The sequence below is a fragment of the Agromyces sp. S2-1-8 genome (assembly GCF_021129215.1).
GTDB lineage: Bacteria > Actinomycetota > Actinomycetes > Actinomycetales > Microbacteriaceae > Agromyces > Agromyces chromiiresistens.
Genome location: NZ_JAJOLP010000001.1, coordinates 2735678 through 2792652, shown reverse-complemented (window position 1 = coordinate 2792652; position 56975 = coordinate 2735678). Strand labels below are relative to the sequence as shown.

Here is a 56975-nt window from a genome sequence, read left to right as displayed (position 1 = left end):
CCTCAACGTCTCGGTCGTGCTGCCGGCGATCGCCGTCGCCCTCACGACCTGGGTGGCGTCGTGGGTCGGGTCGCGGCGGGTGCTCAAGGTGCGCCCGGCCGAGGCGATCGGCAACGCGAACCCGCAGAGCCAGGAGGCCGTCGGCCGTCGCCGCGGCCGCAACATCACGGCGGCGGTGCTCGTCGTCGTGGGGGTGGCCCTGCTCGCGGTGGGCGTCGTCGTGGGGCTCACCCGGCCGGAGGGTGTGCTCATCGGCATGGTCGGCGGCATCGTGTCGTTCACGGGCGTCGTGCTCGGCGCCGACGTCGTCATGCCGCCCGTGCTGCGGCTCGTCGGGCGTCTGTTCGGTCGCTCGCCCGCCGCACGCCTCGCCGCCGAGAACGCGGTGCGCAACCCCGAGCGCAGCTCGCGCATGACGATCGGCCTCGTCATCGGCGTCACGCTCATCACGACGTTCTCGGTCACGATGGAGTCGTACCGCGCGATGATCCTCGCCGCCCAGAAGGCGCAGCCCGAGGTGTTCGCCGGCATCGAGCCGATGCTGAACGCGACGATCGCGGTCTTCACGGTGCTCATCGGCTTCAGCGCGCTCATCGCGGCGATCGGCATGGTCAACACGCTGTCGCTCAGCGTGCTGCAGCGCTCCAGGGAGCTCGGCCTGCTGCGCGCGCTCGGCTTCGACCGGCGGCAGCTGCGACGCATGATCGTCGTCGAGAGTGCGGCCCTCACCGTCGCTGCCACGCTCACGGGCCTCGTGCTCGGCTTCGGGTACGGCTGGGCGGGCGCCCAGGCGCTGCTCGGCGGCGCGCAGGGTCAGCCGGTGTTCGTCTTCCCCGGCATCCCGTGGGTCATGATCGGCGCGCTCATCGTCGCAGCGGGCGTGCTCACGCTCGCCGCGTCCATCGCTCCGGCGCGTCGCGCGATGCGCGTGTCGCCGGTCGCAGCCCTCGCGGTCGAATAGGGGCGGCGCGAGGAGGTGGGAAGGGCGGGCGGATGCTTCGGGGGAGGCATCCGCCCGCTTCGCCGCGCCGCCCGGCGACGCCCGCCGGGGCTCGCGCGACGTCACACGCGTGCGCGCCCGGCGCGCGGGTGTTAGCCTTGTCGCGTGCTTCACGGCCTGCTTCTCCTTAGCTGCCGCAGCGAGTCCTAGTTCCCAGGCCTCCCTCGCTGCGGAGTTCGTCGTCGGCTGATTCGATCCGAAAAGCGAGAAGAGCACCCCATGCAGAACAACCAGAAGCCCTCGGCGATGCCCGTCCATCGGTACCGCCCCTTCCACGAGCAGATCTCCGTCGAGCTGCCCGACCGCACGTGGCCGTCGAAGCGCATCGAGGTCGCACCCCGTTGGTGCGCCGTCGACCTGCGCGACGGCAACCAGGCGCTCATCGACCCGATGAGCCCCGAGCGCAAGCGCATCATGTTCGAGCTGCTCGTGAGCATGGGCTACAAGGAGATCGAGGTCGGCTTCCCGAGCGCGAGCCAGACCGACTTCGACTTCGTGCGCCAGCTCATCGACGACGGCGCGATCCCCGACGACGTCACCATCCAGGTGCTGACGCAGGCGCGCGACCACCTGATCGAGCGCACCTACGAGGCGATCGCGGGTGCGAAGCAGGCGATCGTGCACCTCTACAACTCGACGAGCATCCTGCAGCGCGAGGTCGTCTTCCGCACCGACCAGCAGGGCATCATCGACATCGCCCTGCACGGCGCGCGCAAGTGCCGTGAGATGGAGCGCACGATTCCCGGCACGACCGTCTACTACGAGTACTCGCCCGAGAGCTACACGGGTACCGAGCTGGAGTTCGCGGTCGACGTGTGCAACCAGGTGCTCGAGGTCTTCGAGCCCACCCCCGACCGCAAGGTCATCATCAACCTGCCCGCCACGGTCGAGATGGCCACGCCGAACGTGTACGCCGACTCGATCGAGTGGATGAGCCGGCACCTCGCCCACCGCGAGAACGTGATCCTGTCGCTGCACCCGCACAACGACCGCGGCACCGCGATCGCCGCAGCCGAGCTCGGCTACATGGCGGGCGCCGACCGCATCGAGGGGTGCCTGTTCGGCAACGGCGAGCGCACCGGCAACGTCGACCTCGTCGCACTCGGCATCAACCTGTTCACGCAGGGCATCGACCCGCAGATCGACTTCAGCGACCTCGACCACATCAAGCGCACCGCCGAGTACTGCAACCAGCTGCGCGTGCACGAGCGCAGCCCGTGGGCGGGCGATCTCGTCTACACCGCGTTCTCGGGATCGCACCAGGACGCGATCAAGAAGGGCTTCGAGTCGATGGAGGCGAAGGCGGCTGAGACGGGCGTCGCCGTCGACGACCTCGAATGGGCCGTGCCGTACCTGCCGGTCGACCCGAAAGACTTGGGGCGCAGCTATGAGGCCGTCATCCGGGTCAACTCGCAGTCGGGCAAGGGCGGCGTCGCCTACCTGCTGAAGACCGACCACGCGCTCGACCTGCCGCGCCGACTGCAGATCGAGTTCTCGGGCGTCGTCCAGGCGAAGACCGATGCCGAGGGCGGCGAGGTGTCGAGCGACGACATCTGGCGCATCTTCAACGACGAGTACCTGCCGGCGCCGGCCGACCGTCCCGACGAGAAGTGGGGCCGGTTCGAGCTGCTGGGCCTCCGCACCGAGAGCGCCCTCGACGGCGTCGTGAACGTGCGGGTCGGCCTTCGCGACGGCGACGAGCGAGTCGACGCCGACGCGAGCGGCAACGGCCCGATCTCGGCGTTCCTCAACGTGCTGGGCGCCGAAGGCGTCGATGTGAAGCTGCGCGACTACGTCGAGCACACGCTCTCGGCCGGCGGCGACGCGCAGGCGGCCGCCTACGTCGAGCTCGAGGTCGCCGGGCGCGTGCTGTGGGGCGTCGGCATCGACGCCGACATCTCGACCGCATCGCTCAAGGCGGTCGTCTCGGCCGTGAACCGCGCGCTGCGCACGACCGTGGTCGAGCCCGAGCCCGAGCTCGCCGCCGTCTGAGGTCCGTGCCAGTCGTTCCGGGGGTCGTTCTCCGCCGCCCGGATGCCTCGAGGCATCCGGTTCCGGCCGAGAACGACCCCCGGGGCGTGCCCGGGTGCGGTGCTCGCGGTCAGCGGTGGATGACGGGCATCACGCCCGTCTCGGTCGCGACCTTGCGGCGGTAGAGCATCCGCTGCTCGGGCAGCGAGAGGTCGAAGACCACTGCGAGCCAACGGATCACGCTCGTGACGACCACGCAGACGATGCCGCCGATGAAGAGCGGTACTCCGAACACGTCGAGCACCGCGAGCACGAGGCATCCCGCAGCCGCGGCGACCGCGTACAGCGAGCCGACGTGCATGATCGCCACCGGCAGGCTCATGAGCATGTCGCGCAGGATGCCGCCGCCGACCGCGGCGGCGACGCCCACGAACACGGCGGGGAGCAGCGGCAGGCCGAGCCCGAGCGCCTTCGACGTGCCGAACGCGCCGAACATGCCGATCACGATCGCGTCGAGCCCGACGATGACGCCGTTGAGTCGTTGCAACGGGGCCGCGAGCAGCATGCCGACGAGGGACGCCGCCACCGCGGTCACCAGGTACCAGTTGTTCTGGAGGGCGCCGATCGGCACGTTCAGCAGCAGGTCCCTGATGGCTCCGCCGCCGAAGCCCATGACGATGCCGACGATCGCGACGCCGAGCAGGTCGAGGCGTCGTTCGCCGCGGAAGCCGGAGGCGAACAGGGCCCCCTGCACGCCGCCGAGCCCGACCGCAGTGAGGTCGAGCCACAGGGGAATGGTGAACTGGGCGGTTTCCACGATCACAGTGAATCACGGATGCCGCGCCCCGCAGTGATGGGAGAATCGACGTGTGCCCGTGTACCGAGATGAAGCCGTCGTGCTGCGCACCCACAAGCTGGGCGAGGCCGACCGCATCGTCACCCTGCTGACCCGGCAGCACGGCAAGGTGCGCGCCGTCGCGAAGGGGGTGCGCCGCACCGGCTCGAAGTTCGGCGCGAGGCTCGAGCCGTTCATGGTGGCCGACCTGCAGCTCTACGAGGGTCGCAGCCTCGACGTCGTGACGCAGGCCGAGTCGCTCGGCTCGTACGGGGCCGACATCTCGCAGGACTATGCGGCGTACACCGCGGCGAACGCAATGGTCGAAACGGCCGACAAGCTCACCGAAGCCGAGGGCTCGCTGCAGCAGTACTTGCTGCTGGTCGGCGCACTCCGCTCGCTCGCGCGGCGCGAGCACGGCCCCGCGCTCACCCTCGACTCGTACCTGCTGCGCGCGCTCGCCCTCGCCGGCTGGGCGCCGAGCTTCGGCGACTGCTCGCGCTGCGGGCGGCCCGGCGAGCACACCGCCGTCGTGGTGCAGCTCGGCGGCGTCGTCTGCGACGACGAGTGCGCCCCGCCCGGCACGCCGCGCATCGCGCGCTCGACGGTCGAACTGCTCGGGGCGCTGCTGTCGGGCGACTGGACGGTGGCCGAGGCCGCACCCGAGCGCGACCGCAACCAGGCGTCGGGCATCGTCGCCGCGTACACGCAGTGGCATCTCGAGCGGGGGCTCCGCTCGTTGCCGCACGTCAGCCGCGAGGCATCCGCGCCGGCACCTCGCGTCGCCCCGCACGACGCGACCGAACCGCACGACCGCCCCACTCGACCCGCCGAACCAGGAATGGCCACCACGTGAGTCCCAAGCCGTACACCCACCGCGACGCCGTGCCCTACCGGCCGATCGACTGGACGGGCATCCACCCGCCGGCGTTCCCGAAGGGGGCGGTGCCCGGCCACGTCGCAATCGTCATGGACGGCAACGGGCGCTGGGCGAACCAGCGCGGCCTCACCCGCATCGAGGGTCACAAGGCCGGCGAGGCCGCGCTCCTCGACGTCGTTGCGGGGGCGATCCAGGCGGGTGTGAAGCACCTGTCGGTGTACGCGTTCTCGACCGAGAACTGGAAGCGGTCGCCCGACGAGGTGCGCTTCCTCATGGGCTACAACCGAGACGTGCTGCACCGCCGTCGCGACCAGCTCAACGAGTGGGGGGTGCGCATCCGCTGGGCCGGGCGCAAGCCGCGGCTGTGGAAGTCGGTCATCGAGGAGCTGCAGTTCGCCGAGCGGCTCACGGCCGGCAACGACGTGCTGACGCTGACCATGTGCGTGAATTACGGCGGTCGCAACGAGATCACCGACGCGGTGCGGCGGATCGCCGATGACGTCGCTGCCGGTCGGCTGCGGCCGTCGGCGGTGAGCGAGAAGCAGATCGCGAAGCGGCTCTACCAGCCCGACATGCCCGACGTCGACCTGTTCGTGCGATCGTCGGGGGAGCAGCGCACCTCGAACTTCCTGCTCTGGCAGTCGGCGTACGCCGAGATGGTGTTCCTCGACACGCTGTGGCCCGACTTCTCGCGCACCCAGCTGTGGGATGCGATCGAGATCTACGCGCGGCGGAACCGCCGGTTCGGCGGGGCGGTCGACGCGCCGACGGTCAGCGGCTGACCGCTATCGCCGCCGGATCCGCCCGGCGACACCCGCGAACAGGGCGTGCAGCAGCGGCAGCACCGACAGCGCGACGAGCGTCGTGCCGAGGGCGGGGTTCGACGCCGTGAGCAGCGCCCCGCCGATGAGCAGCGCGGCGAACAGCACGGCCGACACGACTCGGCGGGCGACGCCCTCGACCCGGTCGAGCCGTCGCTCGAGGCGCGAGGTGTCGAACGACATGCGGCCCTGGTCGGCCTTCGTGATGAGGGCGTCGACGCGCTGCGGCATCCCCCAGAGCAGGCGGGCGCTCGACAGTGCCTGCCCGGTGAGGTCCTCGACGAGGTTGCCGCCCTCCTCCTGCAGCAACTGCGACGCGTACGGCTCGACCGCGTCCCAGACGTTGAACTCGGGGTCGAGCCCGCTGCACATGCCCGAGGTGAGTGCCATCGCGCGGATCAGCAGCAGCAGGTGCTCGGGCAGCTGCAGCGGGAGCGAGCGCACGACGTCGCCGAACTCGACGCCGAAGTCGCGGAACTCGCGCGGATCGACCTGCTTGAGCTGTGCGAAGCCCATACCGCCGAAGCGCTCGAAGAGCTGCGTGAGCGCCCGCTCCAGCTCGGCCGTGTCGGCCGAGGGCATGAGCACTCCGATCTCGTGCGCGGCCTCGATCATCGCGCGACCGTCGCGTCCGGCGACCGCGATCACGAGCATCCGCAGCCCGGCTCGCAGCTCGGCGGGCACCTCGGCCATCATGCCGAAGTCGACGAAGGTGAGACGCCACGGGATGCCTCGCTCCCCGGGTTCGCGCGCGCCGTCGTCGCCGTCGGCGAGCGGAGTGACGAAGATGTTGCCGGGGTGCGGGTCGGCGTGCACGAAGGCGTGGGTGAACACCTGGTCGAACATCACCTCGGCGAACACGCGGGCCACCTCGGTCGGCGGGATGCCGGCCGCGCGCAGCGCCTCGACGTCGTTGATCTTGATCGCGGTGACATCTTCGAGGGTCAGCACGCGCCGGGTGGTTCGCTCCCACACCACGGCGGGCGCGTCGACCCGCGGGTCGCCCGCGAACGACTCGGCGAAGCGCTCGGCGTTCTGCGCCTCGTGCAGGTAGTCGATCTCCTCGAGGCTCGTCTGCGCGAACTCCTCGACGAGCGCAGGCGCATCGACGTGCTCGGAGACGACGCGCACGCGCCGGAGCCAGCCCGCGATGCGACGCAGCGCGGCGAGGTCGACGCCGACGATCTGCTCGATGCCGGGACGCTGCACCTTCACGACGACCTCGTCGAGCCCGGTCTCTTCGGCGTCGACGGGGGAGAGCTGCGCCCGGTGCGCCTGTCCGAGGGAGGCCGCCGCGACGGGCGTCTCGTCGAACCATGCGTAGACGCGGTCGAGCGGCGACCCGAGTTCGGCCTCGGCGAGCTCGCGGATCGCCGGGAACGGCACGGGCGGCACCTCGTCCTGCAGGCCCTCGAGCTCGGAGGTGATCTCGGGCGGCAGCACGTCGAGCCGCGAGGAGAGGAACTGCCCGACCTTGATCATGAGTCCGCCGAGTTCGACGGCGAGCGTGCGGAACCGTTCGGCGAGCCGGCGCATCCGCCGCTCGCGCGTGCGATCGGCGACGCTCGAGAGTCCGATCTTGGGCAGCACGAGCTCGTACCACCAGAGCTGCACGAGTCGGCGCGCGGCGAACCCGAGGATGCGGCGGGAGCGGGCGCGGTGGGCACCGTCGGTCATGCCGTCATCCTCTCGCGTTGCGGAGGACACGGCATCCCGGCCGGCACCCGATCAGCCCTCGGCCAGGATCGCGTAGAGGCGGCGCCGCGTCTCGTCGAGCGCCGTCACCGCCTGTTGGATCTGCTCGGGCGACCCGCTCCGGCCGACCTGCGCGGCGGCGGCGGCGAGTTCGACACCCGCCTTCGAGAGGGCCCGGTGGGCGCCCCCGTGGGCGGTGGGCGACTCCCACGGTGCCGGGCGGTCGGCGGCGGCCGCCGCTTCGGCACGGCCGGCTTCCGTGAGCGAGTAGGTCTTGCGCCCCTGCAGCTCGGAGGCGGTGATCAGGCCCTCGTCGGCGAGGAGCTGCAACGTCGGGTACACGGATCCGGCGCTCGGCTTCCACGAGCCGCCGCTGCGCTCCTCGATCTCCTGCATGATCTGGTAGCCGTGCATCGGCTGCTCGGAGAGGAGCGCCAGCACGGCCGCGCGAACGTCGCCGCGCGACATCCGCTTCATTCCGGGGCGCTGTTCGAACGAGGAGCGCAGCTGCTCCATCGCCTCCCAGAGCGCCGCGCCCGGGTTCCCGGCTCCGCCGAACCCCTGGCCGCCGAATCCGCCGGTCGAACGATTCCCATTCATGATGACCTCCCGCGACATGCGAACGATACTCAACGATATATCGCTACTGCGCGGAACGGAAGGTCTTCTCCAGCCATGCCTCGGCATCGCGCGGGCGCCGGAGGCGCACTACTTCGAGGTGCGGTCGCCGCGCTGCGGCCTCGTCGACGAGGGCGCCCCGAGTGGCGTGCGTCGACCACGCCCAGCGCACGATGTGCTCGGGGTCGGTGAAGAACGTGCGCAAGGGTCCCTCGGTGTTGCCGTTCCAGAGCTCCTCGCGGCGCAGCCGGCGACGCACCGTGCGCACGATGACCCGTCGCATCACGAGCGGACGCGCATAGTCGAGGAAGACGAGTACCTGCGCCCGGTCGGCGAGCAGCTCGCGCACGGGCTCGTACTGCCACTCGGTCACCCACGCTGCTTGAGCCGTGAACCTGTCGACGTCATCGGCGAAGCTCGGCCGCGCGGTCCAGTCTGGTCCGTGGAACAGCGCATCGATCTCCTGGTAGGGCAGACCGGATGCCTCGGCGATGCGTCGCGCGAGCGTCGACTTGCCCGCGCCGCTCGCCCCGGCCACGAGGATGCGTCGCGGTACGGCGGGGGAGTCCGGCATCCGACCACTGTAACGAGCGCCGAGCGACTCGGACTACTCGGCGGAGAGCCCCGGAACGTAGCAGACGTCGCCCTCGCAGACCATGGCCCCGGCGGCGTCGGTCACCATGGTGAAGGGCGAGGATGCCTCGGCCGAAGGCGACTCCGACGGGAAGGCCTGCGCCGGCGCTGCGAGCGGCGCCGCGCCCGTGGCATCCGCCTCGATCTCGACGCTCACGCGGCGGCGCCGTCGCGCTCGCCCGCGACCTGGGTGAGCACCTGGCCGAAGACCTCGGCGGGCTGTGCGCCCGAGACGCCGTACTTGCCCTCGAAGACGAAGAACGGCACGCCGTTGATGCCGTAGGCGCCCGCCTGGGCGATGTCGGCCTGCACGTCGGCGGCGTAGCGGCCCGACTCGAGGGCCGCGCGCGCGGCGTCGGCGTCGAGACCCGCTTCTGCGGCCAGCTCGACGAGCTCGTCGACGCGGCCGACGTGGCGGCCGTCGGTGAAGTAGGCCTTGAAGAGGATCTCGGAGAGCTCGAGCTGGCGACCCTGCGACTTCGCGAAGTGCAGCAGCTCGTGGGCCTTCAGCGTCTTGGTGTGCTTGAGCGCGTCGAAATCGTAGTCGAGGCCGGCGTTCGCGGCGACGCCGGTGACGTGCTGCAGCATCTGCTGCACGCGCTCGGTCGGCAGGCCCTTGTGCTTCGCGAGGAAGTCGACCTCGCTGCCTTCGAAGTCGACGGGCGTGTCGGGGGCGAGCTCGAACGAGTGGTACTCGATCTCGACGTCGGGCGCGTCGTCGCCGAGCGAGGCGAGGCCGGCTTCGAGGTGGCGCTTGCCGATGTAGCACCAGGGGCAGGCGATGTCGGACCAGATGTCGATCTTGATGGGAGTACTCACGATGGATGCGAACGCATCGGATGGAGGGGGTATTCCCGCGGGCGGGGCTCGGCACACGTCGCCCCTCGACCACCGCGGTGCGCGCCGTTCGGCCACCGCCGATGGCCGACGGCGGTTACTCGGGGTCGCTGAGGTCGGCGACCGTCGCATCGAACGCGGCGATGAGGGCGTCGGCGTCGACGAAGAGGCTCCGCCCGTGCTCGCCGGCGCCCATCGACACGCGGCGGCCCGCGACCGACTCGTCGACGTACACGGGCCACGGGGTGGTCGAGCCGAGGGGGGTGATGGTGCCGCGCTCGTAGCCCGTCGCGGCGAGCGCGAGCGACGCGTCGGGCAGCTGCAGCTTGTTGACGCCGACGAGGGCGCGCAGCTTCGGCCAGCTGATCTTGCGGCCGCCGGGCACGAGCGCGAACAGGAAGCTGCCGTCGCTGCGCTTGACGACGAGCGACTTCACGATGTCGCCGGGGGAGATGCCCATGAGCTCCGCCGCCTCCTCGAGGCTGCGCGCGGCGGGCCGCTCGATGATCTCGACCTCGAGGCCGCGCGCCTCGGCGTCGGCACGCACCCGTTCGGTGCCCGTGAGTTCCGCCATCTCGTCCTCCCCAGTGGCTCGTCTGCTCGAAATCCTAGGCTCGCACGGGCGCGGCGGGCGAGGCGGCGCAGAACTCTGGGAGAATCGTCGGTGATGTCTTCCACCACCCTCACCCGCGGTCCGCTCACGATCGGCGACCTCGAGCTCGACGTGCCCGTCGTGCTCGCGCCGATGGCCGGCATCACGAACACCGCGTTCCGGCGGCTCTGCCGCGAGTTCGGCGCCGGCCTCTACGTCTCCGAGATGATCACGTCGCGCGCGCTCGTCGAGCGCACGCCCGAGTCGATGCGGCTCATCACGCACCACGAGTCCGAGACGCCGCGGTCGATCCAGCTGTACGGCGTCGATCCCAAGACGGTCGCCGAGGCGGTCACCATGCTCGTCGCCGAAGACCGGGCCGACCACATCGACCTCAACTTCGGGTGCCCCGTGCCGAAGGTGACCCGCAAGGGCGGCGGTGCCGCCCTGCCGTGGAAGAGCGGGCTCTTCCGCGACATCGTCGAAGGCGCGGTGAAGGCGGCGGGCGACACCCCGCTCACAGTGAAGATGCGCAAGGGCATCGACTCCGACCACCTGACCTACCTCGAGGCCGGCCGCATCGCCGAGGGCGCCGGCGTCGCGGCCGTCGCCCTGCACGCGCGCACCGCGGCCGAGTTCTACTCGGGCCAGGCCGACTGGTCGGCGATCACGAAGCTCAAAGAGACGGTCACGAGCGTGCCCGTGCTCGGCAACGGCGACATCTGGTCGGCGGGCGACGCCCTGCGCATGGTCGACGAGACCGGGTGCGACGGCGTCGTGGTGGGGCGCGGATGCCTCGGTCGCCCGTGGCTCTTCGGCGATCTCGCGGCGGGCTTCCGCGGCGAGCTCGCCGACGGCGACGACGCGCTCTTCCGGCCGTCGCTCGGGCAGGTCGCGCAGACGTTCCGGCGGCACGCCGAGCTGCTGACCGACTTCTTCGACAGCGAAGAACGCGGCTGCCGCGACATCCGCAAGCACGTCGCCTGGTACTTCAAGGGGTACCCGGTCGGCGGCGACCTGCGCGCCCGCCTCGCGACCGTCGAGTCGCTCGCGATGCTCGACGACCTGCTCGGCACGCTCGACTGGACGATGCCGTACCCGGGCGAGGGCGCCGAGGGCCCGCGCGGTCGGGCCGGCACGCCGAAGAACCCGTCGCTGCCCGACGGCTGGCTCGCCTCGCAGGAGCTCGAGGGCCACGATCGGGTGACCCTCGTCGACGCCGAGCTCGACACGAGCGGCGGCTGAGATGGCGGCGCGACTCTTCGGCGGCTACGAGGCCGCCGACAGCGAGCGGATGCTGCCCGAGGAGCACTACTCCCGGCGCAGCGACTTCGCGCGCGACCGGGCGCGCCTGCTGCATTCGAGCGCCCTGCGCCGCCTCGCCGCGAAGACCCAGGTGCTGAGTCCGACGGCCGGCATCGACTTCGCCCGCAACCGGCTGACCCACTCGCTCGAGGTGGCCCAGATCGGCCGCGAACTCGCCGACAACCTCGGCCTCGACCCCGACGTCGTCGACACGGCGTGCCTCGCGCACGACCTCGGCCACCCTCCGTTCGGGCACAACGGCGAGAAGGCGCTCAACACCTGGGCCGCCGACATCGGCGGGTTCGAGGGCAACGCGCAGACGCTGCGGCTGCTCACCCGGCTCGAGCCGAAGGTGTTCGGCGCCGACGGCCGAAGCTACGGCCTCAACCTCACCCGGGCGAGTCTCGACGCGAGCTGCAAGTACCCGTGGCCGGAGGCGTCGGGCGTCGCCGACCCGTCGGGGCGGCAGAAGTTCGGGTTCTACCACGACGACGTCGCCGTGTTCGAGTGGCTGCGCGCCGGGGCGCCCGAGCGGCGCCTCTGCATCGAGGCGCAGGTGATGGACCTCTCCGACGACATCGCCTACTCCGTGCACGACTTCGAGGACGCCATCGTCAACGGGTACATCGACGTCGAAGCGCTCGGCGCCCGGGTCGACCACGACGAGCTCGTCTCGTCGATGTACGAGTGGATCGGCGGGGCGATCCCGCACGACGAGCTCATCGCCGCGTTCGACCGGCTCGACTCGCTCGACGTCTGGCTCGACGAGTGGTCGGGCAGCAGGCGCGACCAGTCACGGCTCAAGAACCTCACGAGCCAGCTCATCGGCCGCTTCGCGCACGCCGCGACGGCGGCGACGCGCTCCGCGTTCCCGCTCGCGAGCCTCATCCGCTTCGACGCCGACGTCGTCGTGCCGCGCGAGATCCAGGCCGAGATCGCCGTGCTGAAGGGCATCGTCGCGGCGTTCGTGATGTCGCGCAACACCCGGCAGCCGATCTACGTGCAGCAGCGCGAGGTGCTCGCGTCGCTCGCCGACGTGCTCTACGCGACGGGTGACCGGCATCTCGACGCCGGCTTCGCCGAAGACTGGGCCGCCGCCGACGACGACCAGGCGCGCAGGCGCGTCGTCGTCGACCAGGTCGCGAGCCTGACCGACCAGTCGGCGCTGAGCTGGCACGAACGGCTCGTGCGGCACTGATTGCGCACGACGACGGAACCACGACGACCGAGGACGAATAGGATGTGAGCATGGCGGGCCGGATTCGACAGAGCGATGTCGAAGAGGTGAAGGCCCGCACGAACATCGCCGACATCATCGGCGAGCACGTGAGCCTCAAGTCGGCCGGCGTCGGTTCGCTGAAGGGCCTCTGCCCGTTCCACGACGAGCGCAGCCCGAGCTTCAACGTGCGGCCCGGCGTCGGTTACTACCACTGCTTCGGCTGCGGCGAGTCGGGCGACGTCTACAGCTTCCTCCAGAAGATCGATCACGTGTCGTTCACCGAGGCGGTCGAACGCCTCGCCGGTCGCATCGGCTTCGAACTGCACTACGAAGACGGCGGGCCCGCCGCCGACCACGGCAACCGGGCGCGACTGCTCGCCGCGAACCAGGCGGCCGCCGAGTTCTTCGTCGAGCAGCTGGTGCAGCCGGCGGCCGACATCGGGCGGCGGTTCCTCGGCGAGCGCGGCTTCGACGCCGAGGCGGCCCGACGGTTCGGCGTCGGGTTCGCGCCGAAGAGCTGGGACTCGCTCACGAACCACCTGCGCGGTCGCGGGTACTCGACCGAGGAGCTCGCGGCGGCCGGACTCGTGTCGCAGGGCGACCGCGGCGTCTACGACCGGTTCCGCGGCCGGCTCGTCTGGCCCATCCGCGACGTCACCGGGCAGACCGTCGGCTTCGGTGCGCGGCGCCTGCTCGACGACGACAAGGGCCCCAAGTACCTCAACACCCCCGAGACCGCGGTCTACCACAAGGCGCAGGTGCTGTACGGACTCGACCTCGCCAAGCGCGAGATCTCCCGGTCGCAACGGGTGGTCGTCGTCGAGGGGTACACCGACGTGATGGCCTGCCACCTGGCCGGGGTGACGACCGCGATCGCGACGTGCGGCACGTCGTTCGGCGTCGATCACATCAAGGTGCTGCGGCGCGTGCTCGACGACTCTGGCGTCGGCGAGGTCGTCTTCACGTTCGACGGCGACGAGGCGGGGCAGAAGGCGGCCATGCGCGCGTTCGCCGAAGAGCAGCGGTTCGCCGCCCAGACCTTCGTCGCGGTCGCCCCCGACGGGCTCGACCCGTGCGACCTGCGCCTCGCCCGCGGCGACGCCGCCGTGCGCGCCCTGGTCGAGTCGCGCACCCCGATGTTCGACTTCGTGATCCGGCACACGCTCGCCCGCTTCGATCTCGAGACCGTCGAGGGCCGGGTCGGCGCGCTCCGCGCAGCGGCCCCGGTCGTCGCCGACATCCGCGATGCGTCGATCCGCCCCGGCTACACCCGAGAGCTCGCCCGCATGCTCGGCATGGAGCTCGGCGAGGTGACGCGCGCCGTGCGCGCGGCTGCGGGCCGCGATCGCGGCGCGACCGCGCGGGCCGAGGCATCCACACCCCGGGTGGCCGCGACCGACGGCGACGACCGGCCGTTCTCGATCACCGCGCTGCCGCGCGACCCGTCGACGAGGCTCGAGCGCGACGCCCTGCAGGTGATGCTGCAGTTCCCCGAACGCGTGGGCGACGACCTGCTGCGCCATGCCGTCGACTCGCGTTTCGGCGACGCGACGCTCGCCGTCGTGCGCGACGGCATCGCCTCGGTGCTCGGCTCCACCGACCCCGTCGTGCGCGTCGACCGGGTCATCGCCGAGGTGCCGCAGCCGTTCGCCGGCGTCGTGCAGCAGCTCGCGGTACTGCCGGTGCCGCAGCGCAGCGACGCCGAGCTCGAGGCGTATGTGCAAGGCGTCGTCAGCGCGCTCGTCGACCGCGAGCTGCTGCGGCAGAAATCGGAGCTGCTCGGCCGCCTGCAGCGGCTCGACCGGGCCGATCAGGCGACGTACTCGGCACTGCAGCGCGCGCTCGTCGAGCTCGAGCAGGAGCGGCGGGCCCTTCGCGCCGAGTAGCGCTCAGCCCGCGGTGAGCACGATCGCGTCGAGCTGCTCGCGGATCGTGTCGGCGTCGGCGCCCGTGGGCCAGAGCTTGGCGAGGTGGCCCTCCGCGTCGATCAACGCGGTCATGGGCGGTTCGGTGACGGCGAAGGAGCGCCAGATCTGGAGATCGGGGTCGACGATCACGGGCTGGTCGACTTGCTGCTCATCGAGGTAGCTCGTGAGCTCCGCGACGTCGCGGTCGCCCGAGACCTGCACGATCGCGATGGCGTCGCCGTACTCGTCGGCGATCGTGGAGATCACCGACTGCTGCTCGGCGCAACTCGTGCACCAACTCGCCATGAACTGCACGATGAGCGGTCGACCGGCCGCGAGCGCCTCGAGATCGACGCGGGTGTCGTCGACGAGTCGGCCGTCGAGCGCGGGCGCGTCGGGGGCGCCGTCGACCGCAGCGAACGACGCGTCGGCGGGGAGCTGCCCGGGGAGCCGGTCGGCGCCGCCCCTTGGCCCTGACGCGCAGGCGGTCATCATGAGCACGAGCGCGGCGACGACGGTGAACACTGCGGCTGATCGGGGCGGCGTCATTCTGCTCCTTCGGAGGACGGGTCGACCGACGCGAGGGCCGGCACGAAGATCATGGTCGCAGGTCCGTCCACGACGTGCTCGGCGACGACGTCGCCGTCGATGCTCACGCTGTACGTGCCGCTCTCGAGGGTCGCGGCATCGAGCACGAAGCGGCAGAAGGTCGGGATTCGCGGGGCGGTGCCGTAGTCGATGTCGTCGACCTTCACCGCCTCGCCGTCGCCGAGCACCGCGTGGTAGGACTCCCGGCCGTCGGCGTCGATGAGTGCGAGCTCGGCGCCCTTGTGGAACCCGAGGTAGGGCCTCGCGCCCGAGCAGACGGCGCCGAGTTCCCGAAGGCTGCCGTCGCGAACGACGAGCTGGACCTCGCCTCCGGCCGCGTCACCGGGGGAGGCGCACCCGGCGAGCGCGGCGGCGGACAGGGCGAGCGCGGCGCACAGCGTCGCGCGGGGGATCGGTCGGAATGCCATGTCGCCTCCTGCGGCCCGCGGTCGGGCGGGCGTGGTCGTGGTCGGTCGAGCACGATCGCCGACGGTGCGCCCGCGGAACCGGAACCGAGGGGTTCCGGTTCCGCGGGTCGCCGATCGATGCGCCCGACTCAGCGGGCGTTGCCCGGTGCGTCGAGTTCGCAGGTGATCGTCTCGGTCGCCGAGGGGTCGTTCTCGGACGTCGCGGTGACCGTGACGGTGGCGTCACGGGCGGCGTCCGCACCCCGGGAGGCGTAGACCGGAACGGTGATCGTCTCGCCGGCGGCGGCGGAGACGATGCTGCTCGGAGTGTTCACCGACCAGCCGCGGCCGTCGATCGACGTCGTGAGACGGTAGATGTCGCTGTTCGCCTTCGCGTCGGCGACGGCGTCACCCGTGTTGGTCAGCGGCACCTGGCACTGCGCGATCGAGACGCCCTTGGCCTGCGCCTGACCGTGCATGGACGCGAGGTCGCCCTTCACGATCGCCTTTCCGAGATCGACGCCGCGGGCCTGGGGGCCCGCGCTCACCGTCGAGCGCACCGCCACGTCGTACGACAGGATGCCGTCGTCGTCGCGCTCCATGTTCAGGATGTAGAAGTGCAGCCCGTTGGCCTCGTCGACGTACTCGTACTCCGAGCCCGAGTCGTTGCCGGCATGGAACAGCGCATCGTTCAGCTGACGCTGGTCGCCACGCGTGATCATGATCGGCGTGCCGTCCGGGCGGACGTAGTCGACCGTGTCGATGTTCTGCGGGTTCGCGTCGACCGTCCAGATGAACGGGTTGCGGTCCTGGTTCTTCGTCTTCGCGATCATCACGCCGTGGTCGGGCTGGAACGAGTCCGTGCCCATCCGGTCGATGACCTCGACGGTGTAGTTGTCGAACGAGCCGCCGTCGCAGTCGAACTGCGCCCGTCGGGTGCACGTGCCGGTCGAGTTGTCGGCCGCCGCAGCGTCGGGCTTGTCGAACACGAGGTTGATGCCGGTGAGCTCGCCCGGCCGCATGACCGCGCGCGAGGTGACCTCGGTGACCACCGAACCGAGCGCGTCGAGCTCGGACTCCTGCAGGTTCAGGTAGTTCGACGGGTCGATGATCCCGAGCTTGATGCGGTTGCGCAGCGCGACGCCCGCGGGCTGCGAGCCGCCGGCGACCGACGGAACGCTCCAGCGCTCGTGCGTGCCGCCGGGACCGTTGAACGAGCCGCGCGCGAGCACGTCGAACGGGCCGCTCGTGTCACGGAGCGGACCGCCGTCGTCGGCCTCGGTGCCGTACGGGTTGCCGTAGTTGTCGGAGATCCCGAGGATGTGCGAGAACTCGTGCGCGAAGGTGCCCATGCCCGAGGACTCGGCCTGCGTCGAGTTGCCGGCGCGGCCGTTGGACGGGAAGTTCGCGTTCGGCCAGTGGTTGATCGCGGCCTGCCACGACGTCCACGGGATGTAGCGGGTCTTCGCCCAGTTGGCCATCGGCTGTCCGTTCTGGTCGAGCGCCTGGCCGTTCTCGTCGCGCGGCGGGCCGAAGTCGTCGGTGACGTCCTCGGGCGACTCGAACAGCATCTGCCCGAACTCCTCCCACGTCGACGACTCGTCGTGCCCGGCCGTGATGTAGAACACCTGGTCGAACTCCTTGAGCGGGTCCGGCACGCCGAGGTCGGCACCCCAGAGCGCGAGCGCGTCGGTGCGCAGCACCTTGTCGCACGACTCGCCCTGCGGGCAGTACGCCGCATTCGGCTTGTTGAACGAGTCGTTCAGGCCGTACTCCTCGATGTTGCCGGGGAGCTGGTACGGACCGAACGCCTCCATCTGCACGCTGAGCCGACCACCCGACTGCTCCATCCAGTAGTCGTTGATGGTGCGGCCGTGGTTGAGCTCATTGGGCGTGTTCAACAGGTCGAGGTAGAACTGCGGCACGTCCTCGCGGTCGAGACCGTTCGCGAGCCCCGACGGGTCGCCGAAGGGGTGCGAACCCTCGGGCTGGGTGACGAGGAACGGCTGGTTCTCGAAGTCGAGCAGCACGATCGCGCCGTTGAACTGCCGCTCCGACCCCTCGGTGTCGCTCGCCCAGTCGGTGCCGGGGACGCCGACGTAGTCGTCCCAGGTCATGTCGTCCATGTTCTCCCAGTGCTGCGGGTCGACGGGGTCGAGCACCGCTGGGTCGAACGAGTCGGGCGGCGCCGCCATCGCGGCCCCGCTCGAGACGGTCGCGAGCGTGATGACGCCCAAGGCCGCGGCGACGGCGAGTCCGCCCCGTCGGATCCCAATTCTGCGTCGGTGTTGGTGTCGTGACACGTGAACCTCCCAGATCGTGTCTCTCGCGGGACGATGCAGCCCGCATGCATCACGTGTGGAGGCGGCACATAGCCGCCGGCTAGGTGATTCCCCGGATCCTTTCACCGACGAGATCCCGCGCGACAGGGATTCGACCGTTTCAACGCATGGGAGATTCCGATGGTTATGCATCGGTATTCCCGAACAGTGCAGTCGTGCCGAGTGCCGCGGATGCATCGGCCGATGCGCGTGGAACAGCGGAATCCGGCGTCCTGAGTGGCATCACGCCGATCCGTTGCGCGGAAGATTGCAGATCAATAAACATTGCGGGCGAGGGAGGCCCGCCAATGCGCCGCGACCGGTCCGTGTGCTAACTCTGGGATACGAGAACGCGCCGTGGACGCCGCGGTGCGCTTCAGTCCTGACAGGAAGAGGTAGACGGATATGACATCCGCATCCAAGAACGGACGCCGCGCGCTCATCGCGGCTGCCGGGCTCTCGGTCGCCACGCTCGCGTTGGCCGGCTGCTCGGCCGGCGGCGGCGACAACGGCGACGGCGCCTCGGGCAGCACGATCACCGTCGGCACCACCGACAAGGTCACCGCGCTCGACCCGGCCGGCTCGTACGACAACGGTTCGCTCGCGGTGCAGACGCAGGTGTTCCCGTACCTGCTGAACACCGACTACGAGAGCACCGACGTCGTGCCCGACCTCGCCGAGAGCGCCGAGTTCACGGCGCCCACGGAGTACACGGTCACCCTTCCGGCGGGGCTCAAGTGGGCCAACGGCAACGACCTCACGTCGTCCGACGTGAAGTTCTCGTTCGACCGCCAGCTCAAGATCGCCGACCCCAACGGCGCATCGAGTCTGCTCTACAACCTCGACTCGGTCGAGACTCCCGACGACACCACCGTCGTGTTCCACCTCAAGGCGGAGAACGACCAGGTCTTCCCGCAGATCCTGACGAGCTTCCCCGGCGCCATCGTCGACGAGGAGTCGTTCTCGGCCGACGCGCTGACGAGCGACGACGACATCGTCGCGGCGAACGCGTTCGGCGGCCCGTACGCGATCAAGAGCTACGACTTCAACAACCTGATCTCGTTCGAGAAGAACCCGAACTACAAGGGCCTGCTCGACCCGGCGGCGACCGACACGATCAACCTGAAGTACTACGCCGACTCGTCGAACATGAAGCTCGACGTGCAGGAGGGCGGCATCGACGTCGCCTACCGCAGCCTCTCGGCGACCGACATCGACGACCTCAAGGGCAACGACAAGGTCAAGGTCGTCGACGGCCCCGGCGGTGAGATCCGCTACATCGTCTTCAACTTCGACACCCAGCCGTACGGTGCGAAGACCGCCGAGGCCGACCCGGCCAAGGCGCTCGCGGTGCGTCAGGCGCTCGCCGACCTCATCGACCGCGACGCGCTGAGCGAGCAGGTCTACAAGGGCACCTACACCCCGCTGTACTCGTACGTCCCCGAGGGCCTGGCCGGCGCGATCGAGCCGCTGAAGGACCTCTACGGAGACGGCCAGGGCGGCCCCGACGCCGAGAAGGCGAAGGCGACGCTCGAGGCGGCGGGAGTCGAGACCCCGGTCGAGCTGCACCTGCAGTACAACACCGACCACTACGGTCCCGGCTCCGGCGACGAGTACGCGCTCATCAAGGACCAGCTCGAGGCGGACGGCCTGTTCAAGGTCGACCTCCAGTCCACCGAGTACGTGCAGTACTCGAAGGACCGCGTCGCCGATGTGTACCCGGCCTACCAGCTCGGCTGGTTCCCCGACTACTCGGACGCCGACAACTACCTCACGCCGTTCTTCCTCATCGAGAACTTCCTGAGCAACCACTACGCCAACCAGGAGGTCAACGACCTCATCCTCGAGCAGGCCGTGACGCCCGACCCGGCAGCACGCACCGCGCTCATCGAGGAGATCCAGAACAAGGTCGCGGCCGACCTGTCGACCGTGCCGTTCCTCCAGGGTGCGCAGGTCGTCGTGACGGGCACCGACATCGACGGGGCCATCCTCGACGGTTCGTTCAAGTTCCGGTTCGCGCCCCTCACCAAGGGCTGAACCGCCGGATAGAGTCGCTTCAGCGATGAAACGGGTGGCCCGCTCATGCGTGAGCGGGCCACCCGACTTCGAGACCCACCCCCCGATAGGCGAACATTGACCTCAACGACGACGGCCCCCGCCACCGGCGCCGAGTCCGCACCGAAGCGATCCAAGAGATCCTCGGGCGGTCCCAGCCTCGGCCGCTACATCATCATCCGGGCACTGCTCATCATTCCGACGGTGTTCATCCTCGTGACGCTGGTCTTCCTGCTGATGCGCACGACCGGCGACCCCATCACCGCGAAGTTCGGCGGGCAGCTGCCACCCGACCAGCTCGCCGAGCGCATCCACGCCGCGGGCTTCGACCGGCCGCTCTTCGTGCAGTACTTCGAGTACCTCGGCCAGTTGCTCACGGGCGACTTCGGCACCACGCTCACGAACAACCGCCCCGTCACCGAGGTGCTCTTCACCTACGGCGCCGCCACGATGGAACTCGCGTTCTACTCGCTCATCGTCGCCTTCCTGATCGGCATCCCCGGCGGCCTCATCGCCGCCTACTTCCGCGACAAGGGGCAGGATGCCTCGCTCCGCGTCTTCGCGATCCTCTGCTATGCGACCCCCGTGTTCTTCTCGGGCCTCCTGCTGAAGCTCGTGTTCTCGGTGTGGCTCGGCGTGCTCCCGGTGAACGGGCGCGCCTCGACGGGTGCGACGATCGCGATCGAGACGCTGCCGAATCCGACCGGGTTCTACACGATCGACGCCCTCATGACCGGCGACCCGGCCGTGCTCGGCGACGTGCTCGCGCACGCCGTCCTGCCCTCGATCGCGCTCGGACTCCTGACGGCCGGCATCTTCCTGCGGCTCGTGCGCACGAACGTCATCGGCACCCTGTCGACCGATTACGTCGACGCGGCGCGTTCTCGCGGTGTGAGCGAGTACCGGCTCGTGCGCAAGCACGCGTACCGCCCGGCGCTCATCCCGATCATCACGGTCATCGGCCTGCAGATCGCGCTCCTCCTCGGCGGCGCGGTGCTCACCGAGACGACCTTCGAGTGGAAGGGCCTGGGCTTCATGCTCGCCGAGTTCCTGAAAGCGCGCGACTTCGTCGCGGTGCAGGGCATCGTCGTGCTGCTCGCCGTGATCGTCGCGCTGACGAACTTCATCGTCGACATCATCGCAGCCTTCATCGACCCGAGGGTGAGGTACTGAGATGACCACGGCTTCCATTCCCGCGGTGCCGAAGCGGCGCCTGCGCGACCGCCTGCCGGTCGTCCACCAGCTGCGGCAGAGCGTCGGCCTGCAGCGCGGCATGCTCGTCGCCGGCCTCGTGATCACGGCCCTGTTCGTGCTCACGGCCCTGCTCGCACCGGTCATCTCGCCGTACGGCTTCGCGCAACTGCGTGGGCCCGACGGCCGGTTCGGCGCGCAGCAGCCGCCATCCGCCGAGCACCTGCTGGGCACCACCTCGGGCGGCTTCGACGTCCTGTCGCGCGTGCTCTGGGGCGCCCAGACGGCGTTGTTCGTCATCATCGTCGCCGTCGTGTGCTCGCTGTTCATCGGCGTGCTGCTCGGCCTCGTCTCGGGCTACTTCGGCGGCTGGTTCGACCGAGTGCTCGTCGTCGTGTGCGACGCGATCTACGCCTTCCCGTCGCTGCTGCTCGCGATCTCGCTCTCGATCGTGATCTCGGGCGGTCAGTCGAGCCTCTGGGGTGGCATCCTCGCCGCTGCGCTCTCGATCACCGTCGTCTTCATCCCGCAGTACTTCCGGGTGATCAGGGCCGAGACGGTCCGCATCAAGGCCGAGTCGTACGTCGAGTCGGCGAAGGTGCTCGGTGCGCCGCACGCGCGCATCATGTTCCGGCACGTGCTGCGCAACGCGACCCGAACGCTGCCGCTCATCTTCACGCTGAACGCCTCGGAGGCGATCCTGACGCTCGCCGGCCTCGGATTCCTCGGCTTCGGCATCGAGCCGACCGCAGCGGCCGAGTGGGGCTACGACCTCAACAAGGCCGTGGCCGACGTGACGAGCGGCATCTGGTGGACCGCCCTGTTCCCCGGCCTCGCGATCGTGCTCGCCGTGCTCGGCATCACGCTCGTGGGCGAGAGCCTCAACGATCTCGCCGACCCGCGCCTGCGCGGCCGTCGGCGAGTCGCCCAGTCCGCCGGCGAAGTCGCCGAGACCTCGGTCGTGCCGGGCGGCACGCTCGTCGCCGGCCCGGGCGGCCTGCGCGGACTCGAAGACGAAGCCACCTTCGACGAGCACGGAATCGAGGTCGAGCGATGAGCACGACGAACACGGTCGTCAGCATCGAGCGCCTCGGCGTCTCGTTCTCGACCGACGCGGGCGCCGTGAAGGCGGTCGACGATGTCACGCTGAGCGTCGAGCGCGGCGAGGTGCTCGCAATCGTCGGGGAGTCCGGCAGCGGCAAGACCGTGACCGCGAAGACGATCCTCGGGCTGCTGCCCGAGACGGCGACCGCGAGCGGCGCGGTGATCCTGTCGAACAAGGCCGGCACGGGCAAGCACGACATCGTGTCGGTGTCGAAGCGCAAGCTCCGCGACATCCGCGGCGCCGATGTCGCCATGGTCTTCCAGGAGCCGTCGACTGCGCTGAACCCCGTGTACACGGTCGGCTGGCAGATCATCGAGGGGCTGCGCGCCCACTCCGAGATCTCGAAGAAGGACGCGCGTGCGAAGGCGATCGACGTGCTGCGCCGGGTCGGCATCCCCGACCCCGAGACGCGCATCGACCACTACCCGCACCAGTTCTCCGGCGGTCAGAAGCAGCGCATCGTCATCGCGATGGCGCTCGTGCTCGACCCCGGGCTCATCGTGGCCGACGAGCCGACGACGGCCCTCGACGTCACCGTGCAGGCCGAGATCCTCGACCTGCTCCGTCGCTGCCGTGACGAGTTCGACATGGGCATCGTGCTGATCACCCACAACATGGGCGTCGTGGCCGACCTCGCCGACCGCGTCGCCGTGATGTACCAGGGCAAGGTCGTCGAGCAGGCGACCGCCGAGCAGCTGTTCGCGGATCCGCAGGACGACTACACGAAGGCCCTGCTCGCGGCGGTGCCGTACGTCGGCACCGGCACCGCGAAGACCGCGGCCCGCGCTGCGGCCCGGCCCGAGGGCTGGGCCGAGGGGACGCCCGTCGTCGAGGCGAAGGGGCTCGAGATCGCGTATCCGGGCCGATTCGGCCGCCAGGGGTTCCGCGCGGTCAACGGCGTCGACTTCGTGATCCGCCCGGGCGAGGTGCTCGGCCTCGTCGGCGAGTCGGGCTCCGGCAAGACGACGATCGGTCGCGCGATCGCCGGCCTGACGAAGGTCACCGGCGGATCGCTCAGCGTGCTCGGCCACGAGATGAACGGCATCCGCGAACGCGAGTTCCGGCAGGTCCGCAGCCGCATCGGCTTCGTCTTCCAGGACCCGGCGTCGAGCTTCAACCCGCTGCTCACGATCGCGGAGTGCGTGGCCGAACCGCTCGTCGTGCACGGTCGCGCGCAGAACGCGGCCGACGCGCGTCACCGGGTCGACGAACTGCTCGAGGCGGTGCAGCTGCCGCGCGCCTACGGCGACCGCTACCCGCACGAGCTCTCGGGCGGACAACGCCAGCGCGCGAGCCTAGCTCGCGCGCTCGCACTCGAACCCGAGCTGCTCATCGCCGACGAGCCGACGAGCGCGCTCGACGTCTCGGTGCAGGCGCGCGTGCTCGAGCTCTTCGACGAGCTGCAGCGCGAGTTCGGCTTCGCGTCGCTCTTCATCAGCCACGACCTCGCGGTCGTCGACCTGCTGGCCGATCGCATCGCGGTGCTCTATCGTGGGGAACTCGTCGAAGAGGGGACGGGCGCCGAGGTGCTCGGCGCTCCGCGCGATCCCTACACGCAGCGGTTGCTCGCCTCCCTGCCCGTGCCCGATCCGGGTGCCCAGGCCGAACGTCGAGAGGAACTGCGCCGGCTCCGGGAGGCGGACTGATGCACCGCAACGCGCACGGCTATCCGGTCGTGCTGAGCGATCTGTCGATCGAGTACCCGGCGCACGGCGCGAGTCCCGCGCACGTCGCGTTGCACGGCGTCTCGCTGACGGTCGCGCCGGGGGAGGTGCTCGGCCTCCTCGGCAGCGCGGGCAGCGGCAAGTCGACCCTCGCGAAGGTGCTCTCCGGCGTCGCCCTCGAGCCGCGCTCGGCCGAGGTGCGGCCGGTGATCACGGGCGGCGAGGCGACCGTGCTCGGGCACGGCCTGCGCCGCCTGCCCAAGCGCAAGGTCTCGGAGTTCCGGTTCCACGTCGGCTATCTCGCTCAGGACGCCTCCTCGACGCTGCCCTCGGATCGCAGCGTCGCGGAGATCATCGGCGGCCCCATCCTCGAACGGGATCACCGGTATAACCGGAGGGCCCTCGCGACACGCGTCGCGACGATGCTCGACGGGGTACGCCTGCCGCTCGGCATGCTCGAGAAGTACCCGTTCGAGCTGTCGAGCGGACAGCGCCAGCGGGTGGCACTCGCCCGCGCGCTCGTGCTCGGTCCGTCGCTGCTCATCGCCGACGAGCCGACGGCGGGCATCGACCTCAGCGTGCGCGACGTCGTGGCCCAGCTCATCGGCGATCTCAGCGACCACCACACCTTCTCGGCGGTGATCATCAGCCACGACCTGCCGGTGCTGCGCAGCACCGCGGACCGCATCGCCGTGCTCGATCGTGGCGAGCTCGTCGCGATCGGCACGATCGACGAGGTGTTCGACGATCCGCGGCATCCGTACGTGATGGCGTTGGCCGGCGCGCTCGACGACGGTCACGCGATCACCGACGACCTGGCCGAGCCGCTGGCATGACGGATGCCTCGGGCGCGCGCCGCTCGGGCACGTCGATCGCCGTCGTGCCTGAGGCGGCCCCCGAACTCGTCGCGGCCGTCGAACGCGCGGGCGGGGTCGTCGGGCCGCTCGACGAGCGCACCCGCGGCATCGTGTGGAGCGCCTCGTCGGGCGGCGACGACCTGGCCGAGGTGCTGCGCCGTGCGCCGGGCGTCGAGTGGGTGCAGCTGCCGTGGGCCGGGGTCGACGGATTCGCCGACGTGCTCGCGGGCGTCCGCGGCGACGGCCGCACCTGGACGAGCGGCAAGGGCGTTTACTCGCGACCGGTCGCCGAACACGCGCTGACCCTGACGCTCGCGGCGCTTCGACGCCTTCCTCGGCGAGCCAGGGCCGTCGAGTGGCGTCGCGACGAATCGAGCCGGAGCCTGTTCGGCGCGGACGTCGTCGTCATCGGCGCCGGCGGCATCACCGCGGCGCTGCTGCGGCTGCTCGTGCCCTTCGGGGCACGGGTGTCGGTCGTGCGCCGTCGTGCCGGCGACCTCGAGGGTGCGGCGCGAACCGTGACGACCGATCGGCTCGTCGAGGTCGCGGCCGGCGCCGGTGTCCTCATCGTGGCGGCGGCCCTCACCGACGAGACCCGCGGGCTGGTCGACGCCGACGTGCTCGCGGCGCTGGCGCCCGGTGCGGTCGTCGTCAACGTCGGCCGCGGGCCGATCATCGACACCGACGCGCTCGTGACCGCGCTCGCCTCGGGCCACCTCGGCGGGGCGGGCCTCGACGTGACCGATCCAGAGCCGTTGCCGGTCGGGCACCCGCTGTGGTCCGCGCCCGACTGCCTCATCACGCCGCACGTGGCCGACGCGCTCGCGACGACCCCCGCCCTGCTCGCCGAGCGCGTCGAGCACAACGTGCGCGCGTTCCTCGGGGAGGGCGAATTCGACGGGGTCATCGACCTCGATGCCGGGTACTGACCCGCCCGTCCCTTTCATCCGGTCCGAGGCATCCTCGAATTGGGAGACTGGCCGACCGTTTGCTAGAGTAACGGTGCTGAACAAGCGATCCTCCATAGCTCAATTGGCAGAGCAATCGGCTGTTAACCGATAGGTTCTTGGTTCGAGTCCAAGTGGGGGAGCAAGCGAAAGGCCGCCCGGTGTCCGGGCGGCCTTTCTTCTCTTCGGGAGGCGGCGTGGACGAGCGGGCGGAGGCTTCGGCTGCCGCGGCCGTCGACGCCGCTCGACGCGGGGCAATCCGAGACGGCTTCGCCGTCGGCATCGCGACGGCGGCGTACGGCATCTCGTTCGGAGCCCTCGCGGTCGCCGCGGGGCTCGACGTCTGGCAGACGTGCTTCCTCAGCCTGGTCATGTTCACGGGCGGCTCGCAGTTCGCGCTCGTGGGCGTGCTCGCCTCCGGCGGCGTCGCGGCCGGAGGGTCGGCGATCGCGACGGCGGCGATGCTCGGCATCCGCAACGTCGTCTACGGCATGCGCATGAAGCCGGTCGTCGACGCACCGCACGACGGGCACCGTTCGAGCCTCTGGCGCACGATCGCCGCGGCGTGGATCACGATCGACGAGTCGACGGCGGTCGCGCTGGCGCAGACCGACGATCGCGCCGCGCGCGTCGGATTCTGGGTCACGGGGATCGTCATCTTCATCGGATGGAACCTGACGACCTTCCTCGGCGCGCTCATCGGCGACGCGCTCGGCGACACGAGCGCCTACGGCCTCGATGCGGCGGCCGCAGCCGCGTTCCTCGGCCTGCTCTGGCCGCGCCTGAAGCGGGTGCAGGCCGGCGCCGTCGCCGTCGGCGCCGCGGTGGTCGCGACGATCGCGACCCCCGTGCTCATGCCGGGGCTCCCGGTGCTCGTCGCGGCCCTCGTCGCCGTCGTCGTCGGCTGGTTCGACCTCTTCTCGAGGAAGCGGGCGGCATGACCACGTGGCACATCATCCTCATCGCCTCGGCAGCGACCCTGGCCCTGAAGCTGTCGGGGCACCTCGTGCCCGCAGGCTTCCTCGAGCGCGAGCGTCCGGCGCGCATCGCCGACCTACTCACGGTGGCGCTCCTCGCCGCGCTCATCGCGGTGCAGACGCTCGGCGCGGGCCAGCAGATCGTCGTCGACGCGCGCGTGCCCGCGCTCATCGTCGCGGCCGCGCTCTACGCGCTCAGGGTGCCGTTCGTGATCGTCGTGTTCGTCGCCGCGGCCGTCGCGGCGGGCATCCGCGCGTTCACCTGACCGGATGCCTCGGGCGACGCCCGCGTGCGCGACCAGCATGCCGCACGAGGCATCCCTCGCGTCGTTCAGCCCTCGAGATCGTCGACCCCGGGCATCCAGGACACGCCCGGCCGGCCCCATCCGAGCTTCTTCGTGATCTTCGCCACGATCTTGCGGTCGGGGTACGACAGCCGGTCGGTGTAGAGGGTTCCGTCGAGATGGTCGTACTCGTGCTGGAAGATGCGGGCGAGCCATCCGTGCGCGTCGATCTCGAACTCGTCGCCGTCGAGATCGGTGGCGCGCAGCAGTGCACGATCGGCACGTCGCAGCCCGAACCGCTCGCCGGGGAACGAGAGGCACCCCTCCGACTCCTCGTCGAGGTCGGGGTCGCCGGGAGGGGGCGGCGAGATGAGCAGTTCGGGATTGATGGCGACGCCCCGCCAGCGGTTGCCCTCCTCGTCGACCCAGCCGTACGTGAAGAGGCGGAGGCCGACGCCGACCTGCGGTGCGGCGAGGCCGACGCCGGGCGCCGCGTCCATCGTCTCGAACATGTCGGCCACCAGGCGGCGTACCTCGTCGTCGATCGTCTCGACGGGTTCCGCGGGGGAGTGCAGCACCGGATCACCGGAGATTCGAATGGGGAGCACGGCCATTCGGCAAGGATATCGGGCGGTGAGCAGGTAGGGTCGTTGCGTGAACCCCGACCTGAGCGACCTCGCGGAGCAGATCCCGCTCGACCCTCAGACGTTCATCGGCATCCCGCTCGCGCTGATCGGCGCCGTCTTCCTCTCGCTGGGTGCGCAGTTCCAGCACCGGGGCGTCGTGAAGGTCGAGTCGCACACGAGCGACACGCTCGGCAAGGGGCTCGACCTGCGGCAGCTCGGCCTGCTGCTCGCCCGTCCGTCGTGGGTGCTCGGCACGCTCATGCTCGGGCTCGCGATCGTCTTCCAGCTCGCGAGCCTCAAGTTCGCGCCCATCATCGTCGTGCAGCCGCTCGGCGCGATCGGGCTCGTGATCACGTCGATCGTGAACTCGCGTGTGAATCACGTGAAGCTCAATCACAAGTCGGTGATCGCCATCATCATGTGCGTCGGCGGCGTGTTCCTGTTCGTCGGCGTCGCCGCGTTCACCGCGGTCGACAAGCCCGTGACCGACGCGCAGCTGATCATCATCCTGCTGATCCTGCTCGTGGTGCTCCTGGTCGCACTCGTCACGTTCATCTGGTTCCGAAAGCGGATCCGGGCGATCTACTACGTGATCATGGCCGGCGTGCTCTACGGCTTCGTCGCCACGCTCGCGAAGGTCGTGCTCGGCGCGATCGAGCAGGGCGGGTTCGGCTGGCTGACGGTGCTCTGCATCATCGGACTGCTGTCGGCGACGGCGCTCGGCGCGTACTTCGTGCAGAACGCCTACGCGTCGGGCCCGCCCGACCTCGTCATCGCCGGTCTCACCGTCGTCGACCCGCTCGTCGCGGTCGTCATCGGCATCGCGGTGCTCGGCGAGGCCTCGCAGGCACCGCCGTGGGCGATGGTCGTATACGTCCTCGCCGGTGCGATCGCCGTGTGGGGCGTGTTCCGCCTCGCGAAGAACCACCCCCAGACGCGTCTCTGAGGCGCGCGCAACCCGAACTTCCGACCCGCCGCCGGGCATCCGTCAGGGTGCGCTGCGTAGACTATGGTCGGATTCAGTCCGCCGCGCTCATCGCCTGCGCCGCGGTACTCGACGGGACCGACCGTCCCGCCCAAGAACTGTGAGGAACCACGACCCGTGTCTGACACCCCCGGTGCGAGTACGCCCGCTGGCGCCACGCCCGACCGCCCCCTCAAGATCCTGATCGGCGCCGACACGTTCGCTCCCGACGTCAACGGTGCGGCGCGATTCGCCGAGCGCCTGGCTGCGGGGCTCGTCGAGCGCGGGCACGAGGTGCACGTCATGGCGCCGGCCGCGAGCCGCAAGCACGGCACCTGGAAGGAGGTGCACGAGGGGCAGGAGCTCACGGCGCACCGCCTGCTCAGCTGGCGCTGGTACCCGCACGACTGGCTGCGGTTCGCGCTGCCGTGGCGCATCAAGCAGAACAGCGCCCGGGTCATCGACGAGGTGAAGCCCGACGTCGTGCACTTCCAGTCGCACATCGTGGTCGGCCGGGGGCTCTCGATCGAGGCCGAGAAGCGCGGCATCCGCATCATCGGCACCAATCACTTCATGCCCGAGAACATGCTCGAGTTCACAATGCTGCCGAAGGCATGGCAGGAGTGGGCGACGGGCCTCGCCTGGCGGGCGGCACGACGTTCGTTCGGGCGGGCCGAGGCGGTCACGACGCCGACCCGCAAGGCCGCGCGCTTCCTCGAGGAGCACACCGGCCTCGAGGGCGTGCACGCGATCTCGTGCGGCATCGACGCGCACAAGTACTCGCCGAACTGGGAGCCGCGCACCGAGAACCGCATCCTCTTCGTCGGCCGCGTGACGGGCGAGAAGCAGATCGACGTGCTGCTGCGCGCGGCCAAGCTGCTGCCTGCAGAGCTCGACGTGAAGGTCGAGATCGTCGGCGGCGGCGACCAGCTGAAGAACCTGCAGCACCTCGCCGTGGAACTCGGCATCGCCGACCGCGTCACGTTCACGGGTCGGGTCACCGATGAGGAGCTGCGCGACGCGTATCACCGCGCCACGGTGCTCGCGATGCCCTCGATCGCCGAGCTGCAGTCGATCGTGACGATGGAGGCGATGGCTTCGGCGCTGCCCGTCGTCGCCGCGAACGCCATGGCCCTGCCGCACCTCGTGCACGACGGCGAGAACGGCTACCTGTTCGAGCCGTCGAGCCCCGAAGACCTCGCGGCGAAGCTGCGGAAAGTGCTGGAGGCGCCCGAGGCCGAGTTCCGCGCCCTGAAAGAGGGGTCGATCCGGCTCATCGCCGCGCACGACATCCAGCGCACCATCTCGACGTTCGAGAGTCTGTATCGTGGGAGGCCGGTGACCGATCCGGTCACCGACATCGCGCCGGCCGCATCCTCGGAGTGATCCGGCGCGCGGGGCGGTAGCTCAGCTGGTCAGAGCAGTGGACTCATAATCCATCGGTCACGGGTTCAAGTCCCGTCCGCCCTACCTTAATCGACATGATCAGGGTTTCTTGCCTCGAACAGAGGGGAGGGACTGGCATTCGCGCTTGTCCGCCGAGTGTTCGGTCGAGCGCGCCATGGTGGTGCGTCTGGTGCGGTGGTCGGCCGGTCTCGACCGGTCTGGCAGCACTCTCGACCTGTCCGGCACTCCTGGGCCTTCTCTCGGAGATTGCAGAAAATATGTAGACCGGTCTATTATTTACGTCATGGCATCCAAAGGAGACCTGACGAAGGCACGGCTCGCAGCATCCATGCTCGAGCTCATCCAGACCAACGGCTATAGCGGCACCGGCCTGAACGCGGTGACTGAACATGCTGCAGCCCCCAAGGGCTCGATCTACTTCCACTTCCCCGACGGGAAGGAGGGCTTGGGGGTCGCAGCGGTCGAACTCGCCGAGAAGCAGTTCGAGACGCTGATCGTGGAGGCGGCAGGGTCCGAGGGCGGTGCGGGCAAGGCCGTTCGCGCCGCGATCGAGACGCTGACGGCCATCGTCAGCGACAGCGGCTTCCGACTGGGATGCCCGGTCTCCGTCGTCACCCTGGAGATGGGCGCGGAGAGCGAGCGACTGCGGCATGCCTGCGCCACGGCCTTCGAATCGTGGATCGCCCCGACGTCTGCGCTGCTCGAGGCCAACGGCATCGACGCCGTGGACGCCCGGTCCCTGGCGACGGTCGTCGTCTCGACGATCGAGGGGGCGGTCATCGTCTCTCGGGCCATGCAGAGCACACAGCCCCTGATCTCAGCCGCCGACGTCGTGGCAGAGCTCATCGACCAGCGCTGCCAGGCCGTTGGCGGGGCGCGATGACACCGCATGAGAACTCCCGTCACGCCTTGGTCTTCGGAGCTTCGGGACTGGTCGGCCGGCACCTCGTCCTGACCCTTGCCGAGGCGGGTGCGAACGTCACGGCGGCAGTTCGGACTGCAGAATCCGGTGCGCGTGTCGAGCGATGGCTCAGGAAGCACGGCGTGACACGGAACATCAGCACGACGATCGTCGACTTCGATGCTCCTGAGATCGTCGCGGGAGGCCCATCGACGCTCCCGTTCGTCACCGAGATCCACAACTGCGCCGGGACCTACCGATTCGGGATGACCGCCCACGAAGCACGCAGCGCGAACGTCGGCATCGTCGAGAAGTTGCTCGACTTCGCAGAGGGCCTCCCTCACCTGCAGCGCGTCGTCCACATCTCGGGCTACCGCGTCGGCGGACAGGACCCCACGACCGTCCCCTGGTCGGACGACCACGGCGCCGCGGCCTACAAGGAACTCGGCGCCTACGAAGCGTCGAAGGTGGAATCGGACGCGATCTTCCAGGCCCGAGCCCTGGAGCGTGGACTTCCCTGGACCATCGTCAATCCGTCCAGCGTGATCGGCGACAGCCTGACCGGAGAGTCCGATCAGCACATCGGACTGGCCAGCACGATCGAACAGATCTGGGACGGCAGCGCGGCAGCGCTGCCCGGCGGCGAAGCGACCTTCCTCCCGGTCGTCACGGTCGACTATCTGGCGGCCTTCATGGCGGCGGCAGCCATCGATCCGTCCGCTGCGGGCAAGGCCTACTGGGTGCTCGACGACGACACCCCGCCGCTGGCGGAGCTGCTCACGCACGTCGGCCGGCATCTCGGTGCGAGAGTCCCGCCGGTGCGGATCCCGGTCGGTGTCATCCGACGGCTCCCGCAGCGGATCACCAAGGCAGATCCCGAAACACTCACCTTCATGTCCGCCGACCGCTATCCGACACAGCCCGCCATCGAGCTCGCCGACCGACACGGGATCCCGATGCCCGATGTGCGGGTGTCCCTCGAACGGTGGGCCGACTACCTGGCCGCGCATCGATTCGGCGCCGTGACGACCGACGGGCGTCGATTCGTCGACGCCGGCGGCGTGAGGACATTCGAGCTGGGCGTGCCCGGGTCCAGCCGGGTACTCCTTCCCGGCTTGCCCGTCAACGCAGACACGTGGGCCGAAGTGGCGTCGGGCGTCGGCGCGCGGGTCGTTGACCTTCCCGGACTCGGCCTCAGCGGTGGAACAGGCATCCGAGACTGGGAACAGTGGCTTCCCGCTGTGCTGGGTGGGAGGCCTGCTGACGTCGTCGGCCATTCCATCGGCGCTGCTGCCGCAGTGGTCGCGGCCGACCGGTACCCGGCGCAGGTCGAGTCCCTCACGCTGATCGCACCATTCTTCCTGCAAACCCCGATGCGCGCGTCGGCGAGACTGCGCCCGCTCGTGCGCACCTACTTGCGACACACCGACCCGGCACGGCTGTCGCACCGGCTGACCGGATCGGACGCGAGCGCGGCCGCGCTCGAATCCAGCGTCAGCGACCTCCGACGACGCAGCGCCAAAAGGGCAGCCGAGCAACTCAGTCGTGCGGGATCGACGCAGTGGCGGGCCGAACTCGTGGAAGCGCTCGGTCGGTTCAGCGGCCCGGTCCGCATCATCACGGGAAGCGATGACCCCCTCACCCCCGCCGCGGTCGAACAGCTCGCAACGCGTACGAACGTCGAGCTGATCTCGGTAGCGGGCGCCGGGCACCATCCGCAACTGACCCACCGCGATGCTCTCGTCGAGCTGCTCAGGTCGACGCCCGCATCGACAATGCAGGCCAGGAGGCGACTGCCGGCCTGATGCAGTGGCGACGTCAGCTCCACGGACACCCCGAGCTCTCCGACCGGTACGCACGGACCGCGGCCCGACTCTTCGTTGCGGGTCCACGTCCCGCCCGCCCCTGCCGTCAAGCAACGTGATCAGCGATTCTTGCCTCGGATCGAGAGCGTGGAGACGATATCGTTCACGCCCTGCCTGATGGGAAAGTCGAAGTACGTGTCGGGAAACGGTTCGTCACGAAGCGTGTAGTGCCACCACTCGGTCGCGTAGGAGCTGAAGCCGCTGCTCTCCATGATCGAGCGCAGCTGACGTCGGTTTCCGGCCTCGGTCGCGCGAATGCCGACGGCGTCATGGTGAGAGAGCGAGTCCATCAGGTCGTGGTCGCCGCCCATGGCGACGAGTTCGCCGGTCGAGAGGTGGAAGAGCGTCAGGTCGACCGTGCTGCCGCGGCTGTGGCCGGACTGGGTGGCCACGTAGCCGAGCTCGAACATCTCGGCTCGCTCGATGTTCGGGTAGTGTCTGCGTTTCGTGCGGCCGTCTTCGGGTTGCTGCGCCCAGCGCAGAAAGTCGTCGACGGCACGCTGGGGCCGGTAGCCGTCCCAGAGCAGCAGGCCGAGGCCGCGGGCAGCTGCGGCTTCCCGAGCCAGCGCCAGGCCTGTGCACAGCGCCGTCGTGCCGACGATGCGATTGGCGGAGTAGCCGTCGACGGGCTTGCCGATGAAGTTGTCCCAAGTGGCGTACTTCGCGTCCCAGCGGATGCCGGGAACGAACTCGTCCACGAAGACGAAGTCGTCGATCATCCTGCCGCTTCCTCCAGTGCCCCGGGGTCCGCTGCCGCCCGACGCACGGCGAACGACACCAGCAGATCGATGACCGCGCCGAGCGAGAGCCCGGCGGCGGCCATCATGCGCGGGTACCGGCTGTACGAGGTGAGCCCGGGCAGGGTGTTGACCTCGTTGAGCACGACCTCGCCGTCGTCGGTCAGGAACATGTCGACCCGCGCGAGGCCGCGGCATCCCAGTGCCCGGTAGATGGCCTTCGCCTTCTCCTGCATGAGCACTCGCGTCTCGTCGGGAATGTCGGCGGGAACCACGACGGCCGAGTTCTCGGAGCCCGCCTCGGGCGCGCGCTCCTGGTGGATGCGGAAGAATCCGTGCGACAGGCGGACCTGATCGACCTCACCGACGATCAGGCCGAGGTCGTGCTCGAGCACCGCGCAACCGATCTCGCTGCCGGCGACCGCCTGCTCGATCAGCACTTTCGAGTCGTACTGCCGGGCGTCGTGCACCGCGGCGGCGAGTGCAGCATCGTCGTCGACCCGGCTGACGCCGAACGACGACCCCGATCGGGCCGGCTTCACGAACACGGGGTAGCTCAGGCCGTCGAGGTCGATCTGCCCGTCGGCCGTGAGCGTTCGGAAGGTCGGCGTCGCGATGCCGGCACTGCGTACGACGAGGTAGGCGAGCGATTTGTCCATGCAGAGCGCGGAGCTCGGGATGTCGCAGCCCACGTACGGGATGCCCGAGAGTTCGAGCAGGCCCTGGATTGCGCCGTCCTCGCCGAGCGTGCCGTGCAGCAATGGCAGCACCGCATCGAGGTGGATGGTGGTGATTCGGTCGTCCTGCTGCACCAGGAGTCCGTGCACGCCGCGGTCGGGCGACAACGACGCCGTGCGGCAGTCGCCGCTCTCCCAGTCGGCGGCGGGGCGCTCGCACAGCTTCCACTCGCCACTCGTGGTGATGCCGACGAAGAACGGCTCGTACTGCTCGAGATCGAGGTGGCGGGCGACCTCCTGCGCCGACTTGACCGAGACGGGGTGCTCTTCCGAGGCGCCCCCGAAGAGGATCGCGATGTTCAACTTATCCATGCTGTGTTCCTCCGAATGCGATGCAGTTGAGAATGGTGTGTTCGACCGTGTCGGCGAGGGCGCGCTCGGTGAAGTACGCCGTGTGCGGCGTGATCAGCACATTCGGATGCCGCTGGAGACGCACGAACAGCTGGCTTTCGATCGGCCGACGCCGACGATCGGCGTAGAAGATCCCGTCCTCCTCCTCGACCACGTCGAGCGCTGCGCCGCCGACGGCACCGCACTCGAGCGCGTCGAGCAGCGCTGCGGTGTCGATGAGCGCACCTCGACCGGTGTTGACGATGACCGCACCGGGTTTCAGCTGGGCGATCCGCCGGCGATCCAGCAGATGTCGCGTCTCCGATGTGAGCGGCGTGTGCAGGGTGATGAGGTCGCTCCGTTCGAGCAGCTCGTCGAGCGGCACATGGTCGGCGGGCGTCTTGGGGTTGCGGTCGTACGCGAGCACGCGGCATCCGAAGCCGTGCAACCGCTGCATGACGGCGGCGCCGATGCGACCGGTTCCGATCACTCCGATGGTCAGGTCGCCGAGTTCCTTGCCGCGTACGACGTTGAGCCTGAAGTCATTCGCCTCGGCGCGGATGACGATCGAGCGAGCGTTCCGCAGCGCCATCAGCATCAGCATCAGGGTGTAGTCGGCCACGCCGTCGGGAGCGTAGTCGACGCCTTCGACCGTGATGCCGAGGCTCCGCGCGACGTCCAGATCGATGTGGTTCCGTCCAGCGCTGCGTGTCGAGATGTACTCGACGCCGGCATCGCTCAGCAGGCGAAGCGTGGCGTTCGTGACCGGAGTCTTGTGGCTGACGCTGATGCAACGGTTGCCGAATGCCAACCCGACATTGTGTTCGGCGATCGCGGCGTCGATGATCGTCGGAATGACGCCGAAGCGAGGCGCCGCCTCACGGAAGGCTGCCGCCTCGTCGGAGGAGCAACCGTAGATCGAGATGCCCGTTCGCGCGACCACGCGATCGGCACCGTCGAGCGCATCACTGCGGGCGGCGCCGCGGATGACGCGACCGGCACCGTCGTCGGCCGACGAGTACGAGGGCGCCCGGGATGAGATGCCGGGTGGTGCTGTTCGAGTGCGCTCGTGGTAGGCCATTCCACCAGTCAAGGCAGGCGGCTGTTGTCAGGGCGTATCCCGATTTCGATATGCCCGCGATATGCAGCGCCGGAGCCGTACGCGGAGCACGCACGCGGTCGGACAGGGTTCATGATGCGGTGGTCGCGCTACCCGGGGCCGGTTGGTCGACCTCTGGCAGGTCAGGCGTGTCGACGCCGTGGCTCGATCACTGCTCCGGCGCCAGGGTCACATTGCCGGCGCCGGCCTCCATGTTTCGCTGCAGTTCCCAGATCTGGTAGCCCACCATGTGCGTGTGCACCTTCGGGTTGGGGGTGACCTTCACGAAGCAGACGCGGGTATCGCCGCTTTCTTGCGCCCGTGCAACTGGATGGTCGCGGGTGGAAGAAACGTGAGCGTGGATCGTTGAATCGGGATCACCATCGATACCCGGGGGTCCGAGGCGATGTCGCGCGCTTTGAGCAGGTGGCGTCTGGTCATGGCGTACAGGGCGAAGGGTTCGCCGGGGCGTGTTGTTCCGTGACTCACGCCAGCAGAGTGAGGGGCTCCGTCCCGTCCGACCGTGGAGAGCACGGCGAAGTGTTGCCGACGGATCTGCTCGAGCACGATGTGCGGCGTCACCCGGGTGTCGCTGAGGTCGTGTTGGCTCGTCATGGTCGTTGCCAGGTTGGAAGCAGTCGCGCGGCCGGTAGTGCGTCGAGTGGATGGCAGCGGTCAACTCCTGCGGCGACTGACGTCAAGGGTCTCGAGCAGTTCCCGGAACTGATCCGGTGTGATTTCGCCCTTGGCAAGCCGATCCTCCAGTATCCGGCGCGCCGAATCGAACTCGGCTTGACCCCATCCGGCGGAAGGATGGCTGCTTGTTCTCGTTTCTCGCACGGAGAAGACGATGGCCACGACGATGCCCGCCACAATCAGCAGCGGTATCAGAACTGCCGGGATCCACATCCACCATGCCCCGTACCCGTAGCCCCACATCATCAGGCGAACCTCCTTCAGATCACGATGGCTCCTTCAGTAAACCGCCGCGAGGTGGTCGCGATAGGGTACTTCGACCCCTGGAAGGATCTCGCGGAGCGTCTCGTAGGGCGAGGCGTCGTCGAGTGGTGCGTCAGCCGATCGAGCGCGCACACCTGCGACCAGCCGGGTGGCGAGGCGCAGGATTCATCATCGGCGCAGATCCGATCTCGTGTTGTCGAAACCCTGCCCGACCCGGAGAGCGGGCGTTCGCAACCTTCGAAAGCAGGTCCCCGAACGACCCGCCACCCCGCCGCATAATGCACCTCGGGCCAGTAGGCAAGGCCTCGACGCCGCGACGGCGGCACGCCTACGGTCAGATCATCGAGCGAAGGGAGTCGCCATGTCAGACGCCGAGATGACCCCGTCGCGAACGGCTGACGACCCGATGGGGAGGATCGACGACCGCCGCACGTCGAGAGGTGACGTCGCTCCTCCTACCGAGACCCGGATCGAAGACGAGACCATCGGGATCGATACTGGGTCAGCTGGGGCCGAGAGCCCGGGGGACGACGATGAATGAGCGCTCGGATCGGCCCGACGACAGCGCCGACATCGTGAACCCGGAGAATCTGCCAGCGCCGGTCGAGCCGGTCGAGCAGGCTGGTGCCGCCCGCAGCGATATCGCAGCGGCTTCGGCCCCTCGCCCTGATGATTCAGACCCGCCTGCTGACGACCATGCTCGTGAGACGTCATCGGCGACCGAGCAACTGGCGCCCGCGTTCGACATCGACGCCCGGCTCACCGAGATCGAGCGCCAGGTGAACCTGCTCGTCAACATCACGCCGCTCAACGCGGCGGAGGCATGGGCGGACTTCGAACGCAGCGACTTCGGCACGGCCCCCACGCTGCGACTGCGGCCGTTGGACTTCGACCCGGACCTGGCCCAGCGCGACCTGTACGATCTGGAGATCGAGAACGTCGACGACCCGGCACTGCACACGCTCTTCCGGGCGAAGCGGGACGAGATCGCCCGGCAGATCACCGCGTTGGAGGACCGCGACACCTCACGGTTCCTCTACGGGTCGCTCCAGCTCTACGGAACGGTGGCTCCTCCGCTGGCCGCGGCCGCGGCGGAGCTGCTCGAGACCATCCCCCCGCAGGCGCCCAGCACCCAGACCGTCACAGCCGGGGCGTTCGCCGACGCCGCCCGTGCGGAATTCGAGCGCTACCGCGCCGTGTACCCGGACTTCCCGGTCCGCGTCGAGGTGCGGGACGACATCTCCGAACTGATGGTGTCGTTCGGCCGCCTGCTCATCCCGGAGACGGCCGCCTTCCGGGCCGACCGGGTCGAGCCGTTGCTGCACCACGAGGTCGGCACGCACGTGGTCACGTACCAGAACGGTGCCCGGCAGCCACTGACGCTGTTGACCATCGGCCTCCCGGGCTACGACGAGACCCAGGAGGGCCTCGCCGTGCTCGCCGAGTACCTGACCGGCGGGTTGGACCCGCGGCGGCTGCGCGTGCTCGCGGCTCGGGTGGTCGCGGTCGGCAAGATGCTCGACGGCGCCGACTTCCTGGACATCTTCGAGTCGCTGCGGGCCGACCACCGCATACCGACCAGGACCGCATGGTCCATCGCCATCCGGGTCGTCGTCGGGGGCGGCTCGGTGAAGGACGCGATCTATTTGCGCGGGATCACGCGCATCCTCGACGCCATCGCCGAAGGCCGCAGCCTGGACGTCCTGCTCATCGGCAAGCTCGCGTTGGACCACATCCCCCTGGTGCAGGACCTCCTCGACCGAGAGGTGCTCCACGAACCGTGGGTTCGGCCACGCTGGCTGGACGTGCCCGGTGCACACGAGCGTCTGGAGCGGTTGCGCGCGGGTGCGACGGTCACCGACCTCTACGAAGGAGACGTGGCGGCATGAGGCTCGCATTCGTCGTCAACGACGTCGACACCGAGGTGGACGAGTACACGACCACCCGACTCGCCAGGGCCGCGGCCAGGGGCGGGCACGAGACCTGGTACGTCGGCGTCGGGGACCTCGAGCTCGGCAGCAGCGACGGACTGTTCGCGGCCAGGGCCCGTGCCGCGAGGTGGAAGAGCGACGACACCCTCGCGAGCTTCATGGAGGGGATCAAGTCGCGCGACGCCGAGCGGATCGTCATGGACGAGCTGGATGCGCTCGTCCTCCGCAACGAGTCGATCGACGACCTGCAGGAGCGCGCGTGGGCCAGCCCGATGGGCGTGGTCTTCGGACAGATGCTCGCGGCCCGAGGTGTGACGGTCGTCAACGACCCGAACACCCTCCATCGAGCGACCAGCAAGCTCTACCTGGAGGAATTTCCCGAGAGCGTCCGGCCACGGTCGCTGGTGACACGAGATCCGAAGGCGATCGAGCGGTTCGTCGATGAAGTCGGCCACTGCGTCGTCAAACCGTTGTACGGGGCCAAGGGCCGCAACGTGTTCATGATCGAGGGCCCGGGGGAGACCAACCTCGCGCAGATGACGGAGGCCGTCCTGCAGGACGGCTACGCCATCATCCAGGAGTTCATCGACGGCGCCAAGGACGGCGATGCCAGAATCTTCCTTCTGGAGGGCCGCATCCTCGAGCGCGACGGCATGCCGGCCGCCTTCCGACGAGTGCCCACGGGCAACGACCCGCGCGCCAACATCAGCACCGGTGGTCGGTCGGTGCCCCTCGAGGTGGGCGAGGCCGAGCTCGGCATCGCCGAGGCGATGGGCGACAAGCTCGTCGCCGATGGGCTGTTCCTCGTGGGCATCGACGTGATCGGCAGCCAGGTGGTGGAGATCAACGCGGAGAGTCCCGGCGGGTTCCAGAGCATCGAGCGGCTCTACGACATCGATATCGCCGAAACCGTCATCGAAGCCCTGGAGCGCCAGGTGAGCCTGGGGTCCTGAGCCGTACCGCCGAGCGTTCGGCCGCAGGGGCGCCGCAGTTGGGGCGAGTTCGAAGGTCTGCAGCATCTCCCCGAGGTACTCGCGAGCGGCTTCCAGGATCGCGTCCGGCGACTCGACCTGCGGGCGTTCGGGAGCGGTCACTCGTGTTCGGGCAGCAGCGGCGGAGACCATCCCGGATCGCGACCGAGCTGCGCCGCTCGAGCGACTGATTCAGCACCGAAGCGATCGCGAACGGCGTCGAGCACCGTGTCGAGGCGCCCGCCGTCGTCCCAGTCGATCGGCAGTTCGGGTTGACGGCTGTCGCCGCGCGCCAGCTGCGTCAGCGAGACGCCGATCAGGGTGACGCCGCGCTCGGCGATCTCGGGGAGCGCGCCCGCCAGCAGCTCTTTCGCGACGGCGAGGAGCACCGCGGTGCGGTCGGTCGTGGATCGGATGGTCCGCGATCGGGTGGCCTTCGCGAAGTCTCCGAAGCGGAGGCGCAGTACGACAGTGCGGCACACCCGGTCGCCGTCGCGGAGGCGGCGGGCGAGCCGGTCGACGATCTGGGTGAGGATGAGATCCAGTTCGTCGGCCGTCCGCGGGCGACTGCCGAGCGCGCGCTGCGAGCCGATCGAGCCACGGCGGCGCGTGGTGTCGACCGGGCGCGGGTCCCGGAGGCGGGCGAGCGCGTGCAGATGCGCGCCGGTCGCCTTGCCCAGGAGCCGCTCCGCGGTCGCGGCTTCGAGCTCGGCCAGCTGCCCGACGGTCGTGATGCCGAGCCGGTGCAGCTTCTCGGCGGTCACGGCACCGACGCCCCACAACCGTTCGACGGGCAGCGGGAGCAGGAACGCTTGCTCCTGCGCGGGCTCGACCACGAGCAGGCCGTCGGGCTTGCTGACCGCACTCGCAACCTTGGCGAGGAACTTGGTCCGCGCGATCCCGACCGAGATCGCCAACCCGACCTCCGCACGAACTCGCGCACGCAATCGCACCGCGATCTGCTCAGGCGTGCCGGCGATGCGCCGGAGGCCCCCGACCTCGAGGAACGCCTCGTCGATCGAAAGCCCCTCCACGAACGGGGTGGTGTCGCGGAAGATCGCGAACACTGCTCGGCTCGCCGCCGAGTACGCGTCCATCCGCGGCGGGACGACGACGGCGTCAGGGCACAGCTCGCGCGCCTGCCGACCACCCATCGCGGTGCGCACCCCACGAGCCTTCGCCTCATAACTCGCTGCGAGCACGACACCGCCGCCGACGATGACGGGCAGGCCGCGCAACCCCGGAGCGTCGCGCTGCTCGACGGAGGCGTAGAAGGCATCGAGATCCGCGTGCAACACGGTCGCCTCGCCCCGCATGCCGCCCTCTCACCGCTCGTCGTTCCGCCGATCGTCGCACGCACCGACGACATCGGAGCCATCGGCGAGGCCCCGGTGTGCACGCTCCCGTTCAGGCCGATGTCGATCGATCGCCCGAGCCGCAGCGCCGCCTGGATCCGCGAGACATCGATTCCAAGCCGAGCGCGCCAACGACGACCAGCGAGACGACCGCCAGCGCTCCGAGCGCCGGCAGGGCACCGAGCAGTGGCACGATCAGCACCGACGCGACCGCGCCTGTGAGGCGCACCGCGTTCGTCTCGCCCGTCGTCCGCCACCGGAACCACACCGTCGCCGCCAGATAGCCGGCGGTGCCGCCGCCCAGTGCTGCCGCGTTGAACCACCCGAGCGGTGCTGCCGAGCCGACGTGCGCGAGTGCTTCCTCGATACCGAGTGCCGCGAAGACGATGCCGGCGACGATGAGCAGGTGCAAATAGGTGTAGGCATCCCGTGCAGTCCTGGCCCGGTCGCCCTCGTCGCGACGGGCGAGTGCTCCCTCGGCATCGTGGGCGAGTCGGGAGAAGTACGCCCACCAGAATCCGGCCGCCACGACGAGCGCGCACACGATGCCGAGCAGGATGGGAAGGTCGATCGGCTCCTGGGCGACGCCGGCTCCGATCGCGATGATCGACTCGCCGATCGCCAGGATCACGATCAGCCCGTGTCGTTCGGTGAAGTGCACCGTCGAACCGACCCGCCAGTCCACGCCGCTGCTCATGCGGTGGGTGACGACGGGTTCGATCACGACGGCGGCGAGCCACAGGCCGAGCTGCCACCCGCCGCCGATCATCGCGCCGGCGATGAGCAGGACGCCTGACGGTACAACGGCGAGCAGCGAGGTGAGGAACGCCCGGCGTCGCAGCGGCCGCGCCGAGACCACCGCGAACGCGAAGATGTGCGTGATGCGCGCGAGGAGGTATGCGCCGACGAAGACGAGCGGCGCGAACAGACCGCCGCGCAGATCGTGGTAGGCCTCCAGAACCGTGACGCCCACGATCACCATCGAGCCCATTGCGACGAGCATCACGGCGCGCACCCAGCCCTGGTCGGCATGAGCGAGGTTGGCGAGCCACCCGTATGAGTTCCACGACCACCACAGCAGCGCAAGGATCGTCATCGCCTGCACGACCCCGATGAGGTCGTGCTCCTGCGCCATGAGGCGACTGAGCTGGGTGAACGCGAAGACGAAGGCGAGGTCGAAGAAGAGCTCGAGGGTCGTGACCCGGTCGCCCTCCATGCTTCGCACGGCGGTCAAGGTCGAGGTGCCCCGGATCATCGTGCGCCTCCCGCTTCGTTCAGTCGCGCGGCATCCTGCGACGGAGCGGCACCGAAGCGGCGACGGTAGTCGCGGCTGAACTGCGACGGACTCGTGTAGCCGACCGCGCGAGCCGCGCCGGCGACGTCGCCGGGCGTGGCGACCAGCCGGATCCGCGCCTCCTGCAATCGCACCTGCTTCTGATATTCGATCGGGCTGAGGGCGGTGACGGCGCGGAACGCGCGATGGAAGGCCGACTGGCTCATTCGGGCGAGATCGGCGAGCTCCACGACCCGGAACGGTTCCGTGTAGTGCTCGCGGATCCATCGCACCGCGTGGCCGACGCGACTCACACCGCTGTCCGCGAGGCCCAGGTCGCGGGCCGAGACGCCGTGTGGGCTGCTCAGGACGAGCCAGTGCAACTCCCGTTCGATGAGCGGTGCGAGCACGGATCGGTCCGCCGGTCGTTCGACGAGGCGGACCATCCGCCCGACCGCGTCGATCAGGTCCGGTGAAGCGTCTCCGACGGAGATCCCGGTGCTGCCGCGATCGCGTTCGACGGGAGGGCGCGGCATCGTGTTTGCCTGGAGCAGCAACTCGGCGATCAACGCAGGGCGGAGCGTCAGCGCGAAACCAAGCGCTGGAGACTCGGGCGTCGTGTCGACGAAGTGCCCGCTCACGGGCAGGTCCACCGATGCCACGAGGCACTGGCCGGCCGCGTAGTCGTGCACCTGGTCGCCGACGGCGAGTCGCTTGGCGCCTTGCGCGAGCAGCACGAGCACGGTGCCGGTCGTGCTGAGTTCCGGCGGTCCGCTGTGCTCGATCTTGGAGATGACCGCCCCGTCGACGATCGGTGTCGCCTCGCCGGCGTGTTTGGAGATGAGGTCGCGTACGTCGTCGAGTCGCATGCCGGAATTGAAGCAGGATGCCGGCCCGGTGCGCACCCGATTCTGCTGATTCGAGCAGGATCGGGCAAGGACTCGAGCGAATGGATCAGCTTCGTCGGTGTTCTGCCGACGTTCGTTTCGCGGAGCGGAGAGCCGGGCGCGGAGTTCGTCGCGTGCGGGGCGACGGCCGCTGGCGCGGATCCGCCCCGGTGATGGAACCGAGTGGATCGACGTCTGACCGAGCGAACGGCTCGCGAGGAACGAGGTCGGGCCGAGCGCTTTCGGGTCGTTCGATCGCGTGTCGAGTTCGGCGTCCGCTCCGCCGTCGGCGAACAGCGGCGGAACGGCGCCGACGCGGGGCGAGACTTGCCGCATGGACGACAGCGAGGCGCTCGACGCCTATTCCGCCGCGGTCGTGCGCGTGGCCGAGCAGGTGCTGCCCGCGGTCGCCGCGGTGAGCGTGCGCACGTCGGCGGGTTCGGGAGCCGGCAGCGCTACGGTGATCAGCGCCGACGGGCACCTGCTCACCAGTGCGCATGTCGTGGCCGAGGCATCCACCGTCGAACTCGCGTTCGCCGACGGGCGAACCTCTGACGCGGGCGTCGTGGGTGCCGACGTGCTCTCCGATCTGGCCGTGCTGCGCGCGCTCGGGCCGACGCCGGCTCCGGTGCCGCTCGGCGACGCGTCGCAACTGCGGGTCGGGCAGCTGGTGGTTGCGCTGGGTAATCCGAGGGGGCTTGCGGGCAGCGTCACGGCGGGCATCGTCTCAGCCCTCGGGCGCTCGCTTCCGACTCGCTCCGGGCGGGTGATCGACGAGGTCATCCAGACGGATGCCGCCCTGAATCCCGGGAGCAGCGGGGGTGCGCTCGCCGACAGTTCAGGTCGGCTCGTCGGCGTCAACACGGCGGTCGCGGGTATCGGCCTCGGACTCGCGGTGCCGATGAACGCCAGCACGCTCGCGATCATCGAGACCCTCACGACGACCGGTCGCGTGCGCCGCGCGTGGCTCGGGATCGCCGGCACGAGGGTCAGGTTGAGCCCCGACGCGAGCGAGCGCATCGGATCGCCGACCGGCATGCAGGTCATGTCGACCATCGCGGGCAGTCCGGCCGCCCTCGCCGGCGCGAAGGCTGGCGACATCGTGATCTCGATCGACCGCACGCCCGTCTTCGATCCGACCGGCGTGCAGCGGCTCATGGTCGAAGCGGCGATCGGCCGGCGCATGGAGATGACCGTGCTGCGGAACGGCGCGCTCGTCGACCTGGTCGTCTCGCCGGAGGAACTGCGGGTGAGTTGAGGGACGGCTCGTCAGGCGACCGGACGTGAACCGTCGGGCGCCGCGCGATGTCGGACTCCGCCGCCCTGCATGACCTGCACGCCCGGCTGCCCGTGCTGTTCGGGGCCGACGCGATACGGGCGCATCATCTCGTTGTCCTCGTGTTCGACGATGTGGCAGTGCCAGACGAACTGTCCAGGACGTGCGAACCGGAGCCGCACGCGGGTGACCTCGCCGGGATAGGAGATCACCGAGTCCTTCACGCCGGTCTCCCACGGCTCCGGGGGACGCATCGAGCCGGCCGGCGTCACGGGCACGGCGACCTCACCCTCCTCGTCCAGGACGAGCCTCTCGCGGCCGACCACTTCGAAGGCGACCTCGTGCACGTGCATCGGATGCGCATCGCCGGTCGTGTTCACGAACTCCCACACCTCGGTGGCGCCGACCTGCGGATTCTCGGTGACGTCGTCGTCCCAATCGAGCGGGACCGGCACGCCGGCGTCGACGACGCCGAGGACCGCCTCCGTCGGGCCGTCGACCGGACGACCGCCAGCATCGAATCCGATCGCGGACTTCTCGATGAGCGCGAGCGACCGGGTAGACGTCTCGGCCGGCAGAGGCGTTCGCGCTGGGAGTACCAGGTATCGGGGCGGGGTCGTCGGATCGGGCGCGACCGCCGGGACGACCCGGAACTGCATGACCTGCCCCGTCGAGGCGGCGTCGGAGGGATCGAAGTCCACGCCAGGGGTTCCGCCTCCGAACGGCTCGTCCGGACCGACGTTGCCGAGGACGTACGACCCGAGCGGAACGCCGGTGAAGTCGACGATGAGGTCCGCGCGCTCGGAAGGCCCCATGAGCAGCCGGCCCGCGTGATCGGCCGATAGGTTCACCGGCCCATCGAGGTATCCACCCTCATTGCCGATCTGCCACACCTCGAGACCGGGGATCGCCGAGAAGTCCAGGATCAGGAACCGCGATTGGCATCCGTTGAGGAACCGCAACCGGTAGCGACATTGCTCGACGACCTGGAACGGCCACGTGTTGCCGTTGGCGATGATCATGTTCCCGAAGAACTCCGGGTTCCAGATCGGGGAGAACTCGCCCGCGGGCAGGTAGTCGCCGACGATGCCGTCGAAGAGGGCCCGCGTGTCCGGGTAGAACAAGGATCCGTCCTCGTTGAACGAACGGTCCTGCACGGCGATCGGGATCTCGTGGTACGTCTTGTTCGCCGGGAATTTGTCGCCGTCCTTCGGTGCCGGCCCAGGTAGCACGGCGGTGGTCCCGAAGCGGCCGTCGAGGATCGCGTCTGCGCCCTCGGGCCCGCCGCGTACGAGGAAGAACCCCGCCGGACCTGCATAGACGTTGAGCCGGGTCATTCCGAGTGTGTGGTCGTGAAACCAGAGGGTCGATTCGCGCTGGTCGTTCGGGTAGTCGACGACGGCATAGCCGGTGCCCCAGGCCACCGCGTGTTCGCTGCCCGCCTTGCCGGCGAAGAACTCGTACCACGTGCCGTCCGTCGCGAAGCCTGCGGGGATGTCGTCTGCGGCGGGCAGATACCACGCCTCGGGGTATCCGTCGCTCTCGTCACCGACGCCGACTGCGCCGTGCAGGTGCGTGACGATCGGCACCGGTCCGTCGTAGGCGTTCGGCGTCGTCTCGAACCTCGGCCGCGAGTCCCGTCCGGTCGCACCGCCCGGCGGGTTCGCCCAGTGCAACGTGGGATCGACCGGCAGCAGGTGCGGCAGGAACCGCCTGTCGTCATCGACGAGCTCGTTGATCCACTTCACCCGAACCGGCCGATTCCACTTCGCCTCGATCGTGAGCGAGGGAGCGTGGTGCACCAGCAGTCCCTTCTTGCTCGTCGAGGCGACAGCGCCGTACCCCCATACGGTGGTGGCCGGCATGCCGGCGGGGAGGACCTGCTGAGTGAACTGCCGCACCGAGATCTCGTAGGAGTCCGCGTTCTTGCCGCCACGCATGGCGACGGTGCCGGCCCGAGGCATGACCGGCGGGATGAGCAACGGTGTTCGGAACTTCGGCACGTCGGCGGGTGCGAGGGCGCCGCCGGGGACGTGTGCCACCGCGACTCGGATGCCACCCGGCATCACGGCGTACAGCATGAAGCCCGCTCCGACGGCGCCGGCGGCCGTGATGAACGCGCGGCGGCTCAGCCGCAGGCTCGTGCTCGTGCTCGTGCTTGTGCTTGTGCTCGTGCTTGTGCTCGTGCGACGGTCATCCATCGATCCCACCTCGCGCCTGTTCGTGACGCCCTGCGCTCCGAATGCCCGCCCCCCACTGGCCGTCTCGTATGCGAGACATGCTCAGTTTGGCGCAAGCACCGTCTCGCTGCAAGCACGCGACGGAGGGATTCGCGGTGGCCGACGCCGAGTCCGCAGCATCCACCCGTCGATGGATTCGAGCGATGCGACGCTTCCACCCATCCGTCCTCGGCGCGCGCCGTCGCTTCGCTGACGCGCCGGTGGCGCTCGGAGACCGTGCGCACGCGAAACGCATCGGCCTCGACGACGACGAATGCCGTTCGATCTGCGCGCGTCGGGGGAGCGGCGCACCCCGACGTTCGCAGATCTCCGGGGGCGAGGTCGTCGCGAGGCCGCCGGATCAGGGCTTGATGTACGTCTGTCGCTGCAGAGCGGGTTCCGGCGGCACAGCAGGGAGCCAGTCGGGTTCTTCGTCGGTGACCTCGCCCGCGTCGGCGACATCGTCGCCGGCCGCCGGTGCAGCCGGTTCGCCTGCGGGTTGCGGCAGGGCGCCGAGCCGGTCGACCTGCTCAGCCAGCGCCTCGAGCACCGAACGCAGTTGAACTTGCGCGACCTGAGCGTACGTGCGCACGTACTCGATCTCGGGCATCGCCGCCTGCGGCGAGGGCGCCGGCGCCGGCCCGGTGGCTCCGGCGGCCGCATGGGCGTCTTCCGCACGTGCGGCACGCTCCAGCACGTCGCGGTACTCCTCGCGGGCCGCGAGCACGAGTTCGCGCGCGTACTGCTCGGCATCGGCAACGGCCCGGTCGGCGATCGTCTGCGCCTGCGAGAGCAGGTCGACGGCCCCGAGGGTGACTTCTTCGTCGAGCTTCGCCTCAGCCGTAGCGCTGAGTCTCGCGTTCTCTGCGCGAAGTTCCTCGAGTTCTCGGCGATCCCGTTCCGCCGCCTCTCGGACGACGTCGATCGCCTCGTTCAGTTCGACGAGGAACGCGTCGATCTCGGCGCGATCGTAACCGGCGCCGATGTGCCGGACCGCGAACCTGGCAGAGTCCGTCTTGGGCAGGCGGGCGACGGCGCGCGCGAGATCGATCTCCTGCGCAGGACTCGACTCAGGTGCTGCCGGCGTCGACGGGATCGCCGTCGGCATCGGTACGAAATCGGATTGCGGCTCATTTTCAAGATCGGGAGTCATCGGGCACTTCCCATTCGTTCGGCGGGCAACCCGGACGGCTGCCCATCTCGGATGTCGTGACGTTCTTCCGGGCGCTCCTCCTCGAGCGTCGCGAACTGCTCGAACCGGAGATCGCCCGACGCGACGCCGGCGCCGCGGAGCCGTGCGAGCGTGTGCTTGACCATGGCGGGGGAGCCGCAGACCATCGCGAGGGCATCGGGGCGGACGCCCTCTGCGACCGCGGCATCGCCGACCAGCCCCTTCTGCCCGGGGTAGCTCGGATCATCGGAGACGACGGGCGTGTAGGTGAACCACGGGCGTCCGGCGAGGCTCTGCAGCAGACGGTGCTCGTACAGGTTCCACGGCACGCGTGCTCCGTGGAACAGGTGGACGCGAGGAGCCTGGCCGGTCTTCTGCCAGTTGAGGTCGATGCGCTCGAGGTGCGCGCGGAGCGGCGCGAACCCGGTGCCTCCCGCGACCATCAGCAGTTCACGGTGGTGCTCCTCGGGCTCGAGCGTGAGCTCCCGCCCGACCGGCGCCCCGAGCCGCAGCACGTCGCCGGCCTTGAGCTTGCGAACGATCGCGCTCGAGACCTGGCCACCCGGTACGAGCTGCACGTGGAACTCGAGCGTTCCATCGGCCCGCGGCGCGTTCGCGATGCTGAGGTAGCGCCACAGTCGTGGCGCATGCGCCGTTTCGACCGCGACCGACTGCCCGGGTTCGAAGTTCAGCGCGGGTTCGGGGCGCACCTGCACGACCGCGAGCTCCATGCTCTTTCGCTCGACGGCGATGACATGACCCTGCCAGGACGCCGGACTGTCGTGTTCGGAATCCTCGGCCGCCTGCACCATGACGGTGGCGATCAGGCCGTAGGCCGCGGCCCAGTCCGCGGCGAGCTCAGCGGTCCACTGATCGCCGAGGAAGTGCTTGAGCGTCGTCAGCAGTGAGAGACCGACGGCGTCGTAGTGCTCGGCGATCACCTCGAAGCGTCGATGATCCCGGCCGAGTTGCTGGATGAACGCGGTCACCTCGTCGAGCTGGTCGACGTTCGAGACGATGCGGCCCAGCGCGCCGACGAGTCGGTCGCGCTGGGCCGCCATCGACACCGGGAACATGGCCCGCAGCTCGGGGTGCGTGTAGAACAGGTGCGAGTAGAAGAAGAGCGGCACCTCGTCGCCGAGCGACTCCGCCAGCGACCAGGTGTGCTTCAGAGCGGCGGTGTCCAACGCGTCACTCGTGCGTCGAGGTGACCTCGACGATGTCGGGCTGGGTCGCGGCGACCGCGCTCACCGTGCGATCGATGATCTCCGACGGAACGCCGGCGTCGGTCAAGGCGGTCACCAGGTGACCCGCGACAGCGGCGAAGTCGCCCGCCGAGATGCCCATGTTCGCGTGGGCCTTGCGGAGATCGCGGCCCTCGTAGACGACCGGACCGCCCATGACGGTCGAGACGAGCGCGACCTGGTGCCGCTTGAGGCGGACCATCTCGACGCCGTCGAAGTAGCGCACGAGGTTCTCGTCGCCGAGCACCAGTTCGTAGAAGCGGTCGACGACCGCGCTGATCGCGGGGGCGCCTCCCACCGCTGCGTAGTCGCTCAGGGCTTCGGGCTCGGTCTGGAGGCTGGGGGAACTCATCGTCGGGTCCAATCGTCGGCCGGTAGGGGGGCGCTCCATTCCTAGCAGACGGAGTCAGGCTGAATCAAAGCCCGAGCGCTGAACGCCGACCAGGATCGCGTCGACGGCGGCGTCGCCGCGGATGCGTCGCATCATCGCGACCACGTCGTCGGCGACCTCGGCCGTGAGGCGTGCACAGACGATGCTCGTGGGCCCGAGCGGGCCGAGCCCGCCGCCGCGAACTCGGATGACCCGCCAGCCGACCTCGCCCAGCGCTTCGTCCTTCTCAAGGTCGGAGGCCTCCTTCAGCCCGAGGTGCGCTCGGCGCGAGCGGCCCGGGTCGTCGTACTCGACCGCGATGCGCAGTTGCGGCACGATGATGTCGGGCCAGACCTCGGTGCGGCCGAAGAACGTGCGGGCGACCCGCACGGCGTTGACCCGGTGATGCAGCCTGATGCGTTCGCCGAGGAGCGCTCGCAGTCGCTGCTCGGTCATCGACGTGCGAGTGCGGAGCCCCGGGTTCATGAACGCCACACCCGCCTCCCGGAGGGCTGCCGGTGCGTGCGCGTTCGTTCGGCACTTGGTGCAGCCGGTGCCCGTGAGCTGGTCGGCGACCGAGGCCCGATAGCGATCGTGACCCCGATCGCAGCGCCACTCGTACTCGGCGCCGAGACGCGTCTCGGTGGCGAGGCGGGCTCGCTGCGCCGGCGACACGCGCCTGAGGAGTTCGGCACGCGAGCGCTGGGTCTCGGCGATGAGCATGCACAGCGGGCAGGGACGGCCGATGACGTGCGCATCGTCGGCCGGTGCACCGTGCCCGCAGCGGAACCTCACCGCGACCACGGAGACCGCTCCTCGTTCGTCATGACCATGAGTCTCGTTTGCGCCGCCGACATCCGATGTCGGCGGCGGCCACGAGAATGGATACGTGCGGATCGCGGCCGGGGCCGACGGGCGCGACCGGGTCGCCCTCGTCGATCTCGACGACCCCGCGGCGAGCGCCGAAGTGATCGAGGTCGCCGACCTGCCGGCACGGGCGGCCGCGCTCGAGCAGCACGGGCCGAGGTGGGTGTGGAGCGACACTCGGCACTGGTATCCGATGCTGCTCGACGCCGGTGTCCGCATCGAGCGGTGCCACGACCTCCTGCTCTGCGGTGCGATCCTCGAGGGGTCGACCGATGCGCGTGCCGCTCGCGAAGCCGAGACGGGCAGGCCGCGATGGCTCGACGCCGCACCGAACCTCTCGGGTGGTGGGGTCGGCGCGGTCGCGCCCTCCTCGCACTCGGGCGCGGGAGCGACCGCCCTGTTCGAACTGGGGGAAGCGCTCGACGACGGTGCATCCCCGAACACGAATCCGGCGACCGTCGTCCTCGACGCGGTCGTCGCGGAGTTCCGGCGGCAGGAGCGGCTGACGCGCGCGAGTGCACGTCCCGGAGCGATGCGGCTGCTCCTCGCGGCCGAGTCGGCCGGTGCCCTGATCGGCGCTGAGCTGCATGCCGCCGGTCTTCCGTGGCGGAGGGAGGTCCACGAGGCGATTCTCGAGGCCGAGCTCGGCCCGCGTCCGAAACCCGGCTGGAAGCCCGAGCGCATGGCGATCCTGGCGGCCGAGGTCCGCGCCGCGCTCGAACAGCCCTCGGCCAACCTCGATTCGCAGGTCGAGCTGTTGCGTGCGCTGCGGAACGCGGGCATCCAGGTCGACTCCACGGCCAAATGGGAGCTTCGCGACCACGACCACCCGGCGATCGCCCCGTTGCTCGCGTACAAGCGATCGGCGAGGCTCCTGAGCGCGAACGGCTGGGCGTGGCTCGACGAATGGATCGCCGACGGGCGATTCCGCCCCGACTACGTACCGGGCGGCACGGCGACGGGACGTTGGGCGACCTCAGGGGGTGGAGCGCTGCAACTGCCGAAGAACATTCGCGGCGCCGTGGTCGCCGACCCGGGCTGGTCGCTCGTCGTCGCCGACGCGGCCCAGCTCGAGCCCCGGGTGCTCGCGGGCCTGGCCCACGACGATGCGATGGCCGCGGCCGCGCGAGGGCGCGACATCTATCAGGGCATCGTCGACGACGGCGTCGTCGAGACGCGCGACCAGGCGAAGGTCGCGATCCTCGGGGCGATGTACGGAGCGACGACGGGCGACAGCGGACGGCTCGTGCCCCGCCTGGCGCGTGCCTACCCGCGAGCGATGGCGCTCGTCGACCGGGCGGCGGCGACGGGTGAACGCGGCGGACAGGTCACCACGAACCTCGGGCGGTCGTCACCCGCCCCGGCGTCGTCCTGGCATGCCGTCCAGGCCAGGGCGAGTGAGCCCGACGCGACTCCGGCCGACGAGCGCCGCGCGCGCAGCGTCGCGCGCGACTGGGGCCGGTTCACCCGCAACTTCGTGGTGCAGGGGAGTGCCGCAGAGTGGGCGCTCTGCTGGATGGCGGCGCTTCGCACCCGCCTCGCCGCCCTCCCGCCCTCGATCAAGCGCGCCGAGCGGTCGGGGCCGGTGTTCGGCGAGGTGCCCCACCTCGTCTACTACCTGCACGACGAGATCATCGTGCACACGCCGAGCGAGCATGCCGAAGCGGTCGCGACCGCGGTCCGGGCGTGCGCCGTCGACGCGGGCCGACTGCTCTTCGGCGACTTCCCGGTCGACTTTCCGCTCGACCTCGCGATCGTCGACAGCTACGCGATGGCCGACGGTTGAGCCTCCCCGGCGGCGTCCGAGGTCATCGCAGGGCGACGGCCGCGCCGCGGGCGCTCGGCCGTCGGCGCGAACGCGAGCGTCCGGCCGGATGCCGATACGCGTGCCGTCGTATCGAGCCAGTCGATCGCCGCGCGTGCTCGGGCGGCATCCGCGGCCCCGGCCAGGCGCACCAGTTCGGTGGCCGCCGCCGTCGTGCCGGTGGCCTCGTCGACGTCACCGTCGGCTTCGGCCGATGCGAGTCGGTCGGCCCATCGCGCGCGCTCGTCCGTGATGATCGCGCGATCATCGACGTCAGGCAGTGACGCGCCGATCAGCACGCGATCGATCGTCTCGTCCCACGGGTCGGCGCCCGGGGCATCCGTGCCCTCGAGCCAGCCGCGCGCGACCGCGGTTCCCGCCGCGGTGAGCCGGTGCAGCGGGAGTCCGTCCGCCGTCGTCCCGGCCGATTCGGTCAGGCCGGCCTTCGAGGCCCGCTCGAGCGTCGCGTAGCTCTGCCCGACGTTGACGCGTCGGCGTCCGCCGGTTCGCGTCGCGAGCGCCGAATGCAGCTGGAAGCCGTAGGCGGGTCCGGTGAGCAGCAGTGCGAGGAGCGCTTCTCTGACGGCCATCGGCGGCTTCCCTTCCACGCGAGCGAATACCTCACCGAGCATAGTGTTGTCGACGGGGCATGATGCCGAGGCACGGCGAACCGAGGGGAACCCTTGTCAACCCGCCTGATCCGGGGCATAATCGGCGGTGCGGCCGATGCCGCCCACAATCGAACACCGGCCACCCGCCGTTCCGAGGTCGTAGGGGAAGACGCACCTCACGAGAACGGAGATGGAGATGGCAGAGACGGTCGCGCGGACCGCACGCGCCGCGCGGGGTGTGCTGTTCGTGCATTCCTCGCCGCGGGCGCTCTGTCCGCACGTCGAGTGGGCAGCAGGGCGCGCCCTCGGAGTCCCCGTGAACTTCGACTGGCAGGAGCAGCCCGTGCTTCGCGGTGCGCTGCGCGCGGAGTTCTACTGGGAGGGTGACGCCGGATCGGGCGCTCGCATGGCCTCGGCGCTGCGCGGCTGGGAGCAGCTGCGGTTCGAGGTGAGCGAGGACGCGACGCCCGGCAGCGACGGTGCTCGTTGGATGCACACACCAGAGCTCGGCGTCTTCTTCGCGCAGACCGACTCGGCCGGCAACACCGTCGTGCCCGAGGACCGCATCCGCTACGCCATGGAGATGGGCGGGCACGACGCACGGGAACTCCATCGCGAGCTCAGGCTCGCGCTCGGGCAGGCCTGGGACGACGAGCTCGAGCCCTTCCGCCACGCGAGCGACTTCGCCCCCGTCGTCTGGCTGCACCAGGTGGGGTGATACGACCGAGGGCCGGCTGCGGCGCGACGCGGAGGTCGGACGGGGAACCCCGGCAGACGTACGAGCGAAGCAGACGGCCCCATGACGAGAAGGACCCCGGCGCGTCAGCGCCGGGGTCCTTCGATGTCTGGATGTCGCGGACGAGAAGGACCCCGGCGCGTCAGCGCCGGGGTCCTTCGATGTCTGGATGTCGCGGACGAGAAGGACCCCGGCGCGTCAGCGCCGGGGTCCTTCGATGCGAGTCGCCGATCAGGCCGAGCGGAACGCGACGACGGCGTTGTGCCCGCCGAACCCGAACGAGTTCGAGATCGCGAGCTGGTCGCCGCTGCCGAGCTCCTGCGTCGCGCCCGAGACGCGGAACGGGACCTCCGGGTCCTGTTCGGTGATGTTGATCGTCGGCGGGGCCACGCGGTCGCGCAGTGCGAGCACGGTGAAGATCGCCTCGAGCGCTCCGGTGCCGCCGAGCAGGTGCCCGGTCGAGGCCTTCGTCGCCGACACGGGGATGTCGTCGACCCGGGCGCCGAACACGGCCTTGAGCGCCTGGTACTCGTTCGGGTCGCCGACGGGCGTCGACGTCGCGTGGGCGTTGATGTGGGTCACCTCGTCGGGCGATGCGCCCGCCTGCTCGAGTGCGAGCCTCACCGCGCGGGCGGCACCGCGGCCCTCGGGGTCGTTCGCCGTGATGTGGTACGAGTCGGCCGTGACGCCGCCGCCGGCGACGTACGCGTAGATCTTCGCGCCGCGCGCCTTGGCGTGCTCCTCGGTCTCGAGGATGAGGACGCCGGCGCCCTCGCCCATGACGAAGCCGTCGCGGTCGATGCTCGTCGGGCGCGATGCCGTCGCCGGGTCGTCGTTGCGCTTCGACAGCGCCTGCATCGAGGCGAACGAGGCGATGGTGATCGGGTGGATCGCCGATTCGGTGCCACCGGCGATGACGACGTCGGCGAGGCCGTCCTGGAGGTGCTCGATGGCGTTGAAGATCGACTCGGTGCTCGATGCGCAGGCGCTCGCGACCGTGGTCGCGAAGGCGCGGGCGCCGAAGTGCAGCGAGAGGTTGCCGGAGGCCGAGTTCGGCATGAGCATGGGCACCGTCATCGGGAGGACCCGTCGCGGGCCCTTCTCGCGCAGCGTGTCCCACGCGTCGAGCAGCGTCCAGACGCCGCCGATGCCGGTGGCGAAGTCGACGCCGAGACGCTCGGGGTCGACCTCGGGGCTGCCTGCGTCGGCCCACGCTTCGAGCGCGGCGACGAGTGCGAGCTGCGACGACGGGTCGAGTCTCTTCGCGACCGGGCGCTCGAGCACGGTGTCGGGCCGCACGAGGGCTTCGGCGGCGAAGGTGACGGGCAGCGAGTACTCGGCCACCCAGTCGTGTTCGAGGGGGCGTGCGCCCGATGCGCCGGCGAGCAGCGCGGCCCAGCTGTCGGGGGCGGTGCCGCCGATCGGCGACGACGCACCGATGCCGGTGACGACGATGTTCTTGGTCATGACGAAAACACTCCGGGGAGGAAGACGAAGGGGACGGATCGAGCGGGCCGGGACGTTGCCGCGGCCCGCTCGTCGCAGCGACTAGGCCTGGGCCTTGACGATGAAGTCGACGGCGTCGCCGACGGTCTTGAGGTTCTTGACCTCCTCGTCGGGGATCTTCACGTCGAACTTCTCCTCGGCGTTGACGACGATCGTCATCATCGAGATCGAGTCGATGTCGAGGTCGTCGGTGAACGACTTGTCCAGCTCAACCGTGTCGGTCGCGATGCCGGTCTCGTCGTTGATGAGCTCGGCCAGGCCGGCAAGCACTTCTTCGGTGGACAATGCCATGGTTCTTCTCCTTGAGGGGTGTCTCGTTTGACCGAGTGACAGTCTAGATGGACAGGGGTCGGCGGTTCAGGGGAGAACCACCACTTGGGCGCCGAACACGAGTCCGGCGCCGAAGCCGATCTGGAGGGCGAGGCCTCCGGAAAGCTCGGGGTGCTCTTCGAGCAGGCGGTGCGTTGCGAGCGGGATCGAAGCGGCCGAGGTGTTGCCGGTCGTCGCGATGTCGCGGGCGATCACCACGGACTCGGGCAGCTTGAGCTGCTTCGCGAACTCGTCGATGATGCGCATGTTCGCCTGGTGCGGGATGAAGGCGGCGAGGTCGGCGCTCGTGACGCCGGCGGCGTCGAGGGCCTGCTTCGCGACCTTCGCCATGTCCCACACCGCCCAGCGGAAGACCGTCTGGCCCTCCTGACGGAGCGTCGGCCACTCGGCCGCGCCGTCACGGAACTCGATGAGGGTGCTGTTCATGCCGACCGCGCCCGCCTTCGAGCCGTCCGAACCCCAGATGGTGCGTGCGATGCCGGGCGTGTCGCTCGGGCCGATGACGGCGGCGCCGGCGCCGTCGCCGAGGAGGAACGAGATGGAGCGGTCGGTCGGGTCGACGACGTCGGAGAGCTTCTCTGCGCCGATCACGAGCGCGTAGTGCGCCGCGCCGGCGCGGATGAGGGCGTCGGCCTGGGCCACCGCGTAGGCGTAGCCGGCGCATGCGGCGTTCGTGTCGTAGGCGGCGGCGGGGTTCGCCCCGACCCGATCGGCGACGACCGCAGCCATCGACGGGGTCTGCTGCACGTTCGAGATCGTCGCGATGATGACGAGGTCGACGAGCTCGGGGGCGACGCCCGAGCGTTCGATGGCCTCGGTCGCCGCGGCCGTCGCGAGGTCGAGCGCCGACACGTCGGCGTCGGCGCGGGTGCGGGTCACGATGCCGGTGCGCTGCTGGATCCACTCGTCGGACGAGTCGATCGGGCCGACGAGGTCGTCGTTCGGCACCGCGTTCGCGCCGCGCGCAGCACCGAGTGCGTAGATGCGCGTGTAGGCGGGTCCGTGCGACTGCTGGAGGGTTGGTCTCGTCATGCTCGGCTTTCTCCGTTCGCGGGGGCGGCGGCTCAGGCGGCCTGGTCGATGAGCTCGATGGCGGCGGCGAGGTCGTCGGGAGTCTTCACGGCGACCGTCGGCACGCCCTTGAGGCCGCGCTTGGCGAGACCGACGAGCGCGCCGGCGGGTGCGAGCTCGATGATGCCGGAGACGCCCGCTTCGGCGAACGACTCCATGCAGCGGTCCCAGCGCACGGGCGACGAGACCTGCCCGACGAGGAGTTCGAGGAACTCGGTGCCGGAGGCGACCGTGCTGCCGTCGCGGTTCGTCCAGATCGGCAGGGCGGGGTCGGCGGGGGAGAGCCGCTCGGCGACCTCGGCGAGGCGCTCGACGGCGGGTCGCATGTACCGGGTGTGGAACGCGCCGGCGACCTGCAGCGGAATGACCCGTGCGCCGGCCGGCGGCTCGGCCTTCAGCTGCTCGAGGGCGTCGACCGCGCCGGCGACGACGATCTGCCCGCCGCCGTTGAAGTTCGCGGGTTCGAGGCCGAGCTCGGCGAGGCGCGCGAGCAGATCGGCCTCGTCGCCGCCGAGCACGGCGCTCATCCCGGTCGGCTCGAGCGCAGCGGCCTCGGCCATCGCGCGGCCGCGCTCGGCGACGAAGCCGATCGCCTCGGTGCCGGTCAGCACGCCGGCCCCGGCGGCCGCCGTGATCTCGCCGACCGAGTGTCCGGCGATCCCGCCGATTCGCTCTGCACGCCCGTCGTCGAGCAACGCGTCGAGCGTGAGCAGGCCGGCCGCAACGATGAGCGGCTGCGCGACCGCGGTGTCGCGGATGGTGTCGGCGTCGCTCACCGTGCCGTGCGCGGCCAGGTCGATGCCCGCGGCGGCCGAGAGCGCGTCGAGGCGCTCGGCGAAGCCGGGTTCTGCGAGCCAGGGGGTGAGGAATCCGGGGGTCTGAGAGCCCTGTCCAGGGCAGACGACGACGATCACCACCCCAGTCTGCCAATCACAGGACGAACTGTGGTGTGCACACGCCACAAGCTCTTCGCACAACCGTTGTATCGACTGCACAGCGTCGCGATGCCACGGCCATG

53 protein-coding genes and 2 tRNA genes (1 of these 55 cut by a window edge) are annotated in these 56975 nt (G+C 69.8%); 26 read left to right on the top strand and 29 right to left on the bottom strand.

Features of this window, described 5'->3' with window-relative positions:
* Both LR269_RS12765 and leuA read left to right on the top strand, forming a co-directional pair.
* Positions 1-961, top strand: partial view of an FtsX-like permease family protein gene (locus tag LR269_RS12765; RefSeq protein ID WP_231431150.1) — the 3' portion only. Its footprint begins 437 nt before the window's first position; 961 of the gene's 1398 nt are visible here — the last part of the coding sequence; the start codon falls outside the window, past its left edge; it ends in the stop codon at positions 959-961.
* A gap of 258 nt (positions 962-1219) precedes the next feature.
* The gene (gene leuA / locus LR269_RS12760) at positions 1220-2992 is read left to right on the top strand and encodes a 2-isopropylmalate synthase (RefSeq protein ID WP_231431149.1); all 1773 of its coding nucleotides are present in this window, start codon (positions 1220-1222) and stop codon (positions 2990-2992) included.
* Between the two features lie 109 nt (positions 2993-3101).
* Here leuA and LR269_RS12755 read toward each other — a convergent pair whose 3' ends face one another.
* A complete protein-coding gene (locus tag LR269_RS12755) occupies positions 3102-3788 on the bottom strand; it encodes a trimeric intracellular cation channel family protein (RefSeq protein WP_231431148.1) in 687 nt (228 codons plus the stop codon).
* 52 nt (positions 3789-3840) lie between these two features.
* Between LR269_RS12755 and recO the strand changes: the two genes are divergently transcribed.
* On the top strand, positions 3841-4662 hold the full coding sequence (gene recO / locus LR269_RS12750; protein ID WP_231431147.1) for a DNA repair protein RecO: 822 nt from the start codon (positions 3841-3843) through the stop codon (positions 4660-4662).
* Positions 4659-5468 (top strand): isoprenyl transferase, encoded by an 810-nt coding sequence (locus LR269_RS12745; protein WP_231431146.1) that lies wholly within the window; start codon positions 4659-4661, stop codon positions 5466-5468. Before recO ends, LR269_RS12745 begins: the two co-directional genes overlap by 4 nt.
* Before the next feature lie 3 nt (positions 5469-5471).
* Here LR269_RS12745 and LR269_RS12740 read toward each other — a convergent pair whose 3' ends face one another.
* The 6 genes from LR269_RS12740 to LR269_RS12715 all read right to left on the bottom strand — a co-directional run bounded on the left by LR269_RS12740 (position 5472) and on the right by LR269_RS12715 (position 9864).
* Positions 5472-7184 carry an AarF/ABC1/UbiB kinase family protein gene (locus LR269_RS12740; RefSeq protein WP_231431145.1) on the bottom strand — a complete coding sequence of 571 codons (1713 nt, stop codon included), beginning with the start codon at positions 7182-7184 and terminating at the stop codon, positions 5472-5474.
* A 51-nt stretch (positions 7185-7235) separates the two neighbouring features.
* Positions 7236-7802, bottom strand: a complete 567-nt coding sequence (locus tag LR269_RS12735) for a PadR family transcriptional regulator (RefSeq protein WP_231431144.1) — start codon at positions 7800-7802, stop codon at positions 7236-7238.
* Between the two features lie 43 nt (positions 7803-7845).
* The gene (locus LR269_RS12730; protein WP_231431143.1) at positions 7846-8394 is read right to left on the bottom strand and encodes an AAA family ATPase; all 549 of its coding nucleotides are present in this window, start codon (positions 8392-8394) and stop codon (positions 7846-7848) included.
* A 33-nt stretch (positions 8395-8427) separates the two neighbouring features.
* Positions 8428-8610, bottom strand: a complete 183-nt coding sequence (locus LR269_RS12725; protein WP_231431142.1) for a hypothetical protein — start codon at positions 8608-8610, stop codon at positions 8428-8430.
* Positions 8607-9272: a DsbA family protein gene (locus LR269_RS12720; RefSeq protein WP_231431141.1), complete on the bottom strand. Its 666-nt coding sequence runs from the start codon at positions 9270-9272 to the stop codon at positions 8607-8609. Before LR269_RS12720 ends, LR269_RS12725 begins: the two co-directional genes overlap by 4 nt.
* Before the next feature lie 115 nt (positions 9273-9387).
* Entirely contained in the window at positions 9388-9864 is a 477-nt protein-coding gene (locus LR269_RS12715) for an aminoacyl-tRNA deacylase (protein WP_231431140.1), read from the bottom strand.
* A gap of 93 nt (positions 9865-9957) precedes the next feature.
* On the opposite strand from LR269_RS12715, the gene dusB reads away from it, so the two are divergent.
* Genes dusB through dnaG form a run of 3 tightly spaced genes read left to right on the top strand, consistent with a single transcriptional unit; the run spans position 9958 to position 14292 of the window.
* The gene (gene dusB, locus LR269_RS12710; RefSeq protein ID WP_231431139.1) at positions 9958-11127 is read left to right on the top strand and encodes a tRNA dihydrouridine synthase DusB; all 1170 of its coding nucleotides are present in this window, start codon (positions 9958-9960) and stop codon (positions 11125-11127) included.
* A 1-nt stretch (position 11128) separates the two neighbouring features.
* Positions 11129-12385: a deoxyguanosinetriphosphate triphosphohydrolase gene (locus tag LR269_RS12705; RefSeq protein ID WP_231431138.1), complete on the top strand. Its 1257-nt coding sequence runs from the start codon at positions 11129-11131 to the stop codon at positions 12383-12385.
* Positions 12386-12435: 50 nt separating this feature from the next.
* On the top strand, positions 12436-14292 hold the full coding sequence (dnaG, locus tag LR269_RS12700) for a DNA primase (protein WP_231431137.1): 1857 nt from the start codon (positions 12436-12438) through the stop codon (positions 14290-14292).
* Between the two features lie 3 nt (positions 14293-14295).
* Here the strand turns inward: dnaG and LR269_RS12695 are convergent, their stop codons facing one another.
* From LR269_RS12695 to LR269_RS12685, 3 genes are all read right to left on the bottom strand, one after another.
* On the bottom strand, positions 14296-14862 hold the full coding sequence (locus LR269_RS12695; RefSeq protein ID WP_231431136.1) for a TlpA disulfide reductase family protein: 567 nt from the start codon (positions 14860-14862) through the stop codon (positions 14296-14298).
* Positions 14859-15329: a hypothetical protein gene (locus LR269_RS12690; protein WP_231431135.1), complete on the bottom strand. Its 471-nt coding sequence runs from the start codon at positions 15327-15329 to the stop codon at positions 14859-14861. The genes LR269_RS12695 and LR269_RS12690 overlap by 4 nt, the downstream gene beginning before the upstream one ends.
* 128 nt (positions 15330-15457) lie before the next feature.
* A complete protein-coding gene (locus tag LR269_RS12685; RefSeq protein WP_231431134.1) occupies positions 15458-17611 on the bottom strand; it encodes a hypothetical protein in 2154 nt (717 codons plus the stop codon).
* 423 nt (positions 17612-18034) lie between these two features.
* On the opposite strand from LR269_RS12685, the gene LR269_RS12680 reads away from it, so the two are divergent.
* From LR269_RS12680 to LR269_RS12640, 9 genes are all read left to right on the top strand, one after another.
* A complete protein-coding gene (locus LR269_RS12680; RefSeq protein ID WP_231431133.1) occupies positions 18035-19666 on the top strand; it encodes an ABC transporter substrate-binding protein in 1632 nt (543 codons plus the stop codon).
* Between the two features lie 96 nt (positions 19667-19762).
* Positions 19763-20857, top strand: coding sequence for an ABC transporter permease (locus LR269_RS12675; protein ID WP_231431132.1), 1095 nt, complete (start codon positions 19763-19765; stop codon positions 20855-20857).
* A 1-nt stretch (position 20858) separates the two neighbouring features.
* Positions 20859-21932, top strand: coding sequence for an ABC transporter permease (locus LR269_RS12670; protein WP_231431131.1), 1074 nt, complete (start codon positions 20859-20861; stop codon positions 21930-21932).
* On the top strand, positions 21929-23626 hold the full coding sequence (locus LR269_RS12665; RefSeq protein ID WP_231431130.1) for an ABC transporter ATP-binding protein: 1698 nt from the start codon (positions 21929-21931) through the stop codon (positions 23624-23626). The genes LR269_RS12670 and LR269_RS12665 overlap by 4 nt, the downstream gene beginning before the upstream one ends.
* Complete coding sequence (locus LR269_RS12660; protein WP_231431129.1) at positions 23626-24480, top strand: ATP-binding cassette domain-containing protein; 855 nt, start codon at positions 23626-23628, stop codon at positions 24478-24480. Before LR269_RS12665 ends, LR269_RS12660 begins: the two co-directional genes overlap by 1 nt.
* The gene (locus LR269_RS12655) at positions 24477-25430 is read left to right on the top strand and encodes an NAD(P)-dependent oxidoreductase (RefSeq protein WP_231431128.1); all 954 of its coding nucleotides are present in this window, start codon (positions 24477-24479) and stop codon (positions 25428-25430) included. Before LR269_RS12660 ends, LR269_RS12655 begins: the two co-directional genes overlap by 4 nt.
* An 88-nt stretch (positions 25431-25518) precedes the next feature.
* A tRNA-Asn gene (locus tag LR269_RS12650) sits at positions 25519-25591 on the top strand.
* Between the two features lie 54 nt (positions 25592-25645).
* Positions 25646-26389 carry an AzlC family ABC transporter permease gene (locus LR269_RS12645; protein WP_374201120.1) on the top strand — a complete coding sequence of 248 codons (744 nt, stop codon included), beginning with the start codon at positions 25646-25648 and terminating at the stop codon, positions 26387-26389.
* Complete coding sequence (locus LR269_RS12640; RefSeq protein WP_231431127.1) at positions 26386-26691, top strand: AzlD domain-containing protein; 306 nt, start codon at positions 26386-26388, stop codon at positions 26689-26691. The genes LR269_RS12645 and LR269_RS12640 overlap by 4 nt, the downstream gene beginning before the upstream one ends.
* 65 nt (positions 26692-26756) lie before the next feature.
* On the opposite strand, the gene def is transcribed toward LR269_RS12640, so the two are convergent.
* Positions 26757-27323 (bottom strand): peptide deformylase, encoded by a 567-nt coding sequence (gene def, locus LR269_RS12635; protein ID WP_231431126.1) that lies wholly within the window; start codon positions 27321-27323, stop codon positions 26757-26759.
* Positions 27324-27363: 40 nt separating this feature from the next.
* On the opposite strand from def, the gene LR269_RS12630 reads away from it, so the two are divergent.
* From LR269_RS12630 to LR269_RS12610, 5 genes are all read left to right on the top strand, one after another.
* The gene (locus tag LR269_RS12630) at positions 27364-28281 is read left to right on the top strand and encodes a DMT family transporter (RefSeq protein ID WP_231431125.1); all 918 of its coding nucleotides are present in this window, start codon (positions 27364-27366) and stop codon (positions 28279-28281) included.
* 156 nt (positions 28282-28437) lie between these two features.
* Complete coding sequence (locus LR269_RS12625) at positions 28438-29685, top strand: glycosyltransferase (protein ID WP_231431124.1); 1248 nt, start codon at positions 28438-28440, stop codon at positions 29683-29685.
* 10 nt (positions 29686-29695) lie between these two features.
* Positions 29696-29769 (top strand) — tRNA-Ile (locus LR269_RS12620).
* Positions 29770-30034: 265 nt separating this feature from the next.
* Positions 30035-30589 carry a TetR/AcrR family transcriptional regulator gene (locus LR269_RS12615; protein WP_231431123.1) on the top strand — a complete coding sequence of 185 codons (555 nt, stop codon included), beginning with the start codon at positions 30035-30037 and terminating at the stop codon, positions 30587-30589.
* A complete protein-coding gene (locus tag LR269_RS12610) occupies positions 30586-32412 on the top strand; it encodes an alpha/beta fold hydrolase (protein WP_231431122.1) in 1827 nt (608 codons plus the stop codon). Before LR269_RS12615 ends, LR269_RS12610 begins: the two co-directional genes overlap by 4 nt.
* A 119-nt stretch (positions 32413-32531) precedes the next feature.
* Here the strand turns inward: LR269_RS12610 and vanX are convergent, their stop codons facing one another.
* The 5 genes from vanX to LR269_RS12585 form a co-directional block, all read right to left on the bottom strand.
* Positions 32532-33191 carry a D-Ala-D-Ala dipeptidase VanX gene (gene vanX / locus LR269_RS12605; RefSeq protein ID WP_231431121.1) on the bottom strand — a complete coding sequence of 220 codons (660 nt, stop codon included), beginning with the start codon at positions 33189-33191 and terminating at the stop codon, positions 32532-32534.
* The gene (gene vanA, locus LR269_RS12600; RefSeq protein WP_231431120.1) at positions 33188-34258 is read right to left on the bottom strand and encodes a D-alanine--(R)-lactate ligase; all 1071 of its coding nucleotides are present in this window, start codon (positions 34256-34258) and stop codon (positions 33188-33190) included. Before vanA ends, vanX begins: the two co-directional genes overlap by 4 nt.
* Positions 34251-35219 carry an NAD(P)-dependent oxidoreductase gene (locus LR269_RS12595; protein ID WP_374201164.1) on the bottom strand — a complete coding sequence of 323 codons (969 nt, stop codon included), beginning with the start codon at positions 35217-35219 and terminating at the stop codon, positions 34251-34253. Before LR269_RS12595 ends, vanA begins: the two co-directional genes overlap by 8 nt.
* Before the next feature lie 438 nt (positions 35220-35657).
* A complete protein-coding gene (locus LR269_RS12590; RefSeq protein ID WP_231431118.1) occupies positions 35658-35990 on the bottom strand; it encodes a pyridoxamine 5'-phosphate oxidase family protein in 333 nt (110 codons plus the stop codon).
* 60 nt (positions 35991-36050) lie between these two features.
* Positions 36051-36317, bottom strand: coding sequence for an SHOCT domain-containing protein (locus tag LR269_RS12585; RefSeq protein ID WP_231431117.1), 267 nt, complete (start codon positions 36315-36317; stop codon positions 36051-36053).
* A gap of 551 nt (positions 36318-36868) precedes the next feature.
* Here LR269_RS12585 and LR269_RS12580 point away from each other — a divergent pair.
* Positions 36869-38224, top strand: coding sequence for a flavohemoglobin expression-modulating QEGLA motif protein (locus LR269_RS12580; RefSeq protein WP_231431116.1), 1356 nt, complete (start codon positions 36869-36871; stop codon positions 38222-38224).
* 35 nt (positions 38225-38259) lie between these two features.
* Positions 38260-39219: a glutathione synthase gene (locus LR269_RS12575; protein WP_231431115.1), complete on the top strand. Its 960-nt coding sequence runs from the start codon at positions 38260-38262 to the stop codon at positions 39217-39219.
* A 137-nt stretch (positions 39220-39356) separates the two neighbouring features.
* Here the strand turns inward: LR269_RS12575 and dinB are convergent, their stop codons facing one another.
* The 3 genes from dinB to LR269_RS12555 form a co-directional block, all read right to left on the bottom strand.
* Entirely contained in the window at positions 39357-40553 is a 1197-nt protein-coding gene (dinB, locus tag LR269_RS12570; RefSeq protein ID WP_231431114.1) for a DNA polymerase IV, read from the bottom strand.
* 91 nt (positions 40554-40644) lie between these two features.
* Positions 40645-41847 carry a low temperature requirement protein A gene (locus tag LR269_RS12565; RefSeq protein WP_231431113.1) on the bottom strand — a complete coding sequence of 401 codons (1203 nt, stop codon included), beginning with the start codon at positions 41845-41847 and terminating at the stop codon, positions 40645-40647.
* Complete coding sequence (locus LR269_RS12555; RefSeq protein WP_255679938.1) at positions 41844-42734, bottom strand: AraC family transcriptional regulator; 891 nt, start codon at positions 42732-42734, stop codon at positions 41844-41846. Before LR269_RS12555 ends, LR269_RS12565 begins: the two co-directional genes overlap by 4 nt.
* Positions 42735-43086: 352 nt before the next feature.
* On the opposite strand from LR269_RS12555, the gene LR269_RS12550 reads away from it, so the two are divergent.
* The gene (locus tag LR269_RS12550) at positions 43087-44010 is read left to right on the top strand and encodes a S1C family serine protease (protein ID WP_231431112.1); all 924 of its coding nucleotides are present in this window, start codon (positions 43087-43089) and stop codon (positions 44008-44010) included.
* Between the two features lie 11 nt (positions 44011-44021).
* Here LR269_RS12550 and LR269_RS12545 read toward each other — a convergent pair whose 3' ends face one another.
* The 5 genes from LR269_RS12545 to LR269_RS12525 all read right to left on the bottom strand — a co-directional run bounded on the left by LR269_RS12545 (position 44022) and on the right by LR269_RS12525 (position 49836).
* Positions 44022-46229, bottom strand: coding sequence for a multicopper oxidase family protein (locus LR269_RS12545; protein ID WP_231431111.1), 2208 nt, complete (start codon positions 46227-46229; stop codon positions 44022-44024).
* Between the two features lie 379 nt (positions 46230-46608).
* Positions 46609-47355 (bottom strand): DivIVA domain-containing protein, encoded by a 747-nt coding sequence (locus LR269_RS12540; protein ID WP_231431110.1) that lies wholly within the window; start codon positions 47353-47355, stop codon positions 46609-46611.
* A 41-nt stretch (positions 47356-47396) separates the two neighbouring features.
* Positions 47397-48605 (bottom strand): globin domain-containing protein, encoded by a 1209-nt coding sequence (locus LR269_RS12535; protein WP_231431109.1) that lies wholly within the window; start codon positions 48603-48605, stop codon positions 47397-47399.
* Between the two features lie 4 nt (positions 48606-48609).
* A complete protein-coding gene (locus LR269_RS12530) occupies positions 48610-49014 on the bottom strand; it encodes a group 1 truncated hemoglobin (RefSeq protein WP_231431108.1) in 405 nt (134 codons plus the stop codon).
* Positions 49015-49068: 54 nt separating this feature from the next.
* The gene (locus LR269_RS12525; RefSeq protein WP_231431107.1) at positions 49069-49836 is read right to left on the bottom strand and encodes a hypothetical protein; all 768 of its coding nucleotides are present in this window, start codon (positions 49834-49836) and stop codon (positions 49069-49071) included.
* 85 nt (positions 49837-49921) lie between these two features.
* On the opposite strand from LR269_RS12525, the gene LR269_RS12520 reads away from it, so the two are divergent.
* Positions 49922-51685: a bifunctional 3'-5' exonuclease/DNA polymerase gene (locus tag LR269_RS12520; RefSeq protein WP_231431106.1), complete on the top strand. Its 1764-nt coding sequence runs from the start codon at positions 49922-49924 to the stop codon at positions 51683-51685.
* Here the strand turns inward: LR269_RS12520 and LR269_RS12515 are convergent.
* A complete protein-coding gene (locus LR269_RS12515; RefSeq protein ID WP_231431105.1) occupies positions 51664-52293 on the bottom strand; it encodes a PadR family transcriptional regulator in 630 nt (209 codons plus the stop codon). The genes LR269_RS12520 and LR269_RS12515 overlap by 22 nt on opposite strands.
* 217 nt (positions 52294-52510) lie before the next feature.
* On the opposite strand from LR269_RS12515, the gene LR269_RS12510 reads away from it, so the two are divergent.
* Positions 52511-53032 (top strand): DUF3145 domain-containing protein, encoded by a 522-nt coding sequence (locus LR269_RS12510; protein ID WP_231431104.1) that lies wholly within the window; start codon positions 52511-52513, stop codon positions 53030-53032.
* Positions 53033-53281: 249 nt separating this feature from the next.
* On the opposite strand, the gene LR269_RS12505 is transcribed toward LR269_RS12510, so the two are convergent.
* From LR269_RS12505 to LR269_RS12490, 4 genes are all read right to left on the bottom strand, one after another.
* Positions 53282-54517, bottom strand: a complete 1236-nt coding sequence (locus LR269_RS12505) for a beta-ketoacyl synthase (RefSeq protein WP_231431103.1) — start codon at positions 54515-54517, stop codon at positions 53282-53284.
* Between the two features lie 81 nt (positions 54518-54598).
* A complete protein-coding gene (locus LR269_RS12500) occupies positions 54599-54847 on the bottom strand; it encodes an acyl carrier protein (RefSeq protein WP_056731598.1) in 249 nt (82 codons plus the stop codon).
* Positions 54848-54913: 66 nt separating this feature from the next.
* Positions 54914-55918: a beta-ketoacyl-ACP synthase III gene (locus LR269_RS12495; RefSeq protein WP_231431102.1), complete on the bottom strand. Its 1005-nt coding sequence runs from the start codon at positions 55916-55918 to the stop codon at positions 54914-54916.
* 32 nt (positions 55919-55950) lie between these two features.
* Entirely contained in the window at positions 55951-56871 is a 921-nt protein-coding gene (locus LR269_RS12490) for an ACP S-malonyltransferase (protein ID WP_231431101.1), read from the bottom strand.
* Positions 56872-56975 lie beyond the last annotated feature (104 nt).

Excerpts from the sequence above, each read along its gene's own strand:
- LR269_RS12670 (WP_231431131.1), top strand. The coding sequence starts at position 20,859 with ATGACCACGGCTTCCATTCCCGCGGTGCCGAAGCGGCGCCTGCGCGAC.
- LR269_RS12580 (WP_231431116.1), top strand. The coding sequence starts at position 36,869 with ATGAATGAGCGCTCGGATCGGCCCGACGACAGCGCCGACATCGTGAAC.
- LR269_RS12510 (WP_231431104.1), top strand. The coding sequence starts at position 52,511 with ATGGCAGAGACGGTCGCGCGGACCGCACGCGCCGCGCGGGGTGTGCTG.
- LR269_RS12540 (WP_231431110.1), bottom strand. The coding sequence starts at position 47,355 with ATGCCGACGGCGATCCCGTCGACGCCGGCAGCACCTGAGTCGAGTCCT.
- LR269_RS12655 (WP_231431128.1), top strand. The coding sequence starts at position 24,477 with ATGACGGATGCCTCGGGCGCGCGCCGCTCGGGCACGTCGATCGCCGTC.
- dusB (WP_231431139.1), top strand. The coding sequence starts at position 9,958 with ATGTCTTCCACCACCCTCACCCGCGGTCCGCTCACGATCGGCGACCTC.
- LR269_RS12545 (WP_231431111.1), bottom strand. The coding sequence starts at position 46,229 with ATGGATGACCGTCGCACGAGCACAAGCACGAGCACAAGCACAAGCACG.
- LR269_RS12740 (WP_231431145.1), bottom strand. The coding sequence starts at position 7,184 with ATGACCGACGGTGCCCACCGCGCCCGCTCCCGCCGCATCCTCGGGTTC.
- leuA (WP_231431149.1), top strand. The coding sequence starts at position 1,220 with ATGCAGAACAACCAGAAGCCCTCGGCGATGCCCGTCCATCGGTACCGC.
- LR269_RS12585 (WP_231431117.1), bottom strand. The coding sequence starts at position 36,317 with ATGATGTGGGGCTACGGGTACGGGGCATGGTGGATGTGGATCCCGGCA.
- LR269_RS12640 (WP_231431127.1), top strand. The coding sequence starts at position 26,386 with ATGACCACGTGGCACATCATCCTCATCGCCTCGGCAGCGACCCTGGCC.
- def (WP_231431126.1), bottom strand. The coding sequence starts at position 27,323 with ATGGCCGTGCTCCCCATTCGAATCTCCGGTGATCCGGTGCTGCACTCC.
- LR269_RS12690 (WP_231431135.1), bottom strand. The coding sequence starts at position 15,329 with ATGGCATTCCGACCGATCCCCCGCGCGACGCTGTGCGCCGCGCTCGCC.
- LR269_RS12610 (WP_231431122.1), top strand. The coding sequence starts at position 30,586 with ATGACACCGCATGAGAACTCCCGTCACGCCTTGGTCTTCGGAGCTTCG.
- LR269_RS12555 (WP_255679938.1), bottom strand. The coding sequence starts at position 42,734 with ATGCGACTCGACGACGTACGCGACCTCATCTCCAAACACGCCGGCGAG.
- LR269_RS12530 (WP_231431108.1), bottom strand. The coding sequence starts at position 49,014 with ATGAGTTCCCCCAGCCTCCAGACCGAGCCCGAAGCCCTGAGCGACTAC.
- vanA (WP_231431120.1), bottom strand. The coding sequence starts at position 34,258 with ATGGATAAGTTGAACATCGCGATCCTCTTCGGGGGCGCCTCGGAAGAG.
- LR269_RS12735 (WP_231431144.1), bottom strand. The coding sequence starts at position 7,802 with ATGAATGGGAATCGTTCGACCGGCGGATTCGGCGGCCAGGGGTTCGGC.
- LR269_RS12515 (WP_231431105.1), bottom strand. The coding sequence starts at position 52,293 with ATGGCCGTCAGAGAAGCGCTCCTCGCACTGCTGCTCACCGGACCCGCC.
- LR269_RS12715 (WP_231431140.1), bottom strand. The coding sequence starts at position 9,864 with ATGGCGGAACTCACGGGCACCGAACGGGTGCGTGCCGACGCCGAGGCG.
- LR269_RS12500 (WP_056731598.1), bottom strand. The coding sequence starts at position 54,847 with ATGGCATTGTCCACCGAAGAAGTGCTTGCCGGCCTGGCCGAGCTCATC.
- LR269_RS12660 (WP_231431129.1), top strand. The coding sequence starts at position 23,626 with ATGCACCGCAACGCGCACGGCTATCCGGTCGTGCTGAGCGATCTGTCG.
- LR269_RS12495 (WP_231431102.1), bottom strand. The coding sequence starts at position 55,918 with ATGACGAGACCAACCCTCCAGCAGTCGCACGGACCCGCCTACACGCGC.
- LR269_RS12550 (WP_231431112.1), top strand. The coding sequence starts at position 43,087 with ATGGACGACAGCGAGGCGCTCGACGCCTATTCCGCCGCGGTCGTGCGC.
- LR269_RS12565 (WP_231431113.1), bottom strand. The coding sequence starts at position 41,847 with ATGATCCGGGGCACCTCGACCTTGACCGCCGTGCGAAGCATGGAGGGC.
- LR269_RS12680 (WP_231431133.1), top strand. The coding sequence starts at position 18,035 with ATGACATCCGCATCCAAGAACGGACGCCGCGCGCTCATCGCGGCTGCC.
- dnaG (WP_231431137.1), top strand. The coding sequence starts at position 12,436 with ATGGCGGGCCGGATTCGACAGAGCGATGTCGAAGAGGTGAAGGCCCGC.
- vanX (WP_231431121.1), bottom strand. The coding sequence starts at position 33,191 with ATGATCGACGACTTCGTCTTCGTGGACGAGTTCGTTCCCGGCATCCGC.
- LR269_RS12705 (WP_231431138.1), top strand. The coding sequence starts at position 11,129 with ATGGCGGCGCGACTCTTCGGCGGCTACGAGGCCGCCGACAGCGAGCGG.
- dinB (WP_231431114.1), bottom strand. The coding sequence starts at position 40,553 with ATGCGGGGCGAGGCGACCGTGTTGCACGCGGATCTCGATGCCTTCTAC.
- LR269_RS12730 (WP_231431143.1), bottom strand. The coding sequence starts at position 8,394 with ATGCCGGACTCCCCCGCCGTACCGCGACGCATCCTCGTGGCCGGGGCG.
- LR269_RS12590 (WP_231431118.1), bottom strand. The coding sequence starts at position 35,990 with ATGACGAGCCAACACGACCTCAGCGACACCCGGGTGACGCCGCACATC.
- LR269_RS12505 (WP_231431103.1), bottom strand. The coding sequence starts at position 54,517 with ATGACCAAGAACATCGTCGTCACCGGCATCGGTGCGTCGTCGCCGATC.
- LR269_RS12665 (WP_231431130.1), top strand. The coding sequence starts at position 21,929 with ATGAGCACGACGAACACGGTCGTCAGCATCGAGCGCCTCGGCGTCTCG.
- LR269_RS12615 (WP_231431123.1), top strand. The coding sequence starts at position 30,035 with ATGCTCGAGCTCATCCAGACCAACGGCTATAGCGGCACCGGCCTGAAC.
- LR269_RS12695 (WP_231431136.1), bottom strand. The coding sequence starts at position 14,862 with ATGACGCCGCCCCGATCAGCCGCAGTGTTCACCGTCGTCGCCGCGCTC.